45 protein-coding genes and 1 tRNA gene are annotated in these 41,665 nt (G+C 64.0%); 24 read left to right on the plus strand and 22 right to left on the minus strand.

Going from position 1 to position 41,665, the window contains the following annotated elements; translation table 11 throughout:
• Window positions 1–72 precede the first annotated feature (72 nt).
• The 3 genes from ABE493_RS14625 to ABE493_RS14635 are packed head-to-tail and all read right to left on the minus strand — an operon-like array spanning window position 73 to window position 1,922.
• Window positions 73–381 carry an EF-hand domain-containing protein gene (locus tag ABE493_RS14625; protein ID WP_346499640.1) on the minus strand — a complete coding sequence of 103 codons (309 nt, stop codon included), beginning with the start codon at window positions 379–381 and terminating at the stop codon, window positions 73–75.
• Window positions 378–1,652: a UDP-N-acetylglucosamine 1-carboxyvinyltransferase gene (gene murA, locus ABE493_RS14630; protein WP_057628887.1), complete on the minus strand. Its 1,275-nt coding sequence runs from the start codon at window positions 1,650–1,652 to the stop codon at window positions 378–380. The genes ABE493_RS14625 and murA overlap by 4 nt, the downstream gene beginning before the upstream one ends.
• Window positions 1,653–1,691: 39 nt before the next feature.
• Window positions 1,692–1,922, minus strand: a complete 231-nt coding sequence (locus tag ABE493_RS14635; RefSeq protein ID WP_296251001.1) for a BolA family protein — start codon at window positions 1,920–1,922, stop codon at window positions 1,692–1,694.
• A gap of 52 nt (window positions 1,923–1,974) precedes the next feature.
• Here ABE493_RS14635 and ABE493_RS14640 point away from each other — a divergent pair, with 52 nt between their 5' ends.
• The 15 genes from ABE493_RS14640 to ABE493_RS14710 all read left to right on the plus strand — a co-directional run bounded on the left by ABE493_RS14640 (window position 1,975) and on the right by ABE493_RS14710 (window position 13,926).
• On the plus strand, window positions 1,975–2,976 hold the full coding sequence (locus ABE493_RS14640; RefSeq protein WP_346499641.1) for a KpsF/GutQ family sugar-phosphate isomerase: 1,002 nt from the start codon (window positions 1,975–1,977) through the stop codon (window positions 2,974–2,976).
• A gap of 62 nt (window positions 2,977–3,038) precedes the next feature.
• Window positions 3,039–3,584 (plus strand): KdsC family phosphatase, encoded by a 546-nt coding sequence (locus tag ABE493_RS14645; protein ID WP_346499642.1) that lies wholly within the window; start codon window positions 3,039–3,041, stop codon window positions 3,582–3,584.
• The gene (gene lptC, locus ABE493_RS14650) at window positions 3,584–4,150 is read left to right on the plus strand and encodes an LPS export ABC transporter periplasmic protein LptC (protein WP_346499643.1); all 567 of its coding nucleotides are present in this window, start codon (window positions 3,584–3,586) and stop codon (window positions 4,148–4,150) included. Before ABE493_RS14645 ends, lptC begins: the two co-directional genes overlap by 1 nt.
• The gene (gene lptA / locus ABE493_RS14655) at window positions 4,128–4,658 is read left to right on the plus strand and encodes a lipopolysaccharide transport periplasmic protein LptA (RefSeq protein WP_346499644.1); all 531 of its coding nucleotides are present in this window, start codon (window positions 4,128–4,130) and stop codon (window positions 4,656–4,658) included. The genes lptC and lptA overlap by 23 nt, the downstream gene beginning before the upstream one ends.
• On the plus strand, window positions 4,658–5,377 hold the full coding sequence (lptB, locus tag ABE493_RS14660; RefSeq protein ID WP_346499645.1) for an LPS export ABC transporter ATP-binding protein: 720 nt from the start codon (window positions 4,658–4,660) through the stop codon (window positions 5,375–5,377). Before lptA ends, lptB begins: the two co-directional genes overlap by 1 nt.
• A 41-nt stretch (window positions 5,378–5,418) precedes the next feature.
• Window positions 5,419–6,852 (plus strand): RNA polymerase factor sigma-54, encoded by a 1,434-nt coding sequence (locus ABE493_RS14665; RefSeq protein WP_346499646.1) that lies wholly within the window; start codon window positions 5,419–5,421, stop codon window positions 6,850–6,852.
• A 59-nt stretch (window positions 6,853–6,911) separates the two neighbouring features.
• Window positions 6,912–7,226, plus strand: a complete 315-nt coding sequence (gene hpf, locus ABE493_RS14670; protein ID WP_282267862.1) for a ribosome hibernation-promoting factor, HPF/YfiA family — start codon at window positions 6,912–6,914, stop codon at window positions 7,224–7,226.
• Between the two features lie 25 nt (window positions 7,227–7,251).
• Window positions 7,252–7,704, plus strand: coding sequence for a PTS sugar transporter subunit IIA (locus ABE493_RS14675; protein WP_346499647.1), 453 nt, complete (start codon window positions 7,252–7,254; stop codon window positions 7,702–7,704).
• On the plus strand, window positions 7,701–8,651 hold the full coding sequence (hprK, locus tag ABE493_RS14680) for an HPr(Ser) kinase/phosphatase (protein WP_346499648.1): 951 nt from the start codon (window positions 7,701–7,703) through the stop codon (window positions 8,649–8,651). The genes ABE493_RS14675 and hprK overlap by 4 nt, the downstream gene beginning before the upstream one ends.
• A complete protein-coding gene (rapZ, locus tag ABE493_RS14685; protein ID WP_346499649.1) occupies window positions 8,648–9,526 on the plus strand; it encodes an RNase adapter RapZ in 879 nt (292 codons plus the stop codon). Before hprK ends, rapZ begins: the two co-directional genes overlap by 4 nt.
• A 98-nt stretch (window positions 9,527–9,624) precedes the next feature.
• Complete coding sequence (locus tag ABE493_RS14690; RefSeq protein WP_057628899.1) at window positions 9,625–10,017, plus strand: PTS sugar transporter subunit IIA; 393 nt, start codon at window positions 9,625–9,627, stop codon at window positions 10,015–10,017.
• Window positions 10,010–10,279: an HPr family phosphocarrier protein gene (locus ABE493_RS14695; protein ID WP_057628900.1), complete on the plus strand. Its 270-nt coding sequence runs from the start codon at window positions 10,010–10,012 to the stop codon at window positions 10,277–10,279. The genes ABE493_RS14690 and ABE493_RS14695 overlap by 8 nt, the downstream gene beginning before the upstream one ends.
• Before the next feature lie 49 nt (window positions 10,280–10,328).
• Window positions 10,329–12,047 carry a phosphoenolpyruvate--protein phosphotransferase gene (gene ptsP, locus ABE493_RS14700; protein WP_346499650.1) on the plus strand — a complete coding sequence of 573 codons (1,719 nt, stop codon included), beginning with the start codon at window positions 10,329–10,331 and terminating at the stop codon, window positions 12,045–12,047.
• A 131-nt stretch (window positions 12,048–12,178) separates the two neighbouring features.
• Window positions 12,179–13,540: a magnesium transporter gene (gene mgtE, locus ABE493_RS14705; RefSeq protein WP_346499651.1), complete on the plus strand. Its 1,362-nt coding sequence runs from the start codon at window positions 12,179–12,181 to the stop codon at window positions 13,538–13,540.
• A 122-nt stretch (window positions 13,541–13,662) separates the two neighbouring features.
• Complete coding sequence (locus ABE493_RS14710; RefSeq protein ID WP_346499652.1) at window positions 13,663–13,926, plus strand: hypothetical protein; 264 nt, start codon at window positions 13,663–13,665, stop codon at window positions 13,924–13,926.
• Between the two features lie 196 nt (window positions 13,927–14,122).
• On the opposite strand, the gene ABE493_RS14715 is transcribed toward ABE493_RS14710, so the two are convergent.
• From ABE493_RS14715 to ABE493_RS14725, 3 genes are read right to left on the minus strand one after another with little or no spacing between them, the layout of a single operon-like run.
• Window positions 14,123–15,073, minus strand: coding sequence for an aspartate carbamoyltransferase catalytic subunit (locus tag ABE493_RS14715; RefSeq protein ID WP_346499653.1), 951 nt, complete (start codon window positions 15,071–15,073; stop codon window positions 14,123–14,125).
• Between the two features lie 17 nt (window positions 15,074–15,090).
• Window positions 15,091–15,558 carry a Holliday junction resolvase RuvX gene (gene ruvX / locus ABE493_RS14720; protein ID WP_346499654.1) on the minus strand — a complete coding sequence of 156 codons (468 nt, stop codon included), beginning with the start codon at window positions 15,556–15,558 and terminating at the stop codon, window positions 15,091–15,093.
• Window positions 15,551–16,117, minus strand: a complete 567-nt coding sequence (locus tag ABE493_RS14725) for a YqgE/AlgH family protein (protein WP_346499655.1) — start codon at window positions 16,115–16,117, stop codon at window positions 15,551–15,553. The genes ruvX and ABE493_RS14725 overlap by 8 nt, the downstream gene beginning before the upstream one ends.
• Window positions 16,118–16,194: 77 nt before the next feature.
• Here ABE493_RS14725 and ABE493_RS14730 point away from each other — a divergent pair, with 77 nt between their 5' ends.
• Window positions 16,195–16,731, plus strand: coding sequence for a DNA-3-methyladenine glycosylase I (locus ABE493_RS14730; RefSeq protein WP_346499656.1), 537 nt, complete (start codon window positions 16,195–16,197; stop codon window positions 16,729–16,731).
• Between the two features lie 270 nt (window positions 16,732–17,001).
• On the opposite strand, the gene ABE493_RS14735 is transcribed toward ABE493_RS14730, so the two are convergent.
• Window positions 17,002–18,132 carry a PilT/PilU family type 4a pilus ATPase gene (locus ABE493_RS14735; RefSeq protein WP_346499657.1) on the minus strand — a complete coding sequence of 377 codons (1,131 nt, stop codon included), beginning with the start codon at window positions 18,130–18,132 and terminating at the stop codon, window positions 17,002–17,004.
• Window positions 18,133–18,253: 121 nt separating this feature from the next.
• Window positions 18,254–19,291: a type IV pilus twitching motility protein PilT gene (locus tag ABE493_RS14740; RefSeq protein ID WP_057628910.1), complete on the minus strand. Its 1,038-nt coding sequence runs from the start codon at window positions 19,289–19,291 to the stop codon at window positions 18,254–18,256.
• Between the two features lie 95 nt (window positions 19,292–19,386).
• On the opposite strand from ABE493_RS14740, the gene ABE493_RS14745 reads away from it, so the two are divergent.
• From ABE493_RS14745 to ABE493_RS14765, 5 genes are all read left to right on the plus strand, one after another.
• Window positions 19,387–20,049, plus strand: coding sequence for a YggS family pyridoxal phosphate-dependent enzyme (locus tag ABE493_RS14745; RefSeq protein WP_346499658.1), 663 nt, complete (start codon window positions 19,387–19,389; stop codon window positions 20,047–20,049).
• Between the two features lie 19 nt (window positions 20,050–20,068).
• Window positions 20,069–20,929: a pyrroline-5-carboxylate reductase gene (gene proC, locus ABE493_RS14750; protein ID WP_346499659.1), complete on the plus strand. Its 861-nt coding sequence runs from the start codon at window positions 20,069–20,071 to the stop codon at window positions 20,927–20,929.
• Window positions 20,930–21,157: 228 nt separating this feature from the next.
• Window positions 21,158–21,535 (plus strand): DUF4426 domain-containing protein, encoded by a 378-nt coding sequence (locus ABE493_RS14755; RefSeq protein WP_346499660.1) that lies wholly within the window; start codon window positions 21,158–21,160, stop codon window positions 21,533–21,535.
• A gap of 265 nt (window positions 21,536–21,800) precedes the next feature.
• Window positions 21,801–23,201: an ATP-binding cassette domain-containing protein gene (locus ABE493_RS14760; RefSeq protein WP_346499661.1), complete on the plus strand. Its 1,401-nt coding sequence runs from the start codon at window positions 21,801–21,803 to the stop codon at window positions 23,199–23,201.
• A gap of 81 nt (window positions 23,202–23,282) precedes the next feature.
• Window positions 23,283–23,690 carry a hypothetical protein gene (locus ABE493_RS14765; RefSeq protein ID WP_346499662.1) on the plus strand — a complete coding sequence of 136 codons (408 nt, stop codon included), beginning with the start codon at window positions 23,283–23,285 and terminating at the stop codon, window positions 23,688–23,690.
• 77 nt (window positions 23,691–23,767) lie between these two features.
• Here the strand turns inward: ABE493_RS14765 and soxR are convergent, their stop codons facing one another.
• The gene (gene soxR / locus ABE493_RS14770; RefSeq protein WP_346499663.1) at window positions 23,768–24,202 is read right to left on the minus strand and encodes a redox-sensitive transcriptional activator SoxR; all 435 of its coding nucleotides are present in this window, start codon (window positions 24,200–24,202) and stop codon (window positions 23,768–23,770) included.
• A gap of 74 nt (window positions 24,203–24,276) precedes the next feature.
• Here soxR and ABE493_RS14775 point away from each other — a divergent pair, with 74 nt between their 5' ends.
• The gene (locus tag ABE493_RS14775; protein WP_346499664.1) at window positions 24,277–25,641 is read left to right on the plus strand and encodes an MFS transporter; all 1,365 of its coding nucleotides are present in this window, start codon (window positions 24,277–24,279) and stop codon (window positions 25,639–25,641) included.
• Window positions 25,642–25,713: 72 nt separating this feature from the next.
• Here ABE493_RS14775 and ABE493_RS14780 read toward each other — a convergent pair whose 3' ends face one another.
• From ABE493_RS14780 to ABE493_RS14790, 3 genes are all read right to left on the minus strand, one after another.
• Window positions 25,714–27,675, minus strand: coding sequence for an esterase/lipase family protein (locus ABE493_RS14780; RefSeq protein ID WP_346499665.1), 1,962 nt, complete (start codon window positions 27,673–27,675; stop codon window positions 25,714–25,716).
• On the minus strand, window positions 27,672–28,664 hold the full coding sequence (locus ABE493_RS14785; RefSeq protein WP_430980793.1) for a DUF4105 domain-containing protein: 993 nt from the start codon (window positions 28,662–28,664) through the stop codon (window positions 27,672–27,674). Before ABE493_RS14785 ends, ABE493_RS14780 begins: the two co-directional genes overlap by 4 nt.
• Before the next feature lie 784 nt (window positions 28,665–29,448).
• Complete coding sequence (locus tag ABE493_RS14790; RefSeq protein WP_346499676.1) at window positions 29,449–29,892, minus strand: nuclear transport factor 2 family protein; 444 nt, start codon at window positions 29,890–29,892, stop codon at window positions 29,449–29,451.
• Between the two features lie 219 nt (window positions 29,893–30,111).
• Here ABE493_RS14790 and ABE493_RS14795 point away from each other — a divergent pair, with 219 nt between their 5' ends.
• Window positions 30,112–30,609, plus strand: a complete 498-nt coding sequence (locus ABE493_RS14795; RefSeq protein ID WP_346499666.1) for a pyridoxamine 5'-phosphate oxidase family protein — start codon at window positions 30,112–30,114, stop codon at window positions 30,607–30,609.
• Window positions 30,610–30,841: 232 nt separating this feature from the next.
• Here the strand turns inward: ABE493_RS14795 and ABE493_RS14800 are convergent, their stop codons facing one another.
• Window positions 30,842–31,267 (minus strand): hypothetical protein, encoded by a 426-nt coding sequence (locus ABE493_RS14800; RefSeq protein ID WP_346499667.1) that lies wholly within the window; start codon window positions 31,265–31,267, stop codon window positions 30,842–30,844.
• Window positions 31,268–31,818: 551 nt separating this feature from the next.
• Here ABE493_RS14800 and ABE493_RS14805 point away from each other — a divergent pair.
• Window positions 31,819–32,409: a hypothetical protein gene (locus ABE493_RS14805; RefSeq protein WP_346499668.1), complete on the plus strand. Its 591-nt coding sequence runs from the start codon at window positions 31,819–31,821 to the stop codon at window positions 32,407–32,409.
• Window positions 32,410–33,770: 1,361 nt separating this feature from the next.
• Here ABE493_RS14805 and ABE493_RS14810 read toward each other — a convergent pair.
• The 9 genes from ABE493_RS14810 to fabD all read right to left on the minus strand — a co-directional run bounded on the left by ABE493_RS14810 (window position 33,771) and on the right by fabD (window position 41,468).
• A tRNA-Val gene (locus tag ABE493_RS14810) sits at window positions 33,771–33,845 on the minus strand.
• Window positions 33,846–33,908: 63 nt separating this feature from the next.
• On the minus strand, window positions 33,909–34,262 hold the full coding sequence (locus tag ABE493_RS14815; protein ID WP_057628929.1) for a PilZ domain-containing protein: 354 nt from the start codon (window positions 34,260–34,262) through the stop codon (window positions 33,909–33,911).
• On the minus strand, window positions 34,259–35,218 hold the full coding sequence (locus tag ABE493_RS14820; RefSeq protein WP_346499669.1) for a DNA polymerase III subunit delta': 960 nt from the start codon (window positions 35,216–35,218) through the stop codon (window positions 34,259–34,261). The genes ABE493_RS14815 and ABE493_RS14820 overlap by 4 nt, the downstream gene beginning before the upstream one ends.
• Before the next feature lie 34 nt (window positions 35,219–35,252).
• The gene (gene mltG, locus ABE493_RS14825) at window positions 35,253–36,311 is read right to left on the minus strand and encodes an endolytic transglycosylase MltG (protein ID WP_346499670.1); all 1,059 of its coding nucleotides are present in this window, start codon (window positions 36,309–36,311) and stop codon (window positions 35,253–35,255) included.
• 72 nt (window positions 36,312–36,383) lie between these two features.
• A complete protein-coding gene (locus ABE493_RS14830) occupies window positions 36,384–37,736 on the minus strand; it encodes an aminodeoxychorismate synthase component I (RefSeq protein ID WP_346499671.1) in 1,353 nt (450 codons plus the stop codon).
• A 182-nt stretch (window positions 37,737–37,918) separates the two neighbouring features.
• Window positions 37,919–39,181, minus strand: a complete 1,263-nt coding sequence (gene fabF / locus ABE493_RS14835; protein ID WP_346499672.1) for a beta-ketoacyl-ACP synthase II — start codon at window positions 39,179–39,181, stop codon at window positions 37,919–37,921.
• 123 nt (window positions 39,182–39,304) lie between these two features.
• Window positions 39,305–39,544, minus strand: coding sequence for an acyl carrier protein (gene acpP / locus ABE493_RS14840; RefSeq protein ID WP_054659808.1), 240 nt, complete (start codon window positions 39,542–39,544; stop codon window positions 39,305–39,307).
• Between the two features lie 150 nt (window positions 39,545–39,694).
• Window positions 39,695–40,438, minus strand: a complete 744-nt coding sequence (fabG, locus tag ABE493_RS14845; RefSeq protein WP_346499673.1) for a 3-oxoacyl-ACP reductase FabG — start codon at window positions 40,436–40,438, stop codon at window positions 39,695–39,697.
• Window positions 40,439–40,523: 85 nt separating this feature from the next.
• A complete protein-coding gene (fabD, locus tag ABE493_RS14850) occupies window positions 40,524–41,468 on the minus strand; it encodes an ACP S-malonyltransferase (RefSeq protein WP_346499674.1) in 945 nt (314 codons plus the stop codon).
• Window positions 41,469–41,665: the final 197 nt, after the last annotated feature.

Consider the following 41,665-nt stretch of genomic DNA (forward strand, 5'->3'; position numbering starts at 1 on the left):
GCCATGCTCGGCAACGGGCTCTACCGGCAACGCCCCTGCCGAGCATGGCTCGGCACTACAGTGGCGCTGCGATTATTCCGCTGCCGGCTTCTTGAAAACCGTGCGGCAATCGCGGCGGAATTCTTCGCCCGTGCTGCGCCAGATGAAACTGCGGCACTGGCGATCACCCTCTTCACTGTCCTTCAACTGCACCGCATAGAACGCCTGCAGGAACTCGTCACGACTGACTTGGCCATCGCCATTCCAGTCCATCTGTTCCTTTTCAACGCCCTTGGTGATGGCCACGCCGCTGTACCAGCCCCAGCCCAACCAGGCCAGGGCCAGCAGCACCAGGCCCAGCAGGGCCTTGCGACGCGGGGTGAAACGGCCCTTGAGGATCACGCGATCCGCCGCACGTTGGCACCGAGCCCACTGAGCTTTTCCTCAATGTTTTCGTAGCCACGATCAAGGTGGTAGATGCGGTCGATGCTGGTCTCGTCAGCCGCCACCAGGCCGGCCAGGATCAAGCAGGCCGATGCGCGCAGGTCGGTCGCCATCACCGGTGCACCGCTGAGCTTTTCAACGCCACGGATAATCGCGGTATGGCCTTCGATCTGGATGTCCGCACCCAGCCGCAGCAGCTCGTTGACGTGCATGAAGCGGTTCTCAAAGATGGTTTCCTTGATCACGCCCACACCATCGGCCACGCAGTTCATGGCCATGAACTGTGCCTGCATGTCGGTCGGGAATGCCGGGTGCGGCGCGGTGGTGATGTTCACCGCCTTGGGCCGCTTGCCGTGCATGTCCAGGGTGATGCTGTCCTCGGTGGTGCTGATTTCAGCGCCGGCTTCGGTCAGTTTGTGCAGCACTGCGTCCATCGTGTCCGGGCGCGCATTGCGCACCGTGACGCGACCGCCGCTCATCGCCGCCGCCACCAGGAACGTGCCGGTTTCGATGCGATCCGGCAGCACCGCGTGACGGCCACCGTGCAGGCGCTCGACGCCTTCGATGACCAGACGTGCACTGCCGACGCCTTCGATCTTCGCACCCAGGGCAATCAGGCAATGCGCCAGATCGGCTACTTCCGGCTCCATCGCGGCGTTTTCCAGCACCGTGGTGCCGTCAGCCAGCACAGCGGCCATCAGCACGTTTTCAGTGCCGGTGACGCTGACCATGTCGAAGGTATAGCGGCCGCCCTTCAGGCGCCCATCGACGTGGGCCTTGATGAAGCCGTTCTCGACACTGATTTCCGCACCCAGCGCCTGCAGGCCCTTGATGTGCTGGTCAACCGGACGCGAACCGATGGCGCAACCACCCGGCAGCGACACTTCGGCCTTGCCGAACTTGGCCAGCAACGGGCCCAGCACCAGGATCGAGGCGCGCATGGTCTTGACCAGCTCATACGGTGCGACATGCTGATCAACGGTACGCGGGTCGACCACCACCGCGCTGCCGCGCGACAGCGTGCCCTGGTCGATGGTGACCTTGGCGCCCAGCTCGCCGAGCAGCTTCACGGTGGTGATCACGTCGTGCAGATGCGGCACGTTGGTGATTTCCACCGGCGCATCGGCCAGCAAGGTTGCGCACAGGATCGGCAGGACGGCGTTCTTGGCGCCGGAGATATGAACCTCACCGTTCAGCGCATTGCCGCCGGTGACTACGATTTTCGCCATGGATTTAAGGCCGGTATAAGGAAAAGAGAGTGCGCCGGCTCAGCCGGCTTCACCCGGAGTAATGGTTTTCAGCGCCAAGGCGTGGATTGCCCCGCCCATCAGGTCGCCCAGCGTCGCATACACCATGCGGTGGCGCGCCAACGGCATCTTGCCGGCAAATGCCTCACAGACCACCGTGGCCTCGAAGTGCACCCCGTCGTCGCCCTGCACGTCGGCGCGGGCGCCCGGCAGGCCGGCTTCGATCAGATTTCGGATGGTCTCGGCGTCCAAAGCGCTTTCCTAATAAAATGAACCCCCATTCTACTATCCGAGTGGCATCCGTATGGCTGCTTCCCCGCTTTCCCTGGATACATTGCGCGACGCCGATCTGGTGGCCAGTGGTCACCGTGTGTTCGAGATCGAGCGCGACGAGCTGGACCGGGTGGGTGGCCGCATCGGCGCCGAATTCGCCGCCGCCTGCCGCCTGGTACTGGCCTCGCGCGGCCGCGTGGTCACCACCGGCATGGGCAAATCCGGGCATATCGCGCGCAAGATCGCCGCTACCCTGGCCTCCACCGGCACGCCATCGTTCTATGTGCACCCGGGCGAAGCCGGGCATGGCGATCTGGGCATGATCACCGAAGATGACGTGGTATTGGCGCTGTCCTATTCCGGTGAATCGGACGAGGTGCTGACCCTGCTGCCGGTGTTCAAGCGCCAGGGCAACCCGCTGATTTCCATGACCGGCCGGCCGCAATCGAGCCTGGCAATGGCCGCCGACGTGCATCTGGACGTGAACGTGGACCATGAAGCCTGCCCCTTGGCACTGGCCCCAACCTCCAGCACCACCGCCTCCTTGGCGATGGGCGACGCGCTGGCCGTGGCTCTGCTGGATGCACGCGGCTTCACCGCCGATGATTTTGCCCGCTCGCACCCGGCCGGCAGCCTGGGCCGGCGCCTGCTGCTGCACATCACCGATGTGATGCATTCCGGCGAAGAACTGCCCAGCGTCAGCGACGATGCCAGCCTCAGCGCGGCCTTGATGGAAATGAGCCGCAAGCGGCTGGGCATGACCGCCGTGGTCGACGCCCAGGGCAAGCTGGTGGGCCTGTTCACCGATGGCGATCTGCGCCGCGCCTTGGACACCGATCTGGACGTACGCACCGCCAGCATTGCCCAGGTGATGACCCGCAACCCGCGTACCATCGGCGCCGATCAGCTGGCCGCCGAGGCCGCGCGCCTGCTGGAAACCCACAAGATCAATGGTTTGATCGTGGTCGACGGCGACAACCACCCCGTCGGCGCCCTGAACATTCATGACCTGTTGCGGGCAAAAGTGGTTTAAACCCCGCACAATCAATGGTCTCGGGCCACGGCCCGACCTGCCGCAACGGATACTGCCTACCAATGCCCTACTCGCCGCTCGCGCTTTTCCCCGCCAATCTGCACGCCACTGCCAGCGCCATCCGCCTGGCCTGCTTCGACGTGGATGGCACCCTGACCGACGGCCGGCTGTTCTATGACCACGCCGGCAACGAGAGCAAGGCTTACTACGTGCAGGACGGGCTGGGCCTGAAACTGCTGCAGCAGCATGGCATCCACCCGGTACTGATCACCGCCCGCAACAGCTTGTCGGCGCAGCGCCGCGGCGCGGACCTGGGCATCGATACGCAGATTGCAGTGGGCGACAAGCTGGCCAGCGTGCGCGCCCTGTGCGAGCAGCATGGCATCGGCTTGGACCAGGTCGCCTTCATGGGCGATGACCTGCCCGACCTGGCACCGCTGTGTGCGGTTGGCCTGGCGGTGGCACCGGCCGATGCGCACCCGTGGATCGCCGAGCGCGTGCATTGGCAGACCCGTGCCCAGGGCGGCCGTGGTGCAGCGCGCGAGCTTTGTGACGTATTGCTGGCCGCGCAGGGCAAACTGGACGCGGTTCTGGCGAGGTTTTCCTGATGAGTTGGCGTTCGATTCTTGGTCTCGGCCTGCTGCTGGCGGCACTGCTCAGTGGCTGGTCGGCATGGCGCAACCGCGCCTCCACCGTGCCCACCACGGTGGAGGAAGGCAGTACCGACTTCACCCTGACCAACTTCGAGATCGTCACCCTGGACAAGGAAGGCCACGAATCGGTCACCCTGCGCGCACCGTCAATGGCGCGCAGCCGTGCCGACCAGACCTCGACCATCGACAAGCCCTTGTTCCTGTTACCCGATGCGGCCGGACAGCATTGGGAACTGCGCGCCGATACCGGCTGGGTCAGCCCCAAGGGCGAAGAACTACGCCTGCGCGGCAATGTCGCCGGCGACAGCCCGAAGGACGGCAAGACCCCGCCCACCACCTTCCGTACCGACGCCCTGGATGTGTTGACCGAGCAGGATCTGGCGCGTACGGATGGGCTGGTGACGCTTACCCGCCCGGGCCTGTCGCAGACCGGTGTCGGTTTCCGTGCCAACCTCAAATCCCAGCAGTATTCTCTCCTTTCCCAGGTCAAAACCCGCTATGAACCCAGTGCTGCCCGCTAAGCTCGCGTCGATCACCCTGCTCGCCGTGCTGCTCGCGCCTGCCATGGCGTGGGCCAAATCTTCCGATCGCAATCAAGCGATGACCATCGACTCGACCAACAGTGACTGCAACATGGTCGGCGACAACGGCAAATGCCGTTTCAGCGGCAACGTGGTGATCACCCAGGGCACCCTGGAAATCCATGCCGATACCGCCGATGTCATCCAGAAAAATGGTGAAACCGAGCGCGTCGTGCTGGTCGGCAAGCAGGCGACGCTGAAGCAGCAGATGGATGACAACACCTGGATGAATGCCCGCGCAGACAACCTGGATTACAACGTTGCCACTGAAGTCATCGTACTCACCGGCAACTACAAGGTTGAATCCGAGCGTGGCACCAATGCCGGCCAGCGCATGGTCTACAACACCCGCAGCGGCGCAATGCAGAGCGGTGGCGATGGCACCCGCGTGCGCACCGTGATCCAGCCCAAGACCAAGGCGCCGGCAGCGGCGGGAGAGGCCAAGTAATGCTCGTTGCCCAAGGCCTGCGCAAACGCTACAAGAACCGCGAAGTCGTCAAGGACTTCGGGCTGACCCTGGATGCCGGCGAAGTCGTCGGCGTGCTCGGCCCCAACGGTGCCGGCAAGACCACCTGCTTCTACATGATCGTCGGCCTGGTTGCCGCCGATGCCGGCAGCATCATGCTCGACGGCAAGGACCTCACCAACGAGCCGATGTACGAGCGCGCCAAGCTCGGCGTGGGTTACCTGCCGCAGGAACCGTCGGTGTTCCGCAAGCTCAGCGTGGCCGACAACATCCGTCTGGTGCTGGAACTGCGCGAAGACCTGGACAACGCCAGCCGCGAACGCGAACTGTCCTCGCTGCTGGAAGAACTGCAGATCAGCCACGTTGCCGACCAGGCCGGCGCAAGCCTGTCCGGTGGTGAACGCCGCCGCTGCGAAATCGCCCGTGCACTGGCGGCAAAACCGCGCCTGATCCTGCTCGACGAACCGTTTGCCGGCGTCGACCCGATCTCGGTTGGCGAGATCCAGCGCATCGTGACCCACCTCAAGCAACGCGGCATCGGTGTCTTGATCACCGACCATAATGTGCGCGAAACCTTGGGAATCTGCGACCGGGCGTATATCCTCGCTGAGGGCAGCGTACTGGCGCAGGGGGCACCGGAAGATCTGCTGGCAAATACCGACGTACGCCGTGTTTATCTCGGGGACGCTTTCACCCTCTGAGCCGCAGCGCCACGTCGGGCCCCTTCCCGGACGGATCAGGCATGAAAGCTCGGCTGCAGACATCGATGGGACAAAGCCTGGTCATGACGCCGCAGTTGCGTCAGGCCATCCGCTTGCTGCAGATGTCCAGTACCGAGCTGGAGCTGGAACTGACCGAAGCGGTGGAAACCAATCCACTGCTGGAATGGGCAGAGAACACCGACGGCGGTGATGGCGACGACAGCTCGTCCAGCAGTTCCAGCGACGAAACCCCGATAGATCCCGCGCAAGGCGACATCAACGCCGACGGCGAAGACTGGGATGGCGGCGACGAAGACTGGAGCAGCGCGCGCTCGGGCTCGTTCGACGACGATGACGGCAACAGTGAGCGCGAGCAGGCCGAAGATGGCGACACCCTCGCCGATCACCTGTTGTGGCAGCTGCACCTGACCCACCTGGGCAGCTGCGACCGCGCCATCGGCGTGGCCCTGATTGATGCACTGGACGAAGACGGCTATCTGCGCGAGCCCTTGTCAGCCATCGCCCAGACCCTGCTGCCCGAGATCCATGCCGACGAAGACGAGATCGTGGCGGTACTGCGCCAGATCCAGCGCTTCGATCCGGCCGGCGTTGGCGCCCGCAACCTGGGCGAATGCCTTGCGCTGCAGCTGGACACGCTACCCGCCGACACGCCCGCGCTGGCACTGGCCCGGCGCATTGCCGACGGCCCGCTGGAGCGGCTTCCGCGCGCCGGCATCAACGGTATCGCCCAGGAACTCAAACAGTCCGTAGCCGACGTGGAAGAAGCGGTGCAGCTGCTGCGCTCGCTTGATCCCCGCCCCGGCAAACAACTGGGGCAGATGAGCTCAGACACCTATGTCGTGCCCGACTGCGTGGTCTGGCGCCAACGCGGCATCTGGCGCTGCGCACTGGCCGGGCACGCCGGGCCACGGGTCGTCATCAACCAAAGCTACGAACAACTGATCCGCCGCTGCGGCGATGCCGATGCCAGCTACCTGCGCGCACAGCTGCAGGAAGCGCGTTGGCTGCTGAAGAGCCTGCAGGCCCGTGGCGAAACCCTGCTGCGGGTAGTCAGCAGTCTGCTGCATCACCAGGCCGGCTTTCTGGAATTCGGCGAACAGGCCCTGCGTCCGCTAACGCTGCGTGAAATCGCTGGCGAACTGGAACTGCACGAATCCACCATTTCGCGCGCCATCGCCCGCAAATACGTGCGTACCCCGCGCGGCACCCTGCCGCTGCGTGCGTTCTTTGCCTCCGGCATCGATACCGAAGGCGGTGGTGAGGCCTCCAGCACTGCCATCCAGTCGATGATCCGCAATCTGATCGATGCGGAAAACCCGCGCAAACCGCTTTCTGACGCCAAGCTGGCTGAAATGCTCAAAACCAGTGGCATACCGGTAGCGCGGCGCACCGTTGCGAAGTATCGTGAGGCCATGAACATCTGTGCCTCTCACGAACGCGTCCGCATCGCCTGAAGCATTCGTTGAGCAGCGCAGGGTTCATCTAGGCAACCCCGAACCACAGGAGGAATCCGATGCGTATCGAGACGTATGGCCAGCAAGTTGAAGTCACGCCTGCCCTGAAGGAATACGTGGAAACAAAGCTGGAACGGCTGGGTCGGCACTTCGACCAGCACTGCGAAGTCCGCGTCCAGTTGTCCACCCGCAAGCCTGACTACCTCGTCGTTGCCACGGTGAATCTACCCGGGCGCACCCTGCACGCTGATGCTGCCGAACCTACCATGTACGCAGCCATCGACGTACTGGCCGACAAGCTCGACCGGCTGGTCATAAAGCACAAGGAAAAGCATCTTCCCCACGCATCACATGCTCTGCGCGACAATGGCTGATCTTTATACCCAGCCGTAAGCCAACATGCCGTTGACCGACCTGATGGCGGCCGTGAGTACCCAGGTACTCGCGGTCGCTGATCGAGACAGCACCCTGATTGCTGCCTCCCGCCTGCTTGCCTGCCGCGAGGCCGGCGCTGACAGCCTCTTCCTCAGCCTGCGCGAGCGTGAAAACGTTGGCAGCACGGCCATTGGCCACGGCATCGCCATCCCACATGGGCGCTCGGAGACCTTGCAGGCCCCCCGCGGCGCACTGCTGCGGCTGCAGGAGCCAGTGGATTTCGGCGGCGATGAACCGGTGGATCTGGTCTTCGCGATGGCGGTACCTGCGCATTACACCCACCAACACCTGATGCTGCTGTCGGAGCTGGCGGAGATCTTCTCCGACGCCGACATCCGCCAGGCGCTGCGCGTTGCCCCGGACGCACAGGCCCTCAAACACATCATCACCCACCCGGAACAGGCGCGCAGCGGATGAATACCAGCATCACCGCCCAGGAACTGTTCGACCAGCAGCGCGAAAAGCTCGATCTGCGCTGGGTCGCCGGCCATGCCGGCGCGCAACGTGAACTGGAGGCGGGCAACACCGTCTCGCGGCGGCCCTCACTAGCCGGCTACCTCAACACCATCTATCCCAACAAAGTGCAGATCCTCGGCACCGAGGAGCTGACCTGGCTCGATTCGCTGGATGCGCGGCAGCGCTGGGAAGTGATCGAACGCATCATCCAGGCGCGGCCGCTGGCGCTGGTCATCACCAAAAGCCATGGCTGCCCGGAAGACCTGCGCTCGGCCGCCGACGAATCGCAGACCCCGTTGTGGGTCTCGCCGCGACGCGGCCACGAGCTGCTCAACCACCTCAGCTACCACCTGGCCCGCACGCTGGCGCCGCGGGTCATCCTGCACGGCGTATTCATGGAGATCTACTCCATCGGCGTGCTGATCACCGGCGAAGCCGGTTCCGGCAAGAGCGAGCTGGCACTGGAGCTGCTGTCGCGCGGCCACCGGCTGGTCGCCGATGACGCCCCCGAGTTCACCCAGATCGCCCCGGACGTGCTCGACGGCACCTGCCCGGAGCTGCTGCAGGACCTGCTGGAAGTCCGCGGCCTGGGCGTGCTGAATGTGCGGCAGATGTTTGGTGATACGTCTGTAAAGAAGAACAAGTACCTTCGCCTGATCGTGCACCTGACCAAGCCCATGACCGAACCCAGCAGCTACGGCTATGAACGCCTGACCGGCGATTCGGGCAAGCGTCATGTGCTGGACCTGGACGTGCCGCTGATCACCCTGCCGGTGATGCCCGGGCGCAATCTGGCAGTGCTCACCGAGGCGGCCACCCGTCTGCACATCCTGCGCACCAAGGGCATCGACCCGGCGGCGATGTTCATCGCCCGCCATAGCAACCTGCTGGAGCAACGTAGTCAATGAGTACACAGCCTGCATCGGTACTGATCATCGTCAGCGGCTTGTCCGGCTCGGGCAAATCGGTCGCGTTGAAGACCTTTGAAGACCTGGACTACTACTGCTCGGACAACATCCCGGTAAGCCTGCTGCCCGAGTTCGTGCGCGGCGTGCTTGGCGAACGCGACGAAAACAGCCCCAGACGGCTGGTTGTCGGCATCGATGTACGCGGCCGCAGCGACCTCAGCCAATTGAGCACCTGGCGCAAGACCGCGCTTGATTACGGCATCGACGCGCGCCTGCTGTTCTTCGAAGCCGACGATGACACCTTGCTGGCCCGTTACGCCGATACCCGCCGCCGCCACCCGCTCAGCCATCTGGGCCTGTCGTTACCCGAAGCCATCACCCGCGAACGCGAGTTGACCGCGCCACTGCGCCGCGAAGCCGATGCAGTCATCGACACCACGCGTCTCAACGTCCACCAGCTGCGGCGCCGGGTCATCACCGATTTCGCGCTCAGCCACGAGAACAAGCTGTCGCTGCTGTTCGAATCCTTCGCCTACAAGCGCGGCGTGCCGGCCGAGGCGGATTTCGTCTTCGACGCGCGGGTATTGCCCAATCCGCATTGGGACCCCGAACTGCGCTCGCTGACCGGCCGCGACCGCGAGGTGCGCGAGTACCTGGACGCTCAACCCGACGTGATTCGTTACGTCACCCAGCTGCAGGATCTGCTCGATACCTGGCTGCCCAAGCTGGGCAGCGAAACCCGCAGCTATGTCACCGTCGCCTTCGGCTGCACCGGCGGCAAACATCGCTCGGTCTACCTGGCCGAACGGCTGGCCCGGCATGCCCGCGAGCGCGGTTGGCAGGACGTGGCCACCTTCCACCGCGAGCAGGATTGAAAGCCAATACAGGCGATCGGCAGGCCTGCGCTGAATGGCACACAGAAGACAGTTTTAGACGCTATCGCGGACTTGGCCTGACCTGTTAACGTTCAGGGATGACCTGCGGCATTCTCCTTGTAACTCACACCGGTATCGGCACTTCCTTGCTGGAAGTGGCGACCACCCTGTTGCGGCACCTGCCGCTGAAAACCGAAGCGTTCGAAGTGCCTTTCGACGCCGACCTGGATGCCCTGCTGCCCGCCGCTTCGGCGGCGATGCGCCGGGTTGAAGGCGATGGTGGCGTGTTGATATTGACCGATCTGTACGGCGCCAGCCCCAGCAATCTTGCCGGCCAGCTGGCCCGCCTGGGTACTCCCACGCGGCGTGTATCGGGTTTGAGTCTGGCGATGTTGCTGCGGGTAATGAACTATCCGGAACAGGGATTGGACCAACTGCCCGCCACTGCGGCGGCGGGCGCTCGCAATGGAGTCATCACCGACGATGCTTGAACAAGAACTCATGGTTTCCAACCGGCTGGGCCTGCATGCCCGTGCCACCGCCAAGCTGGTGCAGGTACTGTCCGGCTTCCGCGCCAATGCAACGCTGGTGGCCAAGGGCCGCGAGGTCAACGCCAAAAGCATCATGGGCGTGATGTTGCTGGCCGCCGCCCAGGGCACACCGGTCACGGTGCGGGTCGACGGCGAGGACGAAGCCGCAGCACTGGAGGCGGTAGCCGCCCTGTTCGAGCGTCGTTTCGACGAGGACAACTGATGCGCAACGCCGCGCACGCGGGGGCAGCCAACGTACGGAGCCGGCAGCGGTGAACCGTCTACTGGGCCTGCCCGCTTCCCGTGGCTCGGCGCTGGGCCGTGCCCGTGTGCGCCTGCCACACGTGCAGGATATCGGCGAAAAACGCGTCGCCGCCAACGCGGTGGAACACGAACTCGAACGCCTGCACCGCGCCACCGATGCGGCGCGCCAGGAAATGCGCGAGCTGCGTACCCGCCTGCAGGGCGCCCTGCCCGCGGAAGTGGGCGAGTTCCTCGAGCTGCACGCCATGCTGCTCGACGACCCCGAGCTGCTGGCCGCACTGGATGAGCTGGTGCGCAGCAAGCGCTACAGCGCCAGCCACGCCCTGCGTACCCAGCGCGACCGGCTAGCGCAGGTTTTCGAAGGCATGGAAGACGCCTACCTGAAAAGCCGGATGGACGATCTGGACCATGTGATCGGCCGCATCCAGTCCTTCCTGCATAAACGCACCACCACCATGAAAGGCCTGGCCGGCGAAATCCTGGTCTGCGAGAACGTCGCGCCCTCGGAACTGGCGCAGCTGCAGTCGCAGGGCGTGGTCGGCATCGTCAGCAGCGCCGGCAGCGTGCTTTCGCACAGCGCCATCCTCGCCCGCAGCCTGCATATGCCGCTGGTGGTGGCCGCCAACGCGGTGCTGCAGAAAGTCAGCGATGGCGACGTACTGATCCTGGACGGCGGCAGTGGCGAGATCGTGGTCGATCCCGGCCCCGACGACCTGCGCCAATACCGCCTGCGCCAACGCGAACTGGCGCGCGAGCAACGTGAACTCGGCCGCCTGCGGGCCAAGCCTACCCGCACCCTAGATGGCGCCGAGATCACCCTGCTGGCCAACGCCGAGTCCCATGACGACGTTGCCCAGGCGCATGCACTGGGCGCCCGTGGGCTGGGCCTGTACCGCACCGAATTCCTGTTCATGCAGCGCAACCAGCTGCCTGACGAAGAAGAACAGTTCCACGTCTACCGCGACACCGTGCTGGGCATGAGCGGGCGCCCGGTCACCATCCGTACCCTGGACCTGGGCGCGGACAAGGCCGATCGCACCGGGCTGGTACTGAGCAGCGAGGAAAACCCTGCGCTGGGCCTGCGCGGCGTGCGCCTGTCGCTGGCCCGGCCCAAGGTGTCCGATACCCAGTTGCGCGCCATCCTGCGCGCCTCCGGCTATGGTCCGCTGCGCATCCTGATCCCGATGCTGACTACCCGCGAGGAAATCATGAGCGTGCGCCGGCGGCTGTCGCGGCTGGCTGCGATCCTGCGCAATGACGGCCATGAAGTGGCCGAGAACATTCCCGTCGGGGCGATGATCGAAGTACCGGCGGCAGCCATTGCACTGGAAACCTTCATCGACCAGGTCGACTTCCTGTCGATCGGCACCAATGATCTGGTCCAGTACCTGCTGGCCGCCGACCGCAACAACGACGCGGTGGCCGAGCTGTATTCGCCGCTGCATCCAGCAGTGCTGTGGCTGTTGCGGCAGGTGATCGAAACCGCACAGCGGCACGACACACCGGTGGCGGTATGCGGTGAAATGGCCGGTGACGCGCGCATGACAGCCTTGCTGCTAGCCTTGGGGCTGACCGAGTTCAGTCTGCACCCGGCCACCTTGCTGGAAGTCCGTCGCGCCATCCGCGAGGTGGACCTTGGCGCGCTGCGCCAGCAGGCGCCGCAGTTGTTGGCTGCACGCGACCGCCGTGGTATCGAACGCTGGATCACCACCAACGCCGGCAGTTGAGTCCGGCAACAAAATCCGGCAGCGCCGGTTATATGCAAGCCCGCGCGCCGCACGTGATAATGGCGGGCTAAACACCGCCGATGGCGCTCACCCGCCACGGACTGCGGCCATCACCATACCGGGAGCTGCGCATGGCTGAAGCCGTACGCCACGACAAGACCGCACGCCAGCTGCGCCTGCTTTCCGATGCATTGGACAGCGGCCGCCTGGGGCCGGTGCGCCGCCTGGTCAACACGCTCTCGCCGGCCGAGATCGGCAACCTGCTGGAGTCGTTGCCGCCGGGCAAGCGTGAAGTGGTGTGGGGGCTGGTGGATGCCGAGGACGACGGCGAGGTGCTGGTGCACGTCGGCGAAGACGTGCGCGAAAGCCTGCTGGCGGACATGGACGCGGACGAGATCATCGCCGCGGTCGAAGACCTGGACATCGACGATCTTGCCGATCTGGTCGAGGACCTGCCCGACACCGTCATCGACGAAGTGCTCAAGTCGATGGACCGCGAGAACCGCGAGCGGCTGGAGCAGGTGCTGTCCTACCCGGAAGACACCGCCGGCCGCTTGATGAACCCGGATGTGGTCACCGTGCGCGCCGACGTCAATGTCGATGTGGTGCTGCGCTATCTGCGCCTGCGCGGCGAACTGCCCGACCACACCGATCACCTGTTCGTGGTCAGCCGCCGTCACCAGTACCTGGGCCGTCTGTCGCTGGCCTCGCTGGTCACCCATGAAGACACCACCCCGATCAACCGCCTGATCGACGACGAACAGCCGGCCATCGACGTGGGCGAAAGCGCCGACGAAGTGGCCCGCCAGTTCTCCGATCATGACTGGGTCTCGGCACCGGTGGTGGATGACAACAACATCCTGATCGGCCGCATCACCATCGATGACGTGGTCGACATCATCCGTGGCCAGGCCGAACACCAGGCCCTGGGCGCGGCCGGCCTGGACGAGGACGAGGACCTGTTCAGCCCGGTCTGGCGCGCCATGCGGCGGCGCCTGATGTGGCTGTCGGTCAATCTGTGCACGGCCTTCCTCGCCTCCAGCGTGGTTGGCCACTTCGAAGGCACCATCGACAAGCTGGTGGCGCTGGCGGTGCTGATGCCGATCGTCGCCGGTCTTGGCGGCAACGCCGGCACCCAGGTGCTGGCGCTGATGATCCGCGGCCTGGCACTGGGCCAGGTGGGTGCCTCCAATGCCCGCACCCTGCTGTGGAAGGAGCTGCGCGTAGCCCTGCTCAACGGCATCGTGCTGGGCACGGTGCTGGGCCTGATCGTGCTGGCCTGGTTCCATATGCCGGGGCTGTCGCTGGTGATCGGCGTCGCGCTGACCTTCAACCTGTTGTTTGCCGCATCGGCTGGCGTACTGGTGCCATTGACGCTGAAGCGGCTGGGTTTCGACCCGGCCCTGGCCAGCGGCATCTTCCTGACCGCCGTGACCGACTCGATGGGCTTTTTCACCTTCCTCGGCCTGGCCACACTGGTGCTGCTGCACTGATTGCGGCCGCTACAACCGCAGCCCGGTAAGCGTCAGCGCAGCCGGGGCTTTACGCGAAGAACTCCCGGGTGCGCTCACGCTTACCCGGGCTACACTTCCCCGCTCTTGTTTCAGGCCCTGCCATGACCATCACCGTCAACGATTACTACCAGTCCGGCTGGCGCGAGGACGTGCACAACTGCCCCGCCTGCGAATGGAAGGGCAACTCCCGGCAGATGGAAATGGAACTGCACGATGAGCAGACCGAATACGCCTGCCCCGAATGCGAGTACCCGCTGCTGGTCGTACAACACCCCGACCTTGCCCAGATGCAGGCCGCAGCCGCCGCCGGCAATGAAGAAGCCCAGCAGCAGCTGGCCATTCTGGCAATGGCACCGCGCGGCTAACCGCACGTCACAGGCGAACAGCATCCGCCCGGTAGTGCCGAGCCATGCTCGGCAGGGGCTCCACCAGCAATACCGACCGTCATGTAGGAGCGGCGTAAGCCGCGAAGCTGGCACTCTTGGAAAGGCCCAACAGCCAACCCCTCCCCAGCCCTCCCCTACGCCTTCGGCGCAAGAGAGGGAGACAGGCAACGTCAACTCAACCCAACAGGGTTTCCAGCACGGCCATGCGTACGGCAACGCCGTTGGCAACCTGGCGCAATACCCAGGACTGTGGGCCATCGGCCACTTCGTCGGTCACTTCCACGCCGCGGTTTATCGGGCCCGGGTGCAGCACCGCTGCGTCCTTGGCCGCACGCTGCAGGCGCTCGCCATTGAGGCCGTACTGGGCGTGGTACTGCTCCAACGAAGGCACCAGCCCTTCTTCCATGCGCTCGCGCTGCAGACGCAGCATCATCAGCGCATCAACACCTTCCAGCATCGCGTCGAAATCCTGCCCGACCACGCAGCCCTTCAGGGTTTCATCGTCCGGCAGCAGCGATTGCGGGCCGCATACGCGGATCTCGCCCACGCCCAGCGTGCGCATCGCCTGCAGATCGGTACGGGCCACACGCGAGTGCTTCACGTCGCCCACGATCACCACTTTGAGCTTGGAAAAATCGCTGCCCTTGGCCTGACGCAGGGTCAGCATGTCGAGCAGGCCCTGGGTGGGATGGGCGCTGCGGCCATCGCCGGCATTGATCAGCGCGGTGCCCTCGCCAGCGGCGCCGGCCAGTTCCGCCACGGCACCATCGTCCGGGTGGCGCACGATGAAACCACGCACGCCCATCGCCTCAAGGTTCTTCAGCGTGTCGCAGGCGGTTTCGCCCTTGCGCGCGGAGGAGGTGGATGCATCGAAATTCAGTACATCGGCGCCCAGCCGCTGCGCCGCCAGCTGGAACGAGCTGCGGGTGCGGGTGGAAGGTTCGAAGAACAGCGTGCATACCGCCGTGCCCGCCAGCACCGCGCGCTTGTTGTTGATGCGGCCAACGGCGGCATCGCGGATCTGACCGGCGCGGTCGAGCAGTTGCAGCAGGGTTTCGCGGGGCAACCCATCCAGGGTCAGCAGGTGGCGCAGGCGTCCTTGGGCATCAAGTTGCGAAGCGGTCATGGCGGGGTCTTCGACAGTCAGGAAATAGGGGTGGCTTCGTGTGGCGCGGACAACCAGCGCTCGATGATGACGGCGGCAGCCACGGCATCGAGATTGGCGGCATCGCGGCGGCGCTTGCGGCCTTCGGCACGCTCCACGGCAAAGCGCTGCGCGGCCTCGACCGAGCTGGAACGCTCATCCACCAGCAATACCGGCACCTTGTAGCGCTGCTGCAGCTGCCTGGCAAAGGCATGCGCGCGCTTTCGGTTGGGCTGGTCGTCGCCTTCCAGGGTGAGCGGATCGCCGACGATCATGCCCTGCGGCCGCCATTCCTTGTGCAGGCGATCCAGCGCAGCCCAGTCCGGGCCATTGGCATGTACATCGATCACAGCAAGGGCGCGTGCGCCCACGCCCAGCGAACTGCCGATGGCAACGCCGATGCGGCGTGAGCCAACGTCGAAGCCGAGTACCGTGCTGCTGGTGGAAAGTGCGCTGGGCTCAGGCACGGCCGCTGTACCCGGTGACCAGGAACAGATCCACACCAATCCGCGAGCCGGCAAGCTGCCAGCGCTCGTCCAAAGGGGTTTCGAACAATACGGCGGCATCGGCCGGCACGGTCAGCCAGCTGTTGTCGGCCAGTTCCTGTTCCAGCTGCCCCTGGCTCCAGCCGGCACAGCCGAGAGTGACCAGCGCATTGCGAGGGCCTTCGCCACGGGCCATGGCTTCGAGAATGTCGCGGGAGGTGGTCAGGTACAGGCCGTCGGCCACTTTCAGGCTGGAATCCCATGCGCGGGCATCGTCATGGATGACGAAACCGCGCTCGGTGTTGACCGGGCCGCCATTGAGCACCGGCACGGCGCGCAGGTCGCCATCGTCGGTATCGATTTCCATCTGCGCGAACACGTCGCCCAAGGTGAAATCGGAAGCCTGGTTGACGACGACGCCCATCGCGCCGTTGTCATCGTGCTGGCAGATCAACGCCACGCTACGGGCGAACAGTGGGTCGACCAGCGATGGCAGCGCCACCAGCAGGTGATTGGATAGAGGTGGCGACAACGCAGACATGTGCGCATTCTACCGGCTGCGGCCGCCGGACGCTTCGTAGCGGTGATAATCCGGGTTCCCTTAACGCGGAGATGCCCATGAGCTACTACTGTGATATCGCCCCGGGCCACCCCGTGCATGGGCCCTACCACGAGAACGAGTATGGCTTCCCGCAGCGGGACGAACACGAGCTCTTCGAGCGCCTGCTGCTGGAGATCAACCAGGCCGGTTTGAGCTGGGAAACCATCCTGCGCAAGCGCGAAGGTTTCCGCACTGCGTACAGCGGGTTTGACGTGGATGCGGTGGCCGCCTACGGCGACGCCGATATCGCCCGCCTGATGGCCGACGCCAGCATCATCCGCAACCGTCTCAAGGTGCTGGCCGCGATCCATAACGCGCAGGTGATCCAGGGCCTGCGTGCGTCGCACGGTGGCTTTGCTCAATGGCTGGATGCGCACCATCCGCTGACCAAGGCGGAGTGGGTGAAGTTGTTCAAGAAGACCTTTCGTTTCACCGGTGGCGAGATCACCGGCGAATTCCTGATGAGCCTGGGATACCTGCCGGGCGCGCACCGGGAGGACTGCCCGGTGATGGTGCGGATTGCGGCGATTGGGCCGGCCTGGATGGGGCGTTAGGGGTCTTGTAGTTTGAGGTTTGAGGCGGGGCGAGAGCTGGAGCAACGGCAACTGCACCCCTCCCCGGCCCTCCCCTTCGCTGCGCGAAAGGGAGGGGGGAAGAGCGGCGCCGGCTTTGGCTTTGGCTCTGCTCTGGCCCCTCCCTTTCGCATGGCGAAGGGGAGGGTTCGGGAGGGGTGCCGTTGATCTTGATCTTGATCTCCCCCGCAACCCCAACAAAAAAGCCGCCCCCAAAGGGAGCGGCTCTTCAAACCGGCACGTCCGCCAGAATCAGCGAACCTCGGCAATCTCCACGCCGTCCAGGCCCTGCGACAAGGTCTTGGCGTCGCCGCCCTGCGACAGCTTGATGCGCAGGCGCACTTCGTTCTGCGAATCGGCGTAACGCAAGGCGTCGTCGTAGCTGATCTCGCCGGCCTGGTACAGCTCGAACAGGCTCTGGTCGAAGGTCTTCATGCCCAGCTGCACCGAGTCCTTCATCACTTCCTTGAGCTTGTGCACTTCGCCGTCGCGGATGTAGTCCTGCACCAGCGGTGTGCCCAGCAGGATTTCCATCGCCACACGGCGGCTCTTGCCGTCCGGGCTGGGCACCAGCTGCTGTGCGACCACGCCCTTCAGGTTCAACGACAAGTCCATCAGCAACTGGTTGCGGCGGTCTTCCGGGAAGAAGTTGATGATGCGGTCCATCGCCTGGTTGGCGTTGTTGGCGTGCAGCGTTGCCAGCACCAGGTGGCCGGTTTCGGCGAACGCGACGGCATGGTCCATGCCTTCGCGGGTACGGATTTCGCCGATCATGATCACGTCCGGCGCCTGCCGCAGGGTGTTCTTCAGCGCCGCTTCCCAGCTGTCGGTATCGATCCCCACTTCACGCTGGGTGATGATGCAGCCTTCATGCTTGTGCACGAATTCGATCGGGTCTTCGATGGTGATGATGTGGCCGGTGGAGTTCTGGTTGCGGTAGCCGATCATCGCCGCCAGCGAGGTCGACTTACCGGTACCGGTGGCACCGACAAACAGGATGATGCCGCGCTTGGTCATGGCCAGCGTCTTGATCACCGGCGGCAGGCTCAGCTCTTCGACGGTGGGAATGCGCGTCTCGATACGACGCAGCACCATGCCCACCTGGTTGCGCTGGTAGAAGCAGCTCACACGGAAGCGGCCCACGCCGGACACGCCGATGGCGAAGTTGCATTCGTGGGTTTTTTCGAACTCTTCGCGCTGCGCCGGCGTCATCACGTTGAGCACCATGTCGCGGCTCTGCTGCGCCGTCAGCGGTGTCTGGGTGATCGGCGACAGCTTGCCGTTGACCTTCATCGACGGCGGCATGCCGGCGGTGATGAAAAGATCCGACGCCTTCTGGTGCGCCATCAGCTTGAGGAACGAGGTGAAGTCGATAGTACTCATGGGAAGTTCCCTGTAGGAGCCGGGATCCGGGGCTCAGGAACGGGGCTTGCGCTCCGTTCCTGCCGATATCCCGCCTTGGCCAATATCCAATCTCGAATAAGCTGTGCCGGCATGGCCGGCATTACTCGAACAGACGCTTGTCCTTGGCGTATTCCTTGGCCTGGTTGCGCGTGATCAGGCTGCGCTTGACCAGATCCTGCAGATTCTGATCCAGGGTCTGCATGCCCACCTGCTGGCCGGTCTGGATGGCCGAGTACATCTGCGCCACCTTGTCTTCGCGGATCAGGTTACGGATGGCCGGCGTGGCCACCATGATTTCATGCGAGGCAATACGGCCGCCGCCCACGCGCTTGAGCAGCGCCTGCGAGATGACCGCGCGCAGCGACTCGGACAGCATCGAGCGCACCATCGGCTTTTCACCGGCCGGGAACACGTCGACGATACGGTCGATGGTCTTGGCGGCCGAGCTGGTGTGCAGCGTGCCGAACACCAAGTGGCCGGTTTCGGCCGCGGTCAGTGCCAGGCGGATGGTTTCCAGGTCACGCAATTCGCCGACCAGGATGATGTCCGGGTCTTCACGCAATGCCGAACGCAATGCTTCGTTGAAGCCGTGCGTATCGCGGTGCACTTCGCGCTGGTTGATCAGGCACTTCTGCGAGGTGTGCACGAATTCGATCGGGTCCTCGACGGTGAGGATGTGACCGTATTCGTTCTTGTTGATGTGGTCGATCATCGCCGCCAGCGTGGTCGACTTGCCCGAACCGGTCGGGCCGGTGACCAGGATCAGACCCTGCGGCTGCTCGATCAGCTCACGGAAGATCGGCGGGCACGCCAGGTCTTCCAGCGTCAGCACTTCCGAGGGAATGGTACGGAACACCGCACCGGCGCCGCGGTTCTGGTTGAACGCATTGACACGGAAGCGCGCCAGCGAGGGAATCTCGAACGAGAAATCGACCTCGAGGAACTCTTCGTAGTCACGACGCTGCTTGTCCGACATGATGTCGTACACCAGCGCATGCACTTGTTTGTGGTCCAGCGCCGGGATATTGATGCGGCGGACGTCACCGTCCACGCGGATCATCGGCGGCAGGCCGGCGGAAAGGTGTAAGTCCGAGGCCTTGTTCTTGACCGAGAACGCCAATAGTTCAGCGATATCCATACGCGCTCTGTCCCCTGCGTTGCGAGTATCTGTAAGGTGTTTCCCCTGGCGGGCAGTATAGCCTTCCCACGTAAGAGGTTGATGCTTTGCAAACCGTGTCTTTGGCCACCCTCCGGCAGCAGATCGAGGCGGCTTCCGGCCCCTCCCACCCGGTCCGCCTGCTGGCCGTTTCCAAGCTGCAGCCGGCCACCGCGGTGGCCACCCTTGCCGGGCAAGGACAGCGCGCCTTCGGTGAAAACTATGTGCAGGAAGCTGCGGCCAAGATCGGCGAACTGGCCGCATTGGGGCTTCAATGGCATCTGATCGGCCACCTGCAGTCCAACAAGGCCGAACTGGCCGCACAGGTCTTCGACTGGGTGCAGACGGTGGACCGGGCCAAGCTGGTCGGCGCCCTGGCCCGCCACCGCCCGGCCGCTTTGCCCCCCCTCAACGTGCTGATCCAGGTCAACATCGATGACGAGGACAGCAAGCACGGCTGTTCCCCCGGGCAGATTGCCGGGCTGGCCGGGGCCATCGCCAACGAGCCGCGGCTGTGCCTGCGCGGGCTGATGGCAATCCCCGCACCGTTCCCGGAAGCGAGCAAGCGCCAGGCCGCGTTCGCGCGGATGCAGGTGCTGTTTACCGGCCTGGCCGCGGACTACCCGCAGGTCGATACACTTTCGATGGGCATGAGCAGTGACTTCGCCGAGGCCATCGCCGCCGGCTCGACCATGGTCAGAGTCGGCACCGCGCTGTTCGGCCAGCGCCCTTCCCCTTGATCGCACCGAGATTGGATTGATGACCAGCAACCAGCACGCAGAGCTTCCCGACACCCAGCTCCCCGACACTGATGTCGCCTTCATCGGCGGCGGCAACATGGCCCGCAGCCTGATCGCCGGCCTGCTGCGGCGCGGCATGGCCGCCAGCCGCATCCATGTGGCCGAGCCGGTCGCTGCCCTGCGTGACGCGCTGGCGCAGGACTTCGGCGTGCATACCTACAACGCGGCCGAAGCCGCCGCCGGCCATGCCGGGCTGTGGCTGATGGCGGTCAAGCCGCAGGTGATGCGAACCGTCTGCGAGGCGCTGGCCAGCATTGCTGCCGCCAGGCAGCCGGTGGTCGCCTCGATCGCTGCCGGCATCACCGCCGCGCAGTTGGAGCGCTGGCTGGGCGGCAACCAGGCCATCGTCCGCGCCATGCCCAACACCCCTGCCCTGCTCGGTGCCGGCGTCACCGGCCTGTTTGCCAACCCTCGCGCGTCCGCCGCGCAGCGCGCGCAGACCGAGCAGGTACTGGCCAGCGCCGGCCGCACGGTGTGGATCGAAAGCGAAGCCCTGATGGATGCGGTGACCGCGGTCTCCGGCAGCGGCCCGGCCTATGTATTCCTGCTGGCCGAAGCGATGGAAGCAGCAGCACTGGAACAAGGTTTGCCAGCCGAGGCCGCACGCACGCTGGTGCTGGACACCGTACTAGGCGCCGCCCGCATGCTGACCGAAGCCGGCGAAGCGCCGGCCGAACTGCGCCGCCGCGTGACCTCCCCGGGCGGCACAACGCAGGCGGCCATCGAAACCTTCCAGGCCGGTGGCTTTGAAGCGCTGACAGCGAAAGCCATCGATGCGGCGGCCAAGCGTGGCAAGGAGCTATCTGCAGCGAACGATTGAGCAACAAGGATTCTTTCAATCGCACGTATCGCCAAGCCCCTCTCCCACAAAGGGAGAGGGGTTGGGGAGAGGGACAAGGCGCAGCCTTGCAGCTCTTTTGCACTTGGAACGCAGCCACCAACACAGCCCAAGGACACCAACACCATGCACCGGTTCGCCCTAATGCTGTCCTCCGCCCTCCTACTCACCCTCGCCGCCTGCTCCGCACAACAAGCACCGCAAGCGGCGGTGATCCAACAATCGCAGCCCAGCCACGCCGACCTCGGCAATCTGCGCGTGCACTACAACCTGCTACCAACGCTGGCGATGAATGACGCCGTGGCGCGCAGCTACCAGGTGCAGCGTGAAGCCAACCGCGCACTGCTGGTGATCGCACTACGACACCTTGCACAAGGCGAGGAGCTGCCGGCCGATGGCAAGGTGCAAGCGACCGCCACCGATCTTTCCGGCAAGCGTCAGCAGATTGACTTGCGTGCGGTACGTACCGGTCCTTATACCGATCTGATCGGCGTGCTCGATGCACATCCACGCGATCAGCTGCGCGTGGATCTGCAGGTCAGTGCAGACGCAGGTGCGGGAAACGTGCGTTTCGAGCGGAATTTCTGAATCACGCTGAAACAATAAGCATCGTCCTGTTTGTTGTTTCAACGCTGCATTTGCCTGCGGAAACACCCGCAATAAAGCGCGCATTTCCTTTCCCAATCAACTCGATATGACCGTGCAGTCAACCTCACATTGCAGCCTGCGGTGTTGCTGTGCTGTGTCCATGCACATCGCAAAGTCAAATTGACATGTAAGTGATGCAACCGATACTGGCGGCCTTTCCAATTCCGCGCCCGTCCCAGAAATGTGGCTTGCGTCGGACAAAGTGATGTCCTTGCCCGTCCACAACTCCTCCTCTCCGTTGCTGCAGCTGCAAGGCTGGGGCATGAGCCGTGGCCATCGCACGGTGCTGGCTTCCATCGATCTGAGCATCAACGGTCCCGGCATCGTGGTGCTGATGGGCCCAGGCGGTACCGGCAAGTCGTCATTGCTGCAGGCCCTGTCCGGCCACGTCGCCGCACACGGCGAGCGCTGGGGCACATTGCTGTTCCAGGGCGAGCCACTGGCTAACGCAACCCAGCCACCGGTGCTGGTGCAACAACACGCACGCGAGCTGGGTTTCAGCGTGCTGGAAAACCTCAGCGCTGCACTGCGTCCACACGCGGGCAACAAGCCACAGGCACTGCGCGAAGAAGTCGACGCACGGCTGCAGGCATTGGGAGCGACGGCAATTGCCGCGCGTCTGCAACAGCGGGTGATCGATCTGCCACGCGGGCTGGCCCGGCAAGTCGCCATCCTGCGCGCGGCCTTCAGTGGCAGCGCGCTGCTGTTGATCGATGAGCCGACCAGTGAACTGGAACCGGCCGACGCCGAAGCCGTGCTCAAACTGATCGAGCGTCTGGCTGCCGAGCACACCTGCGTGGTCAGCCTGCACCACCAAGGTCAGGCGCGTCGTCTCGCATCGCGGGTGATCCTGCTGGCAGGCGGCCGCGTGCAGGTCGATGCGCCGGTGGACGCCTTCTTTGCCAACAGCATGCAGCACCCGGTGCTGGCGCAGTTCCTGCGCACCGGCAGCTGCCACGTACCGGCGCCGGATGCGCGTGCCGAAGAACTGGCCGAAGGCGTCGTCGTCCCCGCGCCCAAGCCTGCAGCGCTCATTGCCAATAGCGCAGGCCTGCGCGCCATGCATGCGGCAGAAGCAGCTGCACCGCGCCCGCTGCCGGCACCGGTACGCCTGTCCACCACGCCGTCACGGCGCGGCCCCAACGGTTTCCATTGGCTGGTGCCGGGCAAGCTCGCCGGTTGCCCGATGCCCGGCGTTGTATTCGCCATCGAGCACGATCTGGCCCTGCTGCGCGGCATGGGCGTCACCGTGCTGGTCAACCTGACCGAGCGCGAGATGCCGGCCGAGCGGTTGGCGCCCTACGGCCTGCGCAGCTATCACCTGGGCATCGTCGACCGCGGCGCACCGCCGCTGCTATGGGCCAAGCTACTGCTGGCCAAGATCGAGGTGATGCTGCGCGAAGGCGAAGTGGTTGCCGTGCATTGCCTGGCCGGGCTTGGCCGCACCGGCCTGGTGCTGGCCGCCTGGTTGATCCGCGAAGGGTTGACCGCCGATGAGGCGCTGCGTCGCCTGCGCACCCTGGACCCGGGTTTCGTGCAGTCGCAGGAGCAGGAAGACCTGCTGCATGCGCTGGAAGAAAACCTGCTGATCCGCGCCTGCGATTGACCCCCTTGTGCTGATGCCGGGCCGCAACGCGGCCTGCGGGCATCGCTTTTCCTTTTCCTCCCCCTTCCGCAAGGATCCCCCATGTCCCTGGACAGCACCCTGCAACAATCCGTCGCCTCCATTCCCGAATGCGTGGCCGCCGGCTACGTCGACATCAGCTCCGGCATGCTGCTGTCGGTGCGCACCATTGATTCGCATCCGCGTGAAGTGCTGGACCTGGTGGCTGCCGCCACCGCCGATCTGTACCAAGGCCCGAACATCCGCAGCATCGAGCAGATGTTCCGCCGCGCACGCGGCCTGGAAGATCAGGAAGGCGCGCATTACTTCCAGGAAATCATCGTCAACAGTGAAAACCTGATCCACATCTTCATGCGCGGCAAGCGCTACCCGGATTACGTGATGGTCTTCGTCTGCCGCCGCACCGCCAACCTGGGCATGGCGCTGACCCGCTCGCGCATGGCCATGCCGCTGATCGAAGCAGAAATCTGATTCATCCGGGCCAGGCAAACTGGCCCCGACCGAAAACGCTGCTGGTGTGTCCGCCGGATGCCCAGCAGCTTGCCGGCCTAGCCCACCCGTTGTGGGCCTTCGCCTTGCTCACCGAGCACATCCTGCGGATTCAGCAGGCCGCAGCGCTTGAGTGACAGACAGCCGCAGCCGATGCAATCGCTGAGCTGGTCACGCATGAACTGCAGCACCTTGATGTGCGCATCCAGCTCCTTGCGCCAACGCGCGGACATCCTGGCCCACTCAGCCTTGCTCGGCGCACGCCCTTCCGGCAGTTCCGCCAGCCGCCGCGCCACCGCCTGCAAGGGCATGCCAACCCGCTGCGCAGCCTGGATCACCGCCAGGCGACGCAGCACGTCACTCTGGAAGCGACGCTGGTTGCCCGCCGTGCGCTGGCTCTGGATCAGCCCCTTGCGCTCGTAGAAGTGCAGCGCCGATATCGCAATTCCGCTGCGCTGGGCCACTTCCCCTACACTCAGTTCCCGCGTGGACATCAGTTGACCTCAACCATGGTTGAGGTGTGATGCTGCACGCCCCCCGACAGCAACTCAAGCAGCAAATCCGCATCATGAGTTCATCCAGCAGCACTACATCGGCAGATCAGGCCGCCACCTCGATCCTCGCCCCGCAGTACCGCGCCACCACCATCGGCATGGTCGCGTTGATCTCGCTGATCGCCTTCGAAGCCCTGGCCGTGGCTGCGGCAATGCCCAGCGTGGCACAGGCATTGGACGGCCTGCGCCTGTACGCATTGGCGTTTGGGGGTGCCCTGGCCACCAGCGTGATCGGCATGACGCTGGCCGGCCGCCTGTGCGACCAGCAAGGCCCGGCAAAACCCTTGTGGCTGGGAATGGGCAGCTTCCTGATCGGGCTGGTGCTGGCCGGCCTGGCGCCGCGCATGGACGTGCTGATCGTCGGCCGCCTGTTGCAGGGCATTGGCATCGGTGCCATCTCGGTATCGCTGTACGTGCTGGTGGCGCGCACCTACCCGGAGGTGTTGCGGCCCAAGGTATTTGCCGCATTCTCGGCCGGCTGGGTGGTGCCCTCGCTGATCGGCCCCGGCCTGAGCGGCTTGATCGTGCAGCATGCGAGTTGGCGTTGGGTCTTTCTCAGCGTGCCGGTGCTGGCCCTGCCTGCTGCCTGGCTGCTGTTGCCGGCGCTGCGCAGCACCCACAACAGCATCCGCCGCGACGTCGCGCAGGCGCCCGTGGTGCGCTGGGCAGTCGGTGCCGCGTTGGCCGCGCTGCTGCTGTACGTAGGCGGACAACTGCAGGGTGCGCCGGCATTGTTGGCAATGACAGCGGCCTTGCTGGCGCTGTTGTTCTGCAGCCGCAAGCTGCTGCCGCCCGGCACCTTGTTGTTGCGCCCCGGTTTGCCCAGCGTCATCGCGCTGCGCGGTATCGCCGCCTCGGCATTCTTCGGCTGTGAGGCCTTCCTGCCATTGCTGCTGCAGCGTGAGCGCGACCTGTCGCCGCTGTGGGCCGGTGCCGCACTCAGCCTGGGCGCACTGGGCTGGTTCTCCGGCTCGTGGCTGCAAGGCCATCAGCACTTCGGCTGGAGCCGCCTGCGCATGCTGCAGACCGGAACCTGGCTGATGTTGGCCGGCCTGCTGATCAGCGTGCTTACCCTCTACCCCAGCGTTCCGCTGGCAGTGGCCTTGGCGGGTTGGTCGCTGACCGGGCTGGGCATGGGTCTGATCTATCCCAGCCTGTCGGTGTTGACGCTGTCCTTGTCGGCGCCACACGAACAGGGCAGCAACAGTTCCGCCCTGCAGTTGAGCGAAGGTGTCGCAGTGGCCTCGACGCTGGCGATCTCCGGCTCGCTGTTCGCCGCGATGGTGGGCGGCAATGAAACCACCGGCTACCTGCTGTGCTTCGTGGTGACGCTGCTGTTGGCAGCGCTGGCAACCCAGGTCAGCCGCCGCATCGGCTGAGTGTGCGGGATCACGCCGTTGCGCGATCCCGCTCAATGGCACACGGGCTGCGCATTGCAGCCCGGCATTGGCTCAGTGCGCGCTATCCACGCCGTCCACTTCCAGCAGGTCCTGGCGCAGGATGCGGCGTACTTCCAGCACCGCTTCCGGCGTTTCCTGCACGCTGTGGCCGGACACGATCACCTTCTCCGAGAGCGCACCGTCCAGATGCGCACTCCAGTACGGCACCAGCCCATCGTCGGACTCGGGCGTAGGCACATCGGCTTTGCGCTTGGCGATGATGGAGTGGTACTTCAGGCCCGGCTGGATCGGCAACGCCGAAGACGCCTCGATGAAGGGATCACTGGCCTTGAGGTTCTCGATGCTGTTGGTGATGACCGGTTCCTTGGGCTTCTTGCCATCGGTTTCGCCCGGATCCTGCAAGGCCATGAAGGCATCGCCAAAGGCGCCCAGGATGGTCAGCGGCAGGCGCACCAGCCGGCCGATCAAGCGGCCCAGCCGGTTGCCGGCGGCATCGGTGCCCTTGTGCGGCGAGGCCAGGAAAATCGCCCGCTCCACGTTCGGCTGCGGGGCGAAATGCAGCACCGGCCCGAGCTTGGCCTCTACCCGTGCCAGCCGTTCGCCCTGCAGGTTGTAGCGCTTGCGGGTGTTTTCCCACAGCACATCGCCCGAGTCGCTGAGCATCAACCGTGCGATCACGCCGCCCATGCTGTGGCCGATGAACACCATGTCATGCGACGCCGACGCGGTTCCGCTCGGGTCGAAGTGACGCAGCGTGCCGTTGAAGGCCTTGCTGATGGTGTAGCGGTTCAAGGCGATCGGCGCGTTGGTCGGGTAATAGACCGACCACACCTGATAATGCTCGCGCATTTCCTCATCGCCCATGATCTCGTTGGCCAGGTTCACCCAGGCTTCCGGGCTGCTGGCCAGGCCATGCAGCATGAAGATGATGCGTTTGTTCGGATCGTAGGGCTGCATCAGGTAGATATGCGGCTCGCGGATGCCTTCGCCACGGCCAAACAAGGTGCGCAGTGATTCGGTGGCAAAACCGGACTGGGCAAGCCACAGCCCGTAGGCAGCGGTGAAGTTGGCGGCCAGCGGTACTTCCTGGCCACGCATCTGGATGCTGGACTGGTCCGGCGAATAGGCTTCCAGCTGCACATCGCGTGTTGCCAGCACTTCTTCCAGCGTATTGCCGCTGAAGTTCAGCACCGCGGTCACGTTGATGGCCGGCATCTCGCTGTAGACGGGCAGATCCTGCTTGCGCTCTTCCACTTCAATCGCCTGCGCCAGCGCCGGTGCTTCCATCATCGCCACCAGCTCGGCGCCGAAACCATCGCGGCGGTAGGAACTGCGCAGGCCGGCAAAGCTCACCGAGGATGCCGCCACCAGCTGCTTGGGCACGCCCTGCAGCTTGAGCTCGTCAAACTTCGCGCGGATGGTCCAATCGTCCACCTGCACCGGCCGGTTGATGTCCTCGCCCTCCAGCGCACGCGCACGGGTGCGCTGGAATACCACCGATGCGGCCTGCTCGGTGGCGTAGTTGTAGTAGTCCCGCACCTGGGTAAGCCGGTCTTCCAGAGCACGCTGGGCTGGGCTGCGGCCGCTGAAGAACAGGTAGAGGTAGGAATAGCGCGCGGTTTCCAGCCAGGCATTCAACGCAGCTGGCGGCAACTCGACGGGCTCGTTGCCCTTGGCCTTGGGAGTGAGCGCCAGTGCCTGCTGCATCCACAGCTCGGCCAGTGTGGACAGCCGCTGCTCGGACTGCAGGCCGTCATTGTCCGCCACCGTCTGCCGGCAAGCCGGCATGTCCTTGCTGCAGTCGCTCTCGGTCAGGCCAATCACCGATAACGATTCCTGCGACAAGGCACTGAGCTTGCCCGTGCTCAGGACGTCGCCGCGCTTGAGCATCACATAGTCGGTGTTGCTCACCGCTTTCATCTTCACCATGGCGCAGCCGCTGGACAGCAGCAGCGCCATTACCGCGACCACCGGCAGCAGCCGGCGTATCCATGTCTGCGGGTTGGGGTTCATTGGCTGGTCGTTCCTGAGGCGGGAATGCCCGGCACGCCTGCGCGTATGCGGGAAGAGAAATCTGCCACATCACCCGCTTCACGGGCACGCAGCGTGATACGTCCGGCTTGTTGCAGGCGCGCCAGCGGCACACCGGGGGTCAAGCCACCCACATCTTCGGCATATTCGGCCAGATAGCCCGATGCCAGCAGCCGGTAGTCCAGCGGCAGATTGGGCTGGATGCGGCGCATCAGCTCGAACACCACCGTGGTGCAGTTGCTGGTCAGCGTATTGTAGAAACGCGGCGCCTGTTCCAGCTGCTGCGCGCGGTCCACATAGAAACGCAGCAGCTCGCGCATCTTGTCCGGGCTCAGCCCATGCAGGCGGTACAGATAGACATCCTCGCCACGCACATTGCTGCGCGTCAACACGATGTCGCGCTCGTCCGAGGCTACCAGCACCGATTCGAATTTACGGAAGAAGCCACCCAGCGCCGAGAACGACTCGCCCCGCTCCTTGCGGATCTCCAGCGAGAACACCAGCTGGCGGCCATCGGCAAAGCCGAATGAGACCAGCGTGTGGGCAATGGCCGGCCCCATCCAGTAGGACAGGATCATGTCCACCGACTGTACCTGCGACAGATCGTATTCACGCTTTTCCCAGCGCACGTCGTAGTCGGTTTCGCTGCGCCAATGGAAGTTGCGCACGTTGTCGATGATCAGGCGGTCGCCCTCGATGCGGGCATGCAGCGGCTGCGCCACGTCATCGGCCCAGACCCGGTCCTGCTGCGGGGTGATCGTCGCCCACCAGATCAACATCACCGCGAACAGCACGCCGAACACGGCCAGTGAATGCCAGCGCCGCACCGGCCCGAAGCCGGCACGGATCGCCCAGATGCTGGGCACGCACCACACCAGGATCGCGACCACCTTGGCCACCACGTTGCCGGGGAACTGGTACCACAGCGCGAACCCGCCCCAGATGCCGATGCAAAGGCACAGCAATGCCAACAGGACCCGGCCGACGCCACGCACCACACTACACAGACGCCGCTTCCCTACATTCACCACTTCACTCTCCTGAAAGACCCAACGGCCCCGGTAGCGCGCAACGCGCCCAGCCGGCATCAGCCGCCCAAAATGAATGGGTCGCCAGCGACCCGCGGCAAAGATAGCCTGCCGGGCACGGAAAGCGGAGTGAAACGGGAAAAAAGGTCAACGGGGCGCCTACCTGTTCACCTGTAGGTAGGTCAGCCAACCGATCGATCAGGGGAAACACCGTAGCCAGGGTAAGCGCAGCGCACCCGAGGCTATTGGCGCATGAGCTGAAAGACCACCAGCTCCCAACCTCCCAGGTGCACAGCTCTACCCGGCTACCTTGGTGGCAAAGGCACCGGCAGTTTGTGGGAGCGGCGTCAGCCGCGAAGCTAAGGTTGCCGAAAACCTTGGCCCGCCGTGCCATCTGACTCTGTATCAGCTTCGCGGCTGACGCCGCTCCCACAAGCAACTAGCCGACCGGTAACCCGGGGAAGCGCGGCGCACCCGGGAAGTGGGAATCCAATGAACCTTTCTGCTTGGGGCGAACAGCCCGGGCTACGCCACTGCCCGGTCTACTTTGGCGGCAAGCGCACCGGCAGTTTGTAGGAGCGGCATCAGCCGCGAAGCTAATGTTCCTGAAACCTTCGCCCGCTGCGCCATCTGCCGCTGAGTCAGCTTCGCGGCTGACGCCGCTCCCACAAGCAACCTGTGCCGAACGGCGATCCAGATACCTGATCAAGCCCGCCCGCACCTGCAACTAAGCCGGCTTGCCTTGCTGCTCGGGCGTCTCGGTATGCGCCGCTGCCAGCCACTTGCCGTCCCGTTTCACCCAGGTGGTGCTGTCATAACAGGTCATCTCCTGCGGCATGCCATCAACTTCAAAGCTCTGCCTGACCTTGTACGTAAGAATGGCCACATCATCGATGGGGAAAAAAACCTCCTCATCGGAGAACGAAAACCCCGTCACCCGCGCAGTTCCCTGCTCAGCCATCGCCACATACTCAGCGGGACTGAAATGATGCACACCGTACATCGCGACCATCGATGCCTTGTCGGGCAGCAACGCCGCAGCCTTGGCCGGCTTTTGGTCGACCATGGCCTGCCAGAACGCACGCTCAAGTTCCAATATTTCGGCACGTGTAGCCATGTCACGCTCCGCTTGGGGAAGGTAAATCAGGCTGTCATATCGCGTGTTGGGCATACGTGACACAGACGCTATCCGCCAGCGAACATGAGCCGGACCTGCCGGCTTCAGCTCGATGACTGCGCATCCCGACCACGTGTCAGCACGCTCCAGAACCACGCCGCAGCGCGTTACCCGGTTTACCGGCGCGTTGGATGTAAGCACGGCATGCACATACCTTCTCGCCCTTTATACGCAGTTGCTTACAGGCTGGACTCACACTACGGAGGACAGCTCATGCACAACGAAAACCAGGCTGAACAGCAGGAAAAACTGGTCAAGCTGATCAAGAAGTTCGGCACTGCAATGCTCACCACCCGCGGCGCCGACGGCAGCATGCATTCGCGGCCGATGACGCCACTGGGCGACGAATTCGACGGTGGCTTCTGGTTCGCTACGGAAATCGACAATGCCGCCGTGCTCGACATTCAAACCAATCCTGAGGCGAACGTGGCCTTCATGCATGAGGGCGACAATCACTTCATCTCGGTAACCGGCCACGGCAGCGTCAGTCAGGATCGCGCACAGATTGCACGCCTATGGCCTGCACCAATGAACGCCTTCTTCAAGGGCGGCAAGGACGACCCGCGCGTCTGCCTGATCCGCATCGACGCACAGCACGCCGACTATTGGGACGGCCCCGGAAACCTGCTGACCAAACTGGTGTTCTTTGCCACGGTCGCCACCACCGGCAATCACGAAGCACTCAGCGATACCGGCTCAGTGAATCTCTGAGCAAACGGCGGGCGGCCGCCATGGCTTGGTTGCCGCCCGCTGCGTTGCAGCTGGATTGGCTCGCAGGTGGCGGCAACGAAGGCCGCTTAACGCAGACGTTGCAGGCAGCGAAGCATCGAAAAGGCCCAAGAGCCGCGATGCCAGCCATTCAAATGAACCATCACCGCAATCCGCCAGATATCAAAGGTAGCTCGGGTACGCGCAGCACACCCGGGGCCTTTCGCGCACAGCCTTAGTGAATATTCGGCCCTACGATGCCGCTCTCCAACCAAGCCTCAACCTGCGGCAGCAGCGCCACAACCGAAGCAGCCAGCTGGTCGTACCTGCTTTGCTCGCTACCGAAAGCCTTGAAGCTGAAACCACGGAAATCCCTGTGCTGCTCGATATCGATCAAGCGCTGTCTAAGCAGCGGATCCGTTTCGAACACCCTCTTCGGCACTTCTCCGGAGTCAGGGTCGACCCAAGTCGCCGGAACGCGACTGAACTCCAGGATGAAGCTACCGCCATACGTCCAATACTGGATGGACAGGAAGTCACGTTGATCGCCACTGGATCGAACGAAGTTTGCGACGCCGCCGCCAACGAATCCGAGCCGGCGCATCTCGGGCAGCAGAACCTTCTTGATTGAGGTGGCCATCATTTGGCCGGGAGTTTTCACTTTCTCAAATCCCCGATTTGAAGCAAGTGCCAATAAGACATCAACACAAAGGCATCTGTCACCTCATGCCTGACAAGGGCTCCTGCTTCGCCAACGTTCGACAGTAATGTAGCCCGGGTAAGCGCAGCGCACGCGGGGCCGGGAACGCAACAGAAGGATCACCAGGTCCTTGTTCCCGAGACGCACTGCACTTACAAAGCTCTACGCGGCAGCAGGCCTCGGAAAGCAGAGTAAAAGAAGAAAGTCGGATTGGGGCCCGTTTTGAGCTTGCAGGGCAGATGTACGGCCAAACCAAGGCCCTACCTCGCGATCAGCGCATCGACTCACGTAACTGAGCCTGATCCGGCAGTGGTTTCTCTGCTTCTCACCGGCCTCTTTCAGAACCGCCCCCCCCAATAGGCAGACTACTCCGGGGCGTTAGGCAACGTTGCAATCAAGATAATTGCGGTTCCGAGTGATGACAGAGCGGCCGCTGCCCATTAGTCAGCCTCACTTTTACCGAGGCCACGAACTAAACTTCAGTCCACAACACCAGGGGAACTACAGAATCCATGAAGGAACCGATCACCGAGCGAGATCTGCTCATCATCAGCACCATCTGCACCGGCTTCGGAATCCTGCTGTCGTGGGGCCTGTTCTACCGCTGGGGAAGCGCCCCGCCATCGAAACCCGTCGACCTCTCGGCGTGGGTGCAGGCCATCGGTAGCATCGTGGGCATTCTCTTGGCTATCGCTATTCCCTATTTGCAGCGTCGCTCCGAAGTTCGCGACAGAAAGGAGCGGGACGCCCTCATTGCGCGAAGTTTAGGGACGGTATTGCTTCGGGAGCTGATCAAGTTCGAAGGGAAGATCAAACGAGATCAACGAATCGCCAGTGGTGCGGGCTCTACTGAAATCGTCGATATTGAAACGAACACCATCCCGCGTGAAATATGGGATCGCGTCGAGCGGCTGCACGAACTCGGGCCGGCAGGACACCATGCCCTTTTGGCAATCAATGCCGTGCAACATGCGCAAGAAGAACTGGACGGCGGAAGACTTACTCCAACCGATGGTCGCTCGGACCGATTTAGGGGCCAAATCGGAATCGCGCGAGTTGAATGCGAAACAGCAATTAAAGAACTTCGGCGAACGCTGACCTAGTAGGCGGCAAATCACGCAGCCCTCTGATTCGTCCCAGCCATCTCTCAGAACTCGGTCGATACATGTCTGATTCGCCCGAGACGCAGCAAGCGTTCCAGCCCACCTGCTCCAGGCGACCCTGACTTAGGGGTCAAATGAGCTTCAGCACCGCCCCGCGCCGAGTGCCCTAGGAGGCCAGACAGGCCAGACGGGCGGATTCCTTGCTTGTACCTGCAAAGGAGACGGGGCAGCATGGCAGAGCAGCCTCATTAATAAAACCGGCTTCGCCGCTCAACATGGATGAAACAGGGGGAAATATGCGAGCAGCATTAGCGGCCATCGCAATTTTGTGGAGTGCATCTTGGACAGCAGGTGCGCAGGTGCAAAGGGTAGAAGGCGAGGTGTACTCGTACGTTCGCGCTGATGGTGTTCGCTATTACGCCAGCAACAAGCCGCCAAGTGGCACCGAATTTCGCACCATCAAATATTCTTATTACGAGGGGCCAATGGCCCGCGAGCCGCTGATATTTCGCTGCAAATGGGGTGACGAAGAAGTATTCCTGTCGAAGCCTTTCATTGGATGTGTCGTCGTGGGAACTGCACAACGCCCGCCCGGAACGTTCGGCGGCTATGAATGTCGCGAAGACTGCTCAGGGCACCAAGCTGGCTACGACTGGGCTCTTTCAAGAGGTATCTCTTCGACCGATAGGTGTAGCGGGAGCTCTCAGTCCTTTGTAGAGGGATGTCTAGCAAAAGTGACTGGCTACAAGCCCTAACCCCAAGCCCGCTCGGCGACCTCTCTTTTGGCAACAGAAAACCCCGCCACCGGGTGGTATGGGGCTTCGATGCGCTTACGTCAATCAGAGCGGGGGCGTATATTCAGGAAGTGCGATAGCCCAAAGATCCCTGCTCAAACGCTTAGCGCGCTCAACCAGCAAGAGCATTTGATCCATATCGATATCCTCATCGACCTTTTTGCGATCCCAAATTTTTGAACGAGTTAGGATTGGCGTGTCAGCCACATCGACTGCACTAACAAACTGACCCTCAGGGACATCCTCAGAATAGTCCTGCACAAGCAGTGCTGAGTGAAGGACCGCATTGCGGAACCGGCGAATGATTCCGCTTCCGCCAGAAGGCCGCGACGAAAAATGAGTGCACTCAAGTCCCCCGAAACACATCGACCTGCAAGGTTGAGCAATGTGGCTATCGCAGCCTCGGTCTCACCCATTCGGATCGAGAACCAGCCGATCTGAAGAGCCCACTTAGCCTCAATGTTATCGAAGGTTGCCTTATCCATCGCCATGCGCCCCCTGCCGCTACCCCCGCACCCACGAAAAAACCGGCTTTCGCCGGTCTTGTCTGCGACACTCAAATTTTGATGGTGGGCGGTACAGGGATCGAACCTGTGACCCTTGCCGTGTGAAGGCAATGCTCTACCGCTGAGCTAACCGCCCGTGTTGCGAGCCGCTCATTATAGGGGGCTGAGCGAGGCCGTCAACATCTTTCTTCACATCGATTTACATCGTCTGGGTCGGCTTGTCCGAGGTCGATGTGCCGGCCAGCAGGGTCTCGATCTTGTTGCGGATGGCCTCGCCGTCGGTACCTTCGGCCAGCTGCACGCCGATGCCGGCCTGGCGGTTGCCCTGCGCGCCCAGCGGGGTGACCCAGACCACCTTGCCGGCCACCGGCAGGCGCTCGCTGGAGTCTGGCAGGGTCAGCAGCAGGAACACCTCGTCACCGAGGAAGTAGCGCTTGGGCGTGGGTACGAAGACGCCACCGTTCTTCACGAACGGCATGTAGGCGCCATACAGCGCCGCCTTGTCCTTGACCGCCAGCGAAAGGATGCCCTGGCGGGCGTTCATCGCACTCATCGAATTGTCCCCTTGGATTGCACTTGGTTGGCCGCGCCCCATGCCAGCAGCAGCTCCACCACGGCCAGGTCGGCACGGATGGTGGTGCGCAGCAGATCGCGGGTGCGATTGGCGGCATCAAACCAGGCGGCCAGCTTGTTCAATCGGGCCGGATCGGTCAAGCCGTCGGCTGCTTTCTTCAGTGCCAGGTCGGCGGCATGGCGCAGGCGCAGGTCGGCATTGTCGTCGCCGGTCCAGCGCTGGGCCAGCTCGACGCTGCCCACTTTGCCGGCCAGCAGCTGGTCCAGTTCGCTGGCCACCTGCCGGCGCAGGGCCATGCCCTCGCCTTGCAGCCATTGGTCGGCCATGGCCGGGTGGCCACGAGCGGCGTCCAGCGCTTCACGCGCCACGCCCTCGGTATAGCCGCGCGCCTGCAGCCAGGCCATGGCTTCCTCGCGCGGCGGCATGCGGAATTCCAGGCGCTGGCAGCGGCTGCGAATGGTCTGCGGCAGCCGCGCCGGGTCGGCGCTGAGCAGCCACAGGTAGCGGCCGGGCGACGGTTCTTCCAGCGTCTTCAGCAAGGCATTGCAGGCGGAACGGTTGATGGCGTCGGCCGGATCAACAATCACCACCTGGGCCACGCCGTACTGCGGGGTGAGCGCCAGCTTCTGCGAGATTTCGCGCACCTGGTCGATCACGATCTCGGTGCGCAGCTTGTCGCCGGTCTTGTTGGGGATGAAGGTGGTGAACTGCAGGTCGGGATGGGTGCCGGCCGCAATCAACTGGGCGTTGCGCTGGCGTGCCGCCGCATCCGCGCCGTGGTTGAGTACGTGTGCGGCCAGCCGCATCGCAACCGCGCGCTTGCCCATGCCGGCCGGGCCGCACAGCAGCAAACCATGGCCGAGCCGGCCCGCGTCGAGCGCGGCAACCGTCTGATCATAGGCGCGCTGCTGCCAAGGAGCCAGTGCTTCGCTCATCGGGACATCCTGTACATCATTCGGGTCATGCCGCTCATTGCGCTGCGGCCTCGCTGCGCTTGGCACGCAGCCGCTGCAGGTATTCGGCCACGGCGGTGTTGTGATCGGTATAGGACGCGGAGAACACATGCGCGCCACTGCCATCGCCCACGGCGACGAAATACAGCGCATCACCCGGCGCCGGGTTGGCGGCGGCATGCAGCGCGTCGCGGCCGGGCATGGCGATCGGCGTCGGCGTCAGGCCGGCGCGGGTATAGGTGTTGTACGGCGTATCGGTGGTCAGGTGCACCTTGCGGATATTGCCATCGTAAGCGCTGCCGATGCCGTAGATCACGGTTGGGTCGGTCTGCAGGCGCATGCCCATTTTCAGGCGACGCGCGAACACGCCGGCAATCTGCGGGCGCTCGCTGGCCAGGCCGGTTTCCTTCTCGATGATGGAGGCCAGGATCAGCAGTTCGTAGGGCGTTTTCAGCGGCAGGTCGTCGCTGCGCCCGGCCCAGGCGACGGCCAGTTCCTTTTCCATCGCGGCATGGGCGCGCTTGAGCACGTCCACGTCGCTGTCACCGCGCTGGTAGATATAGGTTTCCGGCAGGAAGCGGCCTTCCGGGTGCTGGTCGGGGAAGCCCAGCTTGGCCATCAGCTCGGTGTCGGCCAGGTTGGTGGTTTCATGTTCCAGCGGCTGCGCACGCGCCAGTGCGGCACGTACCTGGCGGATGTTCCAGCCTTCAACGATGGTGACGCGGTATTGCAGCACCTTGCCTTGACGCATGTTCTGCAGCAGCTGGCGCGGCGTGGGTGCCGGCTCCAGCGCGTATTCGCCGATCTTCAGCTTGCCGGCGGCGTCGAGCTGGCGCGCCAGCAGCTGCCATTGCAGATCGTCGCCTTCATCCACACCGGCAGCGCGCAGCTTGCGCAGCACGCTGGTGAGGGAGTCACCGGAGGCGATGGTGATGCTTGCCACAGACGGGCTCAGCGGCGTATCGGCAAAACTGCCCTGCCGCTGCCACAACCAGGCCGCACCTGCGCCAGCCAATGCCACCAGCAGTACCAACACCGCCAGCACCAGCAGACATCCGCGCTTGGCACCCGCCATGGTCACCCCGTCTTCAAAGAACCGATGCGCAGGATACCGCGCTGGCGGCAACGCCGGCCAAAGCGGTGTTCATCATTGTGGGTCCAGCGCCCGCAACAGCCCGCGCGCCTTGGCCCGGGTTTCATCCAGTTCCTTGTCGGCCACCGAATCCACCACGATGCCGGCTCCCGTACGGAAACTGGCGGTATTGCCCTGCACTTCGGCGGTGCGAATGAGGATGTTCAGGTCCATGTCGCCATCACGGTTCAGCCAGCCGAAGGCGCCGGTATAGGCCCCGCGCGCGGTCTGTTCCAGCTCGGCGATGATTTCCATGCAGCGCACCTTGGGGCAGCCGGTGATGGTGCCGCCCGGGAAGGTGGCCGCGATCACTTCACCCGGAGTGACTTCAGGGCGCAGGCGCGCGCGTACGTTGCTGACGATGTGGTGCACGTGGGCGTAGCTTTCCACGGTCATCAGTTCATCGACCTCGACACTGCCCGGCGCGGCAATGCGGCCCAGGTCATTGCGTTCCAGGTCGATCAACATCACGTGTTCGGCGCGCTCCTTGGGATGGCCGACCAGCTCCTGGATGCGTGCAGCATCGTCGTCGCCCTCGAAACGCGGGCGGGTGCCAGCGATCGGGCGGGTTTGCACCACATCACCGTTCACAGAAACCAGACGCTCCGGCGAGGAGCTGACCACGGCGCGTCCGGCGGCGGTGAACAGGCCGGCGAACGGTGCGGGGTTGGCTTTGCGCAGGCGCGCGTACAACGCTTCCGCTGCGAGCGGCGCGTCGAATTGCGCTTGCCAGCGGCGCGAGAGGTTTACCTGGAAGACGTCGCCGGCATGCAGGTAGTCGATGATCTTATGCACGCCGTCGGTGAAGCGTTCGCCGGCGTCTTCGCTGATGGCGCTTGGGCCATGCCAATGCGGCAAGGGCGGCAGCTGCGCGGCTTCTGTTTGATCGTGCTGGAGCTGGCTGAGCAGATCAGCTGCGTCGTCTTCGGCGATGGCGATGCAGCGGCCACTGTCGCGTTCGCGCAATACCGCTGCCGGGCAGCGCAGTGCGATTGCGGTTGGCAAGCCATCCGTGCGCTGTGGCAGCTGCAGGATGGGTTCGACCTGCTGGGCGAGTTCGTAATCGAGCAGCAAGGCCCAGCCGCCCCGGAACAGGATGTCCGCTTCCATTGGGTTGCGCGGTTGGCGCAAGGCCTGCCAATCGCGGTCGAGTGCGGCGAGGAAATTCCCCTCCACCGGGCTGCCGTCTTCGCGCTGCACGCTGCCGTCAGCATTGAGCAGGAGCTGGCCGCCGTCGGCGATCAACAGCATGTCCCACTGGCCCTGCTTGCCGGCGGCAGTGGATTCGAGCAGGACCGGATAGCGATGCGGTGCGAGCCGATGCAGCGCCAGCAGGTCGATATCGGCGTGCAGGGGGAGGATGTGCATCGTGGGCCCGAAGAAGTCTGGGAGGAGCGCGCTCTTCTCCCACCGGGAGAAGGTGCCCCGTAGGGGCGGATGAGGGTGCGGTTGGCTGATAGGAGCTGGAGGACAGCTGGCTGTTCGCCGATGTTGCGTCCGCCCTACCCTCACCCCAACCCCTCTCCCGGGGGGAGAGGGGCTTGAAGCCTTTAAATCCGCTTGAACACCAGCGTGCCGTTGGTGCCGCCGAAGCCGAAGCCGTTCGACATCACCACGTCCACGTCAGCCTTGCGGGCTACGTTCGGCACGTAGTCCAGATCGCAGCCTTCGCTTGGGTTTTCCAGGTTGATGGTCGGCGGGATGATGCCGGTGTTCAGCGCCATCACCGAGAAGATCGCTTCCACGCCGCCCGCTGCACCCAACAGGTGACCGGTCATCGACTTGGTCGAGCTGACCAGCATCTTGTAGGCGTGCGCGCCGAAGGCGGTCTTCATCGCCATGGTCTCGCCCAGGTCGCCCAGCGGCGTGGAGGTGCCGTGCGCGTTTAGGTAGCCCACCTGTTCCGGGGTGACGCCTGCGTCCTTCATGGCCGCGACCATGCAGCGGGCGGCGCCTTCGCCGTTCTCGCTCGGTGCGGTCATGTGGTACGCGTCGGAGCTTGCGCCGAAGCCGGCCAGCTCGCAGTAGATCTTGGCGCCGCGTGCCTTGGCGTGCTCGTACTCTTCCAGGATCAGGATGCCGGCACCGTCGCCCAGCACGAAGCCGTCACGGCCCTGGTCCCACGGACGCGAGGCCTTGGTCGGCTCGTCGTTGCGGGTGGACATGGCCTTCATCGCGCAGAAGCCGCCCAGTGCGGTCGGCGAGGAGCCACGCTCGGCGCCACCGGCAACCATCACGTCGGCATCGCCGTACTGGATCATGCGCATCGCCGTACCGATGGAATGGTTGGACGTGGCACAGGCCGACACCGCCGAGAACGACGGGCCCTTCAGCCCGGCAATGATGCTCAGCTGGCCAGGCAGCATGTTGATGATGGTCTTGGGCACGTAGAACGGCGAGATCTTCTTGCCTTCGTGGAACTCGATGGTCTGCTCTTCGATGCCGAGCAGGCCGCCGATGCCGGCGCCGACGATGGCGCCAATGCGCTCAGCGTTGGCGTCGGTGATTTCCAGGCCCGAGTCGTGCAGCGCCATGAAGGCGGCACCCAGGCCGTAATGGATGAACGGGTCCATCTTCTTGGCATCCTTGCCGCTGACCCGATACTTGCCGAACAAGGGGTTGTCGGCGGTGATGTCGAAATCCCTGACCTCACCTGCAATCTTGGTGGTGAAACGCTCCAGGTAGCTGTCCATGACATTCGTCAGCGGGCCAATGCCCGAGCGGCCATTGATGATGCCTTCCCAGCTGCTGGCCAGATCATTGCCTAGGGGCGACACCATGCCCATGCCGGTAACGACGACGCGACGACTCATTGCGGATTCTCCTGGCCCCGCATGCGGGGGTTTTGAAACTTAAAAGCACAGGGCCGCATCAGCGGCCCCATGGATTTGCAACGCGGCTGACATGCTTGCCGACCGCGCCTTGTCAGACCTGGATCAGGCCTTGACGTGTGCCTTGACGTAGTCGATGGCGGCCTGGACGGTACCGATCTTCTCGGCTTCTTCGTCCGGGATTTCGCACTCGAACTCTTCTTCCAGCGCCATCACCAGCTCAACGGTGTCAAGCGAGTCTGCACCCAGGTCATCGACAAACGATGCGCTGGTGGTGACTTCTTCTTCCTTGACGCCAAGCTGCTCAACAACAATCTTCTTGACGCGTTCTTCGATGGTGCTCATTGGATATCGCTCCAGATGGAGTAGTGGTTCAAAAGACGCCAGCCCCCAAGGCTGGCCGTGGGATAGTGTAGTGGAAACCGTCGCGGCGGTGTTTCTGAACAAAAAAGCCACAACGATCAACCACTTGGGTGCAGTCCCTGCACACCACGCTTACGGCATGTACAAACCGCCGTTCACGTGAAGGGTTTCGCCGGTGATGTAACTGGCCGACGGACCGGCCAGGAACGCCACCGCCTTGGCGATGTCTGCGGGCTCGCCGAGGCGGCCCAGCGCGATCTGGCCGAGCATCGCCGCCTTGGCGTCCTCGGGCAGATCCTTGGTCATGTCCGTGTCGATGAAGCCCGGTGCAACCACATTGACGGTCACGCCGCGGCTGCCGATTTCCTTGGCCAGCGACTTGGAGAACGCAATGATGCCAGCCTTAGCGGCGGCATAGTTGGCCTGGCCGGCATTGCCGGTGACGCCAATGACCGAGGCGATATTGATGATGCGGCCCTTGCGCGCCTTCATCATGCCGCGCATCACCGCCTTGGAGGTGCGGTAGACGCTGGTCAGGTTGGTGTCGAGGATGGCCTGCCAGTCCTCGTCCTTCATGCGCATCAGCAGATTGTCGCGGGTGATGCCGGCGTTGTTGACCAGAATGCTGATGGCACCGAATTCCTTGCTCACGGCGTCGATCAGCGCATCTACCGCGCCCGGCTCGGTCACGTTCAGTGCGCGGCCGTGGCCGCCCAGTGCTGCCAGACGCGTGCCGATGGCGGCTGCGCCGTTGTCGGTGGTGGCGGTGCCGATGACGGTCGCGCCCAGCGCTGCCAGCTCGTCGGCAATGGCGGCACCGATACCACGGCTTGCGCCGGTTACCAGCGCGATTTCACCCTGCAATGGCTTGCTCATTCCTGTTCCTTTTGTGCATGGCACCGCGCACGCGCAGCGCCCATCATGACCGGGCGCAGGCTGCGCCCGCGCCGCAATCGGTTGCTCAGTTTGCCCACTCTTCCAGCGCACCGGCAAAGTCTGCCGGGGTGGCGAGCGGACGCCCTTCGATGTTCTTGTCGATGCGCTTGACCAGGCCGGTCAGCACCTTGCCCGGGCCGCATTCGGCCACGCGGGTGACACCACGGGCGGCCAATGCCTGCACGCAGCCGGTCCACTGCACCGGCTGGTACAGCTGCTGCACCAGCGCCTGGCGGATGGAATCGACGCCGTCATGTACCTGCGCGTCGACGTTCTGCACCACCGGCAACGATGGCTGCTGCCATGCCAGTCCGTTCATCACCGCAGCCAGACGGTTGGCAGCTTCGCGCATCAGCGGCGTGTGCGACGGCACGCTGACAGCGAGCTTCACCGCCTTGCGCACGCCCTTTTCAGCCAACAGCGCCAAGGCGCGGTCCACTGCGGCAGCGTCACCGCCGATCACGATTTGGCCGGGCGAGTTGAAATTGGCCGGCACCACCACCTGGCTGCCTGCAGCCTCGGCGCAGACTTCCAGCACCAGCGCGTCTTCGGCGCCGAGCACGGCCGCCATCGCGCCAACACCGGCCGGGGCGGCGTCCTGCATCAGCTGGCCGCGCAGACGCACCAGGTGCGCGCCGTCGTGCAGCGTAAGAGCGCCTGCAGCGACCAGTGCGGTGTATTCGCCAAGGCTGTGCCCGGCCAATACCGCAGGCTTGGCGCCGCCCTGTGCATTCCACAGGCGCCATACCGCGATGCTGGCGGCCAGCAGCGCCGGCTGGGTGAATTCGGTGCGATTGAGCTGCTCTTCCGGGCCGCCCTGCGACAGCGCCCACAGATCGACGCCCGCGCCTTCAGAGGCCTCGGCAAAGGTCTCACGGATCTGCGGATGCAGTTCAGCCAGTTCGGCCAACATCCCAATGGATTGCGAACCCTGGCCGGGAAATACGAAAGCGAGTCGGGAGTCAGTCACGCGGTCTTCTGCTGCATCAATCGAAGCGGGGAATAATAAGCGCGAAAGCGCCCGCCCGTCTGTACTGGCGCGTATGCACCACACGCAGCCGGTAGTGCCGAGCCATGCTCGGCAAGGGGCCTTACCGCAGAGAGCCTGTAGTGCCGAGCCATGCTCGGCAAGGGGCTTTACCGGGAAGGCCCCCTGCCGAGCATGGC

The organism is Stenotrophomonas terrae, from assembly GCF_039674165.1.
Taxonomy (GTDB): Bacteria; Pseudomonadota; Gammaproteobacteria; order Xanthomonadales; family Xanthomonadaceae; genus Stenotrophomonas; species Stenotrophomonas terrae_A.

What these genes read in the sequence shown, in the direction of transcription:
- ABE493_RS14675 (WP_346499647.1), top strand. Translation starts at nt 7,252, where the DNA reads ATGCCGTTGACCGACCTGATGGCGGCCGTGAGTACCCAGGTACTCGCG.
- lptA (WP_346499644.1), top strand. Translation starts at nt 4,128, where the DNA reads ATGAACCCAGTGCTGCCCGCTAAGCTCGCGTCGATCACCCTGCTCGCC.
- lptB (WP_346499645.1), top strand. Translation starts at nt 4,658, where the DNA reads ATGCTCGTTGCCCAAGGCCTGCGCAAACGCTACAAGAACCGCGAAGTC.
- ABE493_RS14780 (WP_346499665.1), bottom strand. Translation starts at nt 27,675, where the DNA reads ATGAACCCCAACCCGCAGACATGGATACGCCGGCTGCTGCCGGTGGTC.
- ABE493_RS14820 (WP_346499669.1), bottom strand. Translation starts at nt 35,218, where the DNA reads ATGAGCGAAGCACTGGCTCCTTGGCAGCAGCGCGCCTATGATCAGACG.
- ABE493_RS14690 (WP_057628899.1), top strand. Translation starts at nt 9,625, where the DNA reads ATGACCTGCGGCATTCTCCTTGTAACTCACACCGGTATCGGCACTTCC.
- mltG (WP_346499670.1), bottom strand. Translation starts at nt 36,311, where the DNA reads ATGGCGGGTGCCAAGCGCGGATGTCTGCTGGTGCTGGCGGTGTTGGTA.
- ABE493_RS14730 (WP_346499656.1), top strand. Translation starts at nt 16,195, where the DNA reads ATGAGCTACTACTGTGATATCGCCCCGGGCCACCCCGTGCATGGGCCC.
- ABE493_RS14805 (WP_346499668.1), top strand. Translation starts at nt 31,819, where the DNA reads ATGAAGGAACCGATCACCGAGCGAGATCTGCTCATCATCAGCACCATC.
- hprK (WP_346499648.1), top strand. Translation starts at nt 7,701, where the DNA reads ATGAATACCAGCATCACCGCCCAGGAACTGTTCGACCAGCAGCGCGAA.
- proC (WP_346499659.1), top strand. Translation starts at nt 20,069, where the DNA reads ATGACCAGCAACCAGCACGCAGAGCTTCCCGACACCCAGCTCCCCGAC.
- rapZ (WP_346499649.1), top strand. Translation starts at nt 8,648, where the DNA reads ATGAGTACACAGCCTGCATCGGTACTGATCATCGTCAGCGGCTTGTCC.
- mgtE (WP_346499651.1), top strand. Translation starts at nt 12,179, where the DNA reads ATGGCTGAAGCCGTACGCCACGACAAGACCGCACGCCAGCTGCGCCTG.
- ABE493_RS14715 (WP_346499653.1), bottom strand. Translation starts at nt 15,073, where the DNA reads ATGACCGCTTCGCAACTTGATGCCCAAGGACGCCTGCGCCACCTGCTG.
- ABE493_RS14830 (WP_346499671.1), bottom strand. Translation starts at nt 37,736, where the DNA reads ATGCACATCCTCCCCCTGCACGCCGATATCGACCTGCTGGCGCTGCAT.
- ABE493_RS14765 (WP_346499662.1), top strand. Translation starts at nt 23,283, where the DNA reads ATGTCCCTGGACAGCACCCTGCAACAATCCGTCGCCTCCATTCCCGAA.
- fabF (WP_346499672.1), bottom strand. Translation starts at nt 39,181, where the DNA reads ATGAGTCGTCGCGTCGTCGTTACCGGCATGGGCATGGTGTCGCCCCTA.
- lptC (WP_346499643.1), top strand. Translation starts at nt 3,584, where the DNA reads ATGAGTTGGCGTTCGATTCTTGGTCTCGGCCTGCTGCTGGCGGCACTG.
- acpP (WP_054659808.1), bottom strand. Translation starts at nt 39,544, where the DNA reads ATGAGCACCATCGAAGAACGCGTCAAGAAGATTGTTGTTGAGCAGCTT.
- hpf (WP_282267862.1), top strand. Translation starts at nt 6,912, where the DNA reads ATGCGTATCGAGACGTATGGCCAGCAAGTTGAAGTCACGCCTGCCCTG.
- fabG (WP_346499673.1), bottom strand. Translation starts at nt 40,438, where the DNA reads ATGAGCAAGCCATTGCAGGGTGAAATCGCGCTGGTAACCGGCGCAAGC.
- ABE493_RS14695 (WP_057628900.1), top strand. Translation starts at nt 10,010, where the DNA reads ATGCTTGAACAAGAACTCATGGTTTCCAACCGGCTGGGCCTGCATGCC.
- ABE493_RS14790 (WP_346499676.1), bottom strand. Translation starts at nt 29,892, where the DNA reads ATGCCCAACACGCGATATGACAGCCTGATTTACCTTCCCCAAGCGGAG.
- ABE493_RS14725 (WP_346499655.1), bottom strand. Translation starts at nt 16,117, where the DNA reads ATGTCTGCGTTGTCGCCACCTCTATCCAATCACCTGCTGGTGGCGCTG.
- soxR (WP_346499663.1), bottom strand. Translation starts at nt 24,202, where the DNA reads ATGTCCACGCGGGAACTGAGTGTAGGGGAAGTGGCCCAGCGCAGCGGA.
- ABE493_RS14710 (WP_346499652.1), top strand. Translation starts at nt 13,663, where the DNA reads ATGACCATCACCGTCAACGATTACTACCAGTCCGGCTGGCGCGAGGAC.
- ABE493_RS14735 (WP_346499657.1), bottom strand. Translation starts at nt 18,132, where the DNA reads ATGAGTACTATCGACTTCACCTCGTTCCTCAAGCTGATGGCGCACCAG.
- ABE493_RS14760 (WP_346499661.1), top strand. Translation starts at nt 21,801, where the DNA reads ATGTCCTTGCCCGTCCACAACTCCTCCTCTCCGTTGCTGCAGCTGCAA.
- ABE493_RS14775 (WP_346499664.1), top strand. Translation starts at nt 24,277, where the DNA reads ATGAGTTCATCCAGCAGCACTACATCGGCAGATCAGGCCGCCACCTCG.
- ABE493_RS14640 (WP_346499641.1), top strand. Translation starts at nt 1,975, where the DNA reads ATGGCTGCTTCCCCGCTTTCCCTGGATACATTGCGCGACGCCGATCTG.
- ABE493_RS14815 (WP_057628929.1), bottom strand. Translation starts at nt 34,262, where the DNA reads ATGAGTGCGATGAACGCCCGCCAGGGCATCCTTTCGCTGGCGGTCAAG.
- murA (WP_057628887.1), bottom strand. Translation starts at nt 1,652, where the DNA reads ATGGCGAAAATCGTAGTCACCGGCGGCAATGCGCTGAACGGTGAGGTT.
- ABE493_RS14665 (WP_346499646.1), top strand. Translation starts at nt 5,419, where the DNA reads ATGAAAGCTCGGCTGCAGACATCGATGGGACAAAGCCTGGTCATGACG.
- ABE493_RS14795 (WP_346499666.1), top strand. Translation starts at nt 30,112, where the DNA reads ATGCACAACGAAAACCAGGCTGAACAGCAGGAAAAACTGGTCAAGCTG.
- ABE493_RS14645 (WP_346499642.1), top strand. Translation starts at nt 3,039, where the DNA reads ATGCCCTACTCGCCGCTCGCGCTTTTCCCCGCCAATCTGCACGCCACT.
- ABE493_RS14740 (WP_057628910.1), bottom strand. Translation starts at nt 19,291, where the DNA reads ATGGATATCGCTGAACTATTGGCGTTCTCGGTCAAGAACAAGGCCTCG.